Annotated in this window: 46 protein-coding genes and 1 pseudogene; 22 read left to right on the forward strand and 25 right to left on the reverse strand. The window is 63.6% G+C overall.

Translation table 11 applies throughout. The features are described 5' to 3' along the window. The 7 genes from GR138_RS29175 to GR138_RS29205 form a co-directional block, all read right to left on the reverse strand. A partial coding sequence (locus tag GR138_RS29175; RefSeq protein WP_160862781.1) for an arsenate reductase ArsC occupies positions 1–273 on the reverse strand: 273 nt, incomplete at its 3' end. A 15-nt stretch (positions 274–288) separates the two neighbouring features. Then, positions 289–729 (reverse strand): arsenic resistance N-acetyltransferase ArsN2, encoded by a 441-nt coding sequence (gene arsN2, locus GR138_RS29180; RefSeq protein WP_160862782.1) that lies wholly within the window; start codon positions 727–729, stop codon positions 289–291. After that, on the reverse strand, positions 726–1,079 hold the full coding sequence (locus tag GR138_RS29185; RefSeq protein WP_160862783.1) for an ArsR/SmtB family transcription factor: 354 nt from the start codon (positions 1,077–1,079) through the stop codon (positions 726–728). The genes arsN2 and GR138_RS29185 overlap by 4 nt, the downstream gene beginning before the upstream one ends. Before the next feature lie 440 nt (positions 1,080–1,519). Next, positions 1,520–2,290, reverse strand: a complete 771-nt coding sequence (locus GR138_RS29190; protein WP_160862784.1) for a sulfite exporter TauE/SafE family protein — start codon at positions 2,288–2,290, stop codon at positions 1,520–1,522. Positions 2,291–2,371: 81 nt separating this feature from the next. Then, positions 2,372–2,806: a DUF6691 family protein gene (locus GR138_RS29195; protein WP_160862785.1), complete on the reverse strand. Its 435-nt coding sequence runs from the start codon at positions 2,804–2,806 to the stop codon at positions 2,372–2,374. Next, positions 2,806–3,237, reverse strand: a complete 432-nt coding sequence (locus tag GR138_RS29200; protein WP_160862786.1) for a YeeE/YedE family protein — start codon at positions 3,235–3,237, stop codon at positions 2,806–2,808. The genes GR138_RS29195 and GR138_RS29200 overlap by 1 nt, the downstream gene beginning before the upstream one ends. Before the next feature lie 4 nt (positions 3,238–3,241). Next, complete coding sequence (locus GR138_RS29205; RefSeq protein ID WP_160862787.1) at positions 3,242–4,180, reverse strand: MBL fold metallo-hydrolase; 939 nt, start codon at positions 4,178–4,180, stop codon at positions 3,242–3,244. A gap of 129 nt (positions 4,181–4,309) precedes the next feature. Here GR138_RS29205 and GR138_RS29210 point away from each other — a divergent pair, with 129 nt between their 5' ends. Both GR138_RS29210 and GR138_RS29215 read left to right on the forward strand, forming a co-directional pair. Further along, positions 4,310–4,948 (forward strand): peroxiredoxin, encoded by a 639-nt coding sequence (locus GR138_RS29210; protein ID WP_160862788.1) that lies wholly within the window; start codon positions 4,310–4,312, stop codon positions 4,946–4,948. 29 nt (positions 4,949–4,977) lie between these two features. Continuing rightward, entirely contained in the window at positions 4,978–5,361 is a 384-nt protein-coding gene (locus GR138_RS29215) for an ArsR/SmtB family transcription factor (protein WP_246200828.1), read from the forward strand. A 137-nt stretch (positions 5,362–5,498) separates the two neighbouring features. Here GR138_RS29215 and GR138_RS29220 read toward each other — a convergent pair whose 3' ends face one another. Beyond that, entirely contained in the window at positions 5,499–6,323 is an 825-nt protein-coding gene (locus GR138_RS29220; protein WP_160862790.1) for a universal stress protein, read from the reverse strand. A gap of 181 nt (positions 6,324–6,504) precedes the next feature. Here GR138_RS29220 and GR138_RS29225 point away from each other — a divergent pair, with 181 nt between their 5' ends. The 3 genes from GR138_RS29225 (at position 6,505) to GR138_RS29235 (ending at position 8,438) form a co-directional block, all read left to right on the forward strand. After that, a complete protein-coding gene (locus GR138_RS29225; protein WP_160862791.1) occupies positions 6,505–7,335 on the forward strand; it encodes a universal stress protein in 831 nt (276 codons plus the stop codon). 129 nt (positions 7,336–7,464) lie between these two features. Further along, the gene (locus GR138_RS29230; protein ID WP_160862792.1) at positions 7,465–7,890 is read left to right on the forward strand and encodes a sulfocyanin-like copper-binding protein; all 426 of its coding nucleotides are present in this window, start codon (positions 7,465–7,467) and stop codon (positions 7,888–7,890) included. A 47-nt stretch (positions 7,891–7,937) separates the two neighbouring features. Then, positions 7,938–8,438, forward strand: a complete 501-nt coding sequence (locus GR138_RS29235) for a cytochrome b (protein WP_160862793.1) — start codon at positions 7,938–7,940, stop codon at positions 8,436–8,438. 44 nt (positions 8,439–8,482) lie between these two features. On the opposite strand, the gene GR138_RS29240 is transcribed toward GR138_RS29235, so the two are convergent. Further along, complete coding sequence (locus GR138_RS29240) at positions 8,483–9,736, reverse strand: MgtC/SapB family protein (RefSeq protein WP_160862794.1); 1,254 nt, start codon at positions 9,734–9,736, stop codon at positions 8,483–8,485. 156 nt (positions 9,737–9,892) lie between these two features. Here GR138_RS29240 and GR138_RS29245 point away from each other — a divergent pair, with 156 nt between their 5' ends. Continuing rightward, positions 9,893–11,734: a heavy metal translocating P-type ATPase gene (locus GR138_RS29245; protein ID WP_261005925.1), complete on the forward strand. Its 1,842-nt coding sequence runs from the start codon at positions 9,893–9,895 to the stop codon at positions 11,732–11,734. Positions 11,735–11,820: 86 nt separating this feature from the next. Here GR138_RS29245 and GR138_RS29250 read toward each other — a convergent pair whose 3' ends face one another. The 5 genes from GR138_RS29250 to GR138_RS29270 form a co-directional block, all read right to left on the reverse strand. Continuing rightward, positions 11,821–12,228, reverse strand: coding sequence for a pyridoxamine 5'-phosphate oxidase family protein (locus tag GR138_RS29250; protein ID WP_246200830.1), 408 nt, complete (start codon positions 12,226–12,228; stop codon positions 11,821–11,823). A 116-nt stretch (positions 12,229–12,344) separates the two neighbouring features. Beyond that, the gene (locus GR138_RS29255; protein ID WP_160862795.1) at positions 12,345–15,122 is read right to left on the reverse strand and encodes an HAD-IC family P-type ATPase; all 2,778 of its coding nucleotides are present in this window, start codon (positions 15,120–15,122) and stop codon (positions 12,345–12,347) included. Continuing rightward, positions 15,119–16,300 (reverse strand): acetate/propionate family kinase, encoded by a 1,182-nt coding sequence (locus GR138_RS29260; protein WP_160862796.1) that lies wholly within the window; start codon positions 16,298–16,300, stop codon positions 15,119–15,121. The genes GR138_RS29255 and GR138_RS29260 overlap by 4 nt, the downstream gene beginning before the upstream one ends. Beyond that, positions 16,297–17,697: a bifunctional enoyl-CoA hydratase/phosphate acetyltransferase gene (locus tag GR138_RS29265; protein WP_160862797.1), complete on the reverse strand. Its 1,401-nt coding sequence runs from the start codon at positions 17,695–17,697 to the stop codon at positions 16,297–16,299. Before GR138_RS29265 ends, GR138_RS29260 begins: the two co-directional genes overlap by 4 nt. A 7-nt stretch (positions 17,698–17,704) precedes the next feature. Then, positions 17,705–19,507 carry a PHA/PHB synthase family protein gene (locus GR138_RS29270; RefSeq protein ID WP_160862798.1) on the reverse strand — a complete coding sequence of 601 codons (1,803 nt, stop codon included), beginning with the start codon at positions 19,505–19,507 and terminating at the stop codon, positions 17,705–17,707. A 188-nt stretch (positions 19,508–19,695) separates the two neighbouring features. Between GR138_RS29270 and GR138_RS29275 the strand changes: the two genes are divergently transcribed. The 3 genes from GR138_RS29275 to GR138_RS29285 all read left to right on the forward strand — a co-directional run bounded on the left by GR138_RS29275 (position 19,696) and on the right by GR138_RS29285 (position 23,861). Continuing rightward, on the forward strand, positions 19,696–20,022 hold the full coding sequence (locus GR138_RS29275; protein WP_160862799.1) for a phasin family protein: 327 nt from the start codon (positions 19,696–19,698) through the stop codon (positions 20,020–20,022). Positions 20,023–20,095: 73 nt separating this feature from the next. After that, on the forward strand, positions 20,096–22,462 hold the full coding sequence (locus GR138_RS29280; protein ID WP_160862800.1) for a phosphoketolase family protein: 2,367 nt from the start codon (positions 20,096–20,098) through the stop codon (positions 22,460–22,462). Positions 22,463–22,502: 40 nt separating this feature from the next. Beyond that, positions 22,503–23,861, forward strand: coding sequence for an MBL fold metallo-hydrolase RNA specificity domain-containing protein (locus tag GR138_RS29285; protein WP_160862801.1), 1,359 nt, complete (start codon positions 22,503–22,505; stop codon positions 23,859–23,861). 15 nt (positions 23,862–23,876) lie between these two features. Here the strand turns inward: GR138_RS29285 and GR138_RS30930 are convergent, their stop codons facing one another. Together GR138_RS30930 and GR138_RS29290 are read right to left on the reverse strand one after the other, a co-directional pair. Further along, positions 23,877–24,398, reverse strand: coding sequence for a GNAT family N-acetyltransferase (locus tag GR138_RS30930; protein WP_202402914.1), 522 nt, complete (start codon positions 24,396–24,398; stop codon positions 23,877–23,879). Between the two features lie 33 nt (positions 24,399–24,431). Then, positions 24,432–25,463: pseudogene (locus GR138_RS29290) on the reverse strand (zinc-dependent alcohol dehydrogenase family protein); the annotation flags it as partial. A gap of 201 nt (positions 25,464–25,664) precedes the next feature. Here GR138_RS29290 and arcD point away from each other — a divergent pair. The 7 genes from arcD to GR138_RS29325 all read left to right on the forward strand — a co-directional run bounded on the left by arcD (position 25,665) and on the right by GR138_RS29325 (position 34,501). Continuing rightward, a complete protein-coding gene (gene arcD, locus GR138_RS29295) occupies positions 25,665–27,134 on the forward strand; it encodes an arginine-ornithine antiporter (protein ID WP_160862803.1) in 1,470 nt (489 codons plus the stop codon). Between the two features lie 17 nt (positions 27,135–27,151). Further along, a complete protein-coding gene (locus GR138_RS29300) occupies positions 27,152–28,369 on the forward strand; it encodes an arginine deiminase (RefSeq protein WP_160862804.1) in 1,218 nt (405 codons plus the stop codon). A 16-nt stretch (positions 28,370–28,385) separates the two neighbouring features. Then, the gene (gene argF, locus GR138_RS29305; protein ID WP_160862805.1) at positions 28,386–29,387 is read left to right on the forward strand and encodes an ornithine carbamoyltransferase; all 1,002 of its coding nucleotides are present in this window, start codon (positions 28,386–28,388) and stop codon (positions 29,385–29,387) included. Between the two features lies 1 nt (position 29,388). Continuing rightward, positions 29,389–30,300 (forward strand): carbamate kinase, encoded by a 912-nt coding sequence (gene arcC / locus GR138_RS29310; protein ID WP_160862806.1) that lies wholly within the window; start codon positions 29,389–29,391, stop codon positions 30,298–30,300. A gap of 97 nt (positions 30,301–30,397) precedes the next feature. Then, positions 30,398–31,219: a universal stress protein gene (locus GR138_RS29315; protein ID WP_160862807.1), complete on the forward strand. Its 822-nt coding sequence runs from the start codon at positions 30,398–30,400 to the stop codon at positions 31,217–31,219. 40 nt (positions 31,220–31,259) lie between these two features. Further along, on the forward strand, positions 31,260–33,848 hold the full coding sequence (gene mgtA / locus GR138_RS29320; RefSeq protein ID WP_160862808.1) for a magnesium-translocating P-type ATPase: 2,589 nt from the start codon (positions 31,260–31,262) through the stop codon (positions 33,846–33,848). Positions 33,849–33,907: 59 nt separating this feature from the next. Next, entirely contained in the window at positions 33,908–34,501 is a 594-nt protein-coding gene (locus GR138_RS29325; protein WP_160862809.1) for an NAD(P)H-dependent oxidoreductase, read from the forward strand. Positions 34,502–34,513: 12 nt separating this feature from the next. Here GR138_RS29325 and GR138_RS29330 read toward each other — a convergent pair whose 3' ends face one another. From GR138_RS29330 to GR138_RS29355, 6 genes are all read right to left on the reverse strand, one after another. Further along, a complete protein-coding gene (locus tag GR138_RS29330; RefSeq protein ID WP_160862810.1) occupies positions 34,514–35,497 on the reverse strand; it encodes a zinc-dependent alcohol dehydrogenase family protein in 984 nt (327 codons plus the stop codon). Between the two features lie 83 nt (positions 35,498–35,580). Then, entirely contained in the window at positions 35,581–36,231 is a 651-nt protein-coding gene (locus tag GR138_RS29335) for a BON domain-containing protein (protein WP_160862811.1), read from the reverse strand. Positions 36,232–36,591: 360 nt separating this feature from the next. Continuing rightward, positions 36,592–36,996 carry a baeRF12 domain-containing protein gene (locus tag GR138_RS29340; RefSeq protein ID WP_160862812.1) on the reverse strand — a complete coding sequence of 135 codons (405 nt, stop codon included), beginning with the start codon at positions 36,994–36,996 and terminating at the stop codon, positions 36,592–36,594. 77 nt (positions 36,997–37,073) lie between these two features. Further along, on the reverse strand, positions 37,074–37,718 hold the full coding sequence (locus GR138_RS29345; RefSeq protein ID WP_160862813.1) for a helix-turn-helix domain-containing protein: 645 nt from the start codon (positions 37,716–37,718) through the stop codon (positions 37,074–37,076). A gap of 125 nt (positions 37,719–37,843) precedes the next feature. Next, positions 37,844–38,470 (reverse strand): response regulator FixJ, encoded by a 627-nt coding sequence (gene fixJ, locus GR138_RS29350; protein ID WP_160862814.1) that lies wholly within the window; start codon positions 38,468–38,470, stop codon positions 37,844–37,846. After that, a complete protein-coding gene (locus GR138_RS29355) occupies positions 38,460–39,968 on the reverse strand; it encodes a PAS domain-containing sensor histidine kinase (RefSeq protein WP_160862815.1) in 1,509 nt (502 codons plus the stop codon). Before GR138_RS29355 ends, fixJ begins: the two co-directional genes overlap by 11 nt. 120 nt (positions 39,969–40,088) lie before the next feature. Here GR138_RS29355 and ftsH point away from each other — a divergent pair, with 120 nt between their 5' ends. Then, the gene (gene ftsH / locus GR138_RS29360) at positions 40,089–41,945 is read left to right on the forward strand and encodes an ATP-dependent zinc metalloprotease FtsH (RefSeq protein ID WP_160862816.1); all 1,857 of its coding nucleotides are present in this window, start codon (positions 40,089–40,091) and stop codon (positions 41,943–41,945) included. Here the strand turns inward: ftsH and GR138_RS29365 are convergent. Next, complete coding sequence (locus GR138_RS29365; RefSeq protein WP_160862817.1) at positions 41,896–42,324, reverse strand: DUF2267 domain-containing protein; 429 nt, start codon at positions 42,322–42,324, stop codon at positions 41,896–41,898. The genes ftsH and GR138_RS29365 overlap by 50 nt on opposite strands. 60 nt (positions 42,325–42,384) lie before the next feature. Further along, on the reverse strand, positions 42,385–42,909 hold the full coding sequence (locus GR138_RS29370; protein WP_160862818.1) for an Hsp20/alpha crystallin family protein: 525 nt from the start codon (positions 42,907–42,909) through the stop codon (positions 42,385–42,387). 352 nt (positions 42,910–43,261) lie between these two features. Between GR138_RS29370 and GR138_RS29375 the strand changes: the two genes are divergently transcribed. From GR138_RS29375 to GR138_RS29395, 5 genes are all read left to right on the forward strand, one after another. Next, positions 43,262–44,332 carry an HlyD family secretion protein gene (locus tag GR138_RS29375; protein ID WP_160862819.1) on the forward strand — a complete coding sequence of 357 codons (1,071 nt, stop codon included), beginning with the start codon at positions 43,262–43,264 and terminating at the stop codon, positions 44,330–44,332. Beyond that, a complete protein-coding gene (gene rbbA / locus GR138_RS29380) occupies positions 44,329–47,076 on the forward strand; it encodes a ribosome-associated ATPase/putative transporter RbbA (RefSeq protein ID WP_160862820.1) in 2,748 nt (915 codons plus the stop codon). The genes GR138_RS29375 and rbbA overlap by 4 nt, the downstream gene beginning before the upstream one ends. Continuing rightward, positions 47,076–48,188 carry an ABC transporter permease gene (locus GR138_RS29385; protein ID WP_160862821.1) on the forward strand — a complete coding sequence of 371 codons (1,113 nt, stop codon included), beginning with the start codon at positions 47,076–47,078 and terminating at the stop codon, positions 48,186–48,188. Before rbbA ends, GR138_RS29385 begins: the two co-directional genes overlap by 1 nt. Positions 48,189–48,357: 169 nt before the next feature. Then, positions 48,358–48,666 (forward strand): type II toxin-antitoxin system RelB/DinJ family antitoxin, encoded by a 309-nt coding sequence (locus tag GR138_RS29390; RefSeq protein ID WP_160862822.1) that lies wholly within the window; start codon positions 48,358–48,360, stop codon positions 48,664–48,666. Continuing rightward, complete coding sequence (locus tag GR138_RS29395) at positions 48,663–48,956, forward strand: type II toxin-antitoxin system mRNA interferase toxin, RelE/StbE family (RefSeq protein WP_160862823.1); 294 nt, start codon at positions 48,663–48,665, stop codon at positions 48,954–48,956. Before GR138_RS29390 ends, GR138_RS29395 begins: the two co-directional genes overlap by 4 nt. 155 nt (positions 48,957–49,111) lie before the next feature. On the opposite strand, the gene GR138_RS29400 is transcribed toward GR138_RS29395, so the two are convergent. Then, the coding region (locus tag GR138_RS29400) for an RES domain-containing protein (RefSeq protein ID WP_246200834.1) at positions 49,112–49,346 on the reverse strand (235 nt) is incomplete at its 5' end.

The raw sequence follows: 49,346 nt of genomic DNA on the forward strand, positions 1-49,346 counted from the left end.
GGCGCTGTCGCAGACGGTGAAGATGAAATCCATGTGAGGGGCATCAGGCCCGGCAAAGGCATCCCAGCTCTTCGAGGAAAAGCCCGTCGAGGGATAGCCGAGCGCTTCCAGCTCCTTCAGCGCATGCGGATTGACTTCGCCCTTCGGCTGGCTGCCGGCGGAGAAGGCTTTGAACCGTCCGCCGCCCTCCTTGTTGAGGATGGATTCGGCGAGAATAGAACGAGCGGAATTGCCCGTGCAGAGGAACAGCACGTTGTAGGTCTTATCGGTCATGGTCGTGGTCCGTGGTTAGGTCGGCGGCTTGTTAAGCTTCATGATCGTCGCCGATGATGGGCAGATGGAGGAAAGCTGGCGGGTCGCCAGCACGGCTGCGGGAACGCTGTCCCGCTGGACTTCAGAAAATCCGATGCGCGTGAAGAACGGTGCTGCACTCGTCGTGGCAAGGAAGACGTCGCCGGCATGGTCGAGACCCGCCACCACCCGCTCGACCAAAACGCTGCCCAGTCCTTGCCCCTGATGATCGGGAAGCACGACAACCGAACGGAGGAGAAAATCGTCGCCGCAGCGCTCGACACCGAGGTAACCGACAGCCCGGCCATCCGATGACTGCGCCCTGAAGAAGGTGCGACCGTGATCCTCGATGTCATCAGTTGGCAAATGCGCTTCCGTCAAGGCTGCCTTGAGGTCAGCGTCTTTGCCCTCAATCCGCTCCAACCTGATCGCGCTCATGATAGCTTCGTCTCCGGGGCGCAGCAGGGCGTCAACTCGGCGATGAGCGGAGCGCAAAGCTCCGTCGATCCGCCGCAGCAGTCCTTCAGGAGGAAAAGGGTCAATTCCCTCAGGCCGCTGAGGTCTGCCCGGTAGATGATCGACCGGCTCTGCCGCTCGCTCGTCACCAAGCCTGCCCGCGAAAGCGTTGCGAGATGCGCCGACATGGTGTTTTGCGGCACATCGATGAGGCGGGCGAGTTCGCCGGCCGGGATGCCATCGGGCTCATGCCGGACCAGAAGCCGGAATGTCTCAAGTCGTGTGGTCTGAGCCAAGGCGCCGAGCGCCGCGATTGCCGTGCTATTATCCATATATCCAGATTATCGGATATGTTGAGATTGTCAACGGAAGCGTGGATTCTGCGTTTCTTATTCGATGCTTGAATGCGATGAACGGATACGGATGACAACGTGGTCTAAGTGCTGCCGACGCTTTAGGCCGGTAACATAGTTGCAGCTAGGCAGCCGACAACACAATTCGTGAGGAAGCAAAAATCCTATTGAGTGGAATAGCATTGAGGGATCAGAGTTCCCCGGGACCTCTCGTCGGTTCTTGTCGAGCTCTTCGCTGTAACGACGCGGGGGTGGCTCTCCGTCAACGTGTCGGAAAAAAATGGGGAGTGCCTTGCGTCATGTGCCGCGGACCTCAATTCAACTGCGTGTCATCGACGGATTTAGACCCCTGCCATTGCCTTTCAAGCTCCTTTGGTCGCACGTGCGGAAAGTGACGCAGGTCAGATGGTCAACTGCTCTTAGGCTTTTAAGAGCATGTATCCTGCCACGACGAGGATGAGCAGGGCGAAGACGGTGTTGAGCGCGCCTTTTCTGGCGGCGAGTTTTCGCGCGGCGAAGGCGCCCAGCAGGCCGCCGACAACGCCGCCACCGATAAAGACAAAGGCGAGTCCCCAGTCAACCAGGCCGGAATAGGCATAGTTAAGGGATGTCGTCAGGCCGAAGGCGGTGACAGCGAGGAGAGAGGAGCCGACGGCGGAGAGGATGGGCATGCCGGTCGCGGCGATAAGGCTAGGCACGATGAGGAAGCCGCCGCCGATACCGAAGAAGCCGGAAAAGGCACCTGTCAGTCCGCCGAAGGCGATCACCTTCGGGGCGTTCTCACGGGAGCATTGCGCATTCGGGTCACCCTCTTCGCCGCGCCTTATGAACATCAACGCACCGACGACGAGCATCAGTAAGGCGAACAGGATCAGCAGGTGCTGCCCATCGATCATCTTGCCGATGGAGGAGCCGACAAACGCGCCCATGATTCCAGCGAGGCTGTACAGACCCGCGCAGCGCCATTTGACATTGCCGAAGCGGGCATGGCCGAGAAGGTTGGCAAACGCGTTCACGGCGACAGCAAAGGCGCTGGTGCCAATGGCGAGATGCGGGTTGGGAACGCCGACCATATAGACCATAAGGGGCACAGCGAGAATGGAGCCGCCCCCGCCGAACAGGCCGAGAGTAAAGCCGACAAGTCCGCCAGACAGCGCGCCGAGGCCGTATTGAATGGGTTCCAGAAGCATGGCGCACCTTTCGCCGCGCGTTCAGGCGGCCTTGGTTCGGTGTGGTCGAAAAGCGTGCAAGGCGATGACACTTTTTGCGGATTATCGGATCACCGCTGCGGGTCGGCCGACCGTCAAGCGATAGAGGACCATGCCGGCAAACATGGCTGCGACGAAGAGCGCAACCTCCCAGCGGCCCGTCGTCAGGGCCGCAATTGCGGGGCCGGGGCAAAGGCCGACCAGTCCCCAGCCAAGTCCGAACAGCACCGCGCCGCCGATCAGCGCCCGATCCACGCGGCCATGTTCTGGAACGTAGAACCGATCGTCGAAGGCTGGCGTAAGTCGCCGCTTCCGGATCAGGTAGGCGAAGGAGGAAGGGATCAGCGCACCGCCCATGACAAATGCGAGCGAGGGGTCCCACTCGCCGGTAATATCAAGGAAGGCGAGGACGCGGGCCGGCTTGATCATGTCCGACACGACGAGCCCCGCGCCGAAGAGGAGGCCGCTCAGGATCGCAGCAAGGGTTCTGGCGAACATCAGACAATGCCTTCAAAGACGTGGCGGACGGCGAAAACCGTGAGGGCGGCGACGATCATGAAGACCGATGTGGCGACCAGCGAGCGCTTTGACAGGCGTGCGAGACCGCAGACGCCGTGGCCGCTCGTACAGCCGGAGCCGAGGCGCGTACCGACGCCGACGAGAAGACCGGCGACAACGAGCAGCGGTGCCGACGCGGTGAGGGTGATCTCGGCTTGCCGGAGGAAGGCCGAGGCAAGTGCCGCACCAGCCGGAATGCCGCCGAGGAAGCCAAGGCCCAGTGTGCTGATGCCGGTTCCCGTGAGGCCGGCGGCCGATGCCGCAAGGCCCGAAACCCCGGCGATGCGGCCGGTCGTCAGCAGATAGAGGCCGGCCGAAAGGCCGATCAGCAGGCCCCCGGAAAGCGGCCAGAGGATGTTGAGGTCGGTCATGGGGTCACAGGACGTTGAGAGGGATCTTGAGATACTGCACGCCGTTGTCTTCGGTGGGCGGAAGCTGGCCGCCGCGCATATTGACCTGCACGGACGGCAGGATCAGCTTCGGCATGGCGAGCGTCGCGTCGCGCTCGGTACGCATCGTGTAGAAGTCGTCCTCGCTCACGCCCTCGCGGACATGGACATTGCCGGTCCGTTCTGCGCCGACTGTGGTCTCCCAGGCGTAGTGATCGCGGCCGGGCGCCTTGTAGTCGTGGCACAGGAACATGCGTGCTTCATCTGGAAGCTTCATCAGGCGCCGGATCGAACGGTAGAGCTGGCGTGCGTCGCCGCCGGGGAAATCGCAGCGCGCTGTACCGTAGTCCGGCATAAACAGCGTGTCGCCGGGGAAGACCGCATCGCCGATGACATAGGCCAGACAGGCGGGGGTGTGGCCAGGGACGTGCAGCACGGTTGCCTCCAGACTGCCGATCGAAAATCGGTCGCCGTCGTTGAAGAGCTGGTCGAACTGGCTGCCGTCCCGCTGGAATTCGGTGCCTGCGTTGAAGATCTTTCCGAAGACCTGTTGCACGCGGACGATTTCACGCCCGATGGCAAGTTGGCCGCCGAGTTCGGCCTGCAGCAGCGGCGCGGCGGAAAGATGATCTGCATGGGCGTGGGTCTCGAGCAGCCAGTGCACTTCGAGACTTTCGAATTTTATGTAATCGATGAGCGCCTGGGCGGAAGCGCTCGTGGTGCGGCCCGAGGCCGGATCGTAGTCGAGCACACTGTCGATGATGGCGCAGGCATTGGACTGCGGGTCGCGCACGACATGGCTGATCGTGTAGGTCTGCTCATCGAAGAACGATTTTACGACAGGGCGTTTTGCCGGATTCGTGAGGCTCGCTGCGACGATGGCGCGGGCGTGATCGAGGGGGAGATCTGAAACGGTGCTTGGCATGGCTCGGGTACTCCGTGGAGGATGATTAATAGATATATATTTACAGTAATTATGCAAGTATGTATTTTGTGGAAATCGAAACCGGCAGCCGTTATCACGGACGCCCGGCCTGCACCCAGGAATGCGATCATGACGGAAACGAACACACACTCAGCCCGCCCGCCACGTATCGACGAGGCTGCACCCGGATTCGCCGCGCGGTCTACGGCAGGCCCCATCACTCTGTCGGCCTTTCGCGGGCGCTGGCTGGTGTTCTTCTCGCACCCGGCGGATTTTACGCCGGTCTGCACCAGCGAATTCATTGCACTCGCGCGCGCGACGCCGGAATTCGAGAAGCTTGACTGCGCTCTGCTCGGGCTTTCCGTGGATAGCCTCTATTCCCACATCGCCTGGCTACGAGACATTGAGACGCGCTTCGGCGTGAAGGTCACCTTCCCGCTCGTGGAGGACAGCGCGATGGTGATCGCGCAGGCCTACGGCATGATTGACGGGACCGCTCAAAGCAGCGCGACCGTCAGGGCGACCTATGTCATCGACCCGGATGGCATCGTGCGCGCGGTCGTCTGGTATCCGATGAATGTCGGGCGCTCGGTCGATGAGCTTCTGCGCCTCGTTGCGGCCCTTCAAGCTGCAGAGCGCGAGGACGCCTCGACGCCCGAAGGGTGGCGACCGGGCGCGGCTCTTCTTGAGCAGGTACCCCTTGCCAACGAGGACGATGGCGCTCTGCGTGAGGGAGAGGCCTGGTATTATCGGGAGAGGCGGGCATGAGTGGGGGAGCGAGCGTTTCGCTGGAAACGATGATCGCCAAGGCGCCGGAAGCGGCAGATTTCATGCGCCAGTTCAGCAACGCCAATCGTCTCATGCTGCTATGTCAGATCGCACGCGAGGAAAGCTCGGTCAGTGACATTCAAGGGGCGCTCGGCATCAAGCAGCCGGCGCTGTCCCAGCAATTGGCGGAGCTTCGGCAGGCCGGCCTTGTCAAAACACGCCGGGAATCGCGTCAGATCTACTATTCCATTGCCGATGGCCGCGCCGAGGCGGTTATGGGATTGCTGTTTGAGCTGTTCTGCGGCAGTGAGGCGCCCTCAGCCGCCGGGCTCGCGGAACGGCGAGACGGCGCGTCAGCCCCGGATGTGCGCGGAGATGCGGCTCATTTCGCCCGCATTGTTATTTCCGAATAGCTTGTCGGATTGTCGAAGGCGACCACACTATCTGTCCCCGACCGGGTCGCATGGCGGCAGGTTGAGGCGTGGAGCGAGGCAGTCTTCTTCATGCGGCCGAGATCGGTACGGCAACAGGCTGGTTCGGTCCATGCCTTCTAGCTCGACATGAATCGATTCCGGCCGCTTTCATCGAGAAGAAAGCGGGTGATCCCGCCAAATACCAACTCTCTCAGGCGACTATGTCCATATGCGCCCGACACTATGAGATCCGCACCGCTCTGATCGACAAACTGCAACAGGCCAATCGTCTCATCCGCGCTTTTGGAGATATGGGATCTGGCTCTCACGTTGTGGTGGGTGAGGTACGAGACAACGTCCGCATTGCTCTTTCGCAGCAAAGTGTCAGGTTCGGAGCTGACCGAAACGACGGTCACGTCCTTGGCCAAGGACAGCAAAGGAATGGCATCAGCAACGGCACGCCGCGCCTCGCGTGTGTCCTTCCAGCAGACCACAATCTTGCCTGACGCTATCGGTTCTGCGGCGCTGCCCGCTACGAGCACAGGACGGCCAGCGCGCAATGTGACACCGGCTGGGTCAGCAGTTCTATATGAATCCCCTGAATGCGCACCTTCAGCTGCAGTCATGAAAATCAGGTCGGCAGCGCGGGCAGCTTCAACAATTGCCTCGGTGGGCGCGCTCATCTCCGCACGCCATTCGAGTTCGACCCTACCGGCCGCCGCGGCACGAAACTCTTGATGGACCTGCTCCATGCGGTCTTCAAGCTCCCTGTACATTTGCTGTATGGCGATCGTTGCCGCGGAGCTAGTCGCTTGCATGGCGAACGGAGAATGTAGGGGCTGGGCGGCACACAGACCAATCACCCGCGCACCTACTTGCGATGCCAGGTCGACCGCAGCATTTGTGATCGGCTTGACTGGCCGATCGATGTCCAGGTTCAGGAGAATGGTACGATAGCTCACGGCTCTCACCTCCGCGGACGGTTGCAATACCATGAGACTAATGTCCGGTGGGCAATGCGCGTTGACACCAGTCAAACGGGGCCAGTTCAGGATCCTCTTTTGACGCAGATCATCGCGGCATGCAGGTGCCGGGAGCAAGCTTCCCTTCAACGCATGACCACTTTCATGAAGGAGCTCAGAAATGTCGTTCAAGACCATACTCTCGCTCATCGGCACGACAAGTACCGATATAGATATCGACAAGGCCGTAGCGCTGACGGCAGAAATCGACGCGCATCTTTCCGTCATGGCGCTGAGAACCGCGATATCGCCGTTCGGGGCCGACTACCCGGCCGCGGCCGCCTGGCTGAATGAGCGCCAACGGGAAATCGACGAGGTGGTGGATGTTCGACGCATCGCCGACGAGCGCTGCAGGAAAGGTGGCGTATCGTTCGATGTCGACCATATCTACGACGATCGCTTCATTATCGAGAGCAACATTGGCGCGCGGGCAATGTATGCAGACGTGGTCGTCGCCGGTGAAGGTGTCCGCTCAGACACCGAGCTTCGCAAGGCTGCGATCGCGGCGACAGCGTTCAATGCCGGTACGCCTCTGCTCTTGGTGCCGAAAACAGGTCGTGCCACCTTGAAGCCGAAAAACGTCCTTCTGGCGTGGAATTCGCGTCCCCAAGCGGCCAGCGCCGCAAAGGCGGCTATCGAGATGCTGAAAGGCGCCGATACTGTCCGCCTCGTCGTCGTCGATCCGGATTCGTCTTACTTCGAGAATGGCGGAGAGCCGGGCGCTGACATGGCGGCCTTCCTGTCGCGTCACGGTGCAAAGGTCGTGGTTGAGCAGATCGCGAGCGGGCAAAGGCCGACTGAGGACGTGATCCGCCAACATGCGCTCGAACTCGGCTGCGACATGATCGTCATGGGGGCCTATGGCCATTCACGTCTGCGCGAGCGCGTTTTCGGGGGTGTCACGGCTTCAATCCTGGAGACATGCAACGTACCAGTCTTCATGGTGCGGTAAGAGACTGAGCGTCCCAATGCTCATATCGCAACGGGACGCTCATCCTGATCTCCCTGGCGTTTCTCGTTCAGCCATCTGTCAGCATGACGCCCTATTCCCCGATGGAGTTCCAGCCAAAAGGAAGCTGACATGAACATCAGTCGCAATATCCTCACCGCGCTCGCCGTCGTCACAATCACCTCGTCCGCGTGGGCGGCGAACACTCTCAAGGTCATAGAGGGTGGCGAAGGCGGCGGTCCAATGACGCTTACGCTCGACCACTCCACGATAAGGGCTGGAGAAACGACGTTCGTGGTGCACAACGACGCAGTGACCGAGGAGCACGAAATGGTCCTGGTCAAGCTGAAGTCGGCCGATCAGAAGATCGATGTGATTGCCTCCAAACATCGGGTGGATGAGAAGCAATTGAAAAGTCTCGGCGAAGTCTCGGACCTGAAGCCCGGCGCGGACGGGCAGCTGAAGGCGAAACTCGCCCCGGGTTCCTATCTCCTGCTCTGCAACATCAAGGGTCACTACGAGGCGGGAATGCACGCCATGCTGACGGTAACGAAGTAACCGCATCCTCCTGGATGCCATCACACGAAAGAAGGCGAACCACGTCCATGGCTACGACCGCATCACTCTCGTTTTCCCTTCCGCAGCGCGTCTTGCACTGGCTCACAGCGGGGCTCGTCTTCTTCAACCTTCTATTGCCGGACGGCATGAATGCGTGGAACCGGAGCATCAAACAAACCGGTGCGGCGAGCGCCGAACAGGTGGCAAGTGCCAACATCCATGCCTATGCCGGCATTGCGATCCTCATTCTCGTGGCGCTTCGCCTTGTGCTCCGGCAGATCCAGGGCGTGCCGGCTGCGCCAACCGAGGAACCACAGATGTTCAAGTTGGTTGCGAAGGTTTCCGAATGGACCCTTTACCTTCTTCTGATGGCAATGCCGGTTACCGGCGCCGCTGCCTACTACCTCGGATTCGAGGGCGCCGGCGACTTCCATGCCGATGTTCTCAAGGCCGTGCTGTGGGCTGTTGTCGGCCTTCATGTCCTCGGCGCGCTGGCGCATCAGTTCTATTGGAGGACGAATGTGCTTCGGCGGATGACGATTGGCTGATCATCCTTTCCTACACCCGGCGGCCACGCCGTCGAGCACGCTTGTCACATACCGGCGATGATGGTGTGAACGGCAAACGCTGCCGCGCCGGCGGTGATTGTGAGGGTGGCAAACGTTTTGCTGAAGGTCGATGGTCCGAGGACGGTTGCGATGCCTGCACGGCATAGGGCATTCGTTGCCATGGCGATAAGGATTGCCTCTCCAATCACGTCGATCGGCATGGCGTTCCGGCCCACTTGCAGAGCAGCCAGCACGGCAACATCGACATCGACCGTGCCTGCCAATGCGCTTGTGACTAAAAGACCGGAGCTACCGAAGCGCGAGGCGAGAACAGCGCTTGCAATGGCGGCTGCCGCGAAAATCGTCGCGAAGATCAGGAGCGGACCGATCTCGAAGGGATTGCTGGCCGGTACGTCCGCGAAGGGCTTGTCCCGCCGCCAATATAAAATTGCGAGCGCAGACCCGGCGAAGACGATCGCTGCCGTGGCTGCGGCCGGGCCGATGGCAACAATCGCTGCCGGATCGATCAGCAGGATCAGGCCCGTCACGCGCAGGATGGACACCGCTGCGCCGAGGGCCGCAGCGCCGGCAAGCGGAAGCGGGTCGGCGGAGCGTTTCGCGGTTCGCGCCAGAACCATGGTGACGGCGGTGGACGAGACGAGGGAGCCGGCAATCGCGCTCAGCACGAAGCCCTTGCTCGCTCCGAAGATCCTGACGGCAATGTAGCCGAGGAACGAGAGACTTGCCGTCAGAACGGTGAAGAACCACACCTTCCAAGGATTAAGCCCTCCCCATGGGTCGATGGCCTCGTCCGGCAGGATCGGCAGGACCACCGCCGTCATGACGGCAAGCATCAACGCAGAGCGCAGTTCCATCCAGGTCAGCCGCTTCAGGAAGCCATGCAGGACGTTGCGACTTGCAAGCGTGGCCGCAAGAGCGGCGCCTCCCGCTGCCGCTGCTTGCGCATCGCCGGTGACCGCGAGGCCGCCGAGCGCCAGAACGCCCAGGCCCGCCATGACGGTGGTGACACTATAATCGGAATCCGAACGCGCCTCGCGCAGCTTGAACACGCCCAGCGTCACGGCGAAGCCCAGGAATCCGATTGGAAACATCGTCGGAGAGTTAAGGGTCTGAGCGAGAGCCGCCAGCACGCCGCCAAGCAGTCCCGATATCCCGAACGTGCGCATGCCGGCGGTTCTGCTGCCCTCGGGAGCCTCCCGCTCCTGCCAGCCACGTTCGAGCCCGACCAGAAGACCGATCGATAGCGCAAGACCCAATCTGGCTATGAGCGTATCCATTTGCAGAGCCACCGAGAATGAACCAGCCGGCCAAGTCGCGGTGGTCGCTTATTGCATTGTAGAGAAATCGCCGTTGCTGGACTTGATCTTGCGCAAGGCGACTGCACCCGTGGTTGGGCTTACTCTCTTTGCATTCTGCGGACAGGAGCAGTGAACGTGCCACAAACCGACAAAGGCCTCTGGCAACGACATTCGAGCGTGATCCTGGTCGCCATCGCCGCTGGTGGGTTGGTGATCGGGTTGGTCTTGTCGTGGCAGGCCGCTCGCTACGCGCATCTTGTATGGAGCGCAGCGACGCTGGCTGTCCTTACCAGTCTGCTCCTCCAGGTTTTCAGTGCATTGCGCCGGGGCGATGTCGGGCTCGATATCGTTGCGGCGCTTTCCATGTCTGCGGCAATCGTATTCGGCGAGCCGCTTGCCGGGAACGTCGTCGGCTTGATGTATGCGGGCGGCCAGTTGCTGGAATCGTTTGCGGAAGGGCGCGCGCGTCGGGAGATGACGGCCCTGATGGGGCGTGTCTCGCATTTTGCGATGCGATACGGCCCTTCCGGGCTCGAGGAGGTCGCGATCTCTCAGATACAGCCAGGCGACCGGCTGCTGATCCGACAGGGCGAGGTGCTGCCGGTGGACGGGATCGTTTCCGGCGACGGCGCCGCACTGGACATGGCCGCCTTGACGGGAGAGCCTTTGCCGCAGCCCGCTCCACCTGGAACCGAGGTGCTCAGCGGCTCGACCTGCGTGGGCGCGGCCTTCGATCTGGTCGCCAACCGGACGGCTGCCGAAAGCACCTATGCCGGGATCGTCCGGCTGGTCGAGGCCGCGCAGGCAAGCAGGGCGCCCATGGTCCGCATGGCCGACCGTTTCGCGATGGGCTTCCTGGTCCTGACCCTTATCATTGCGGGCGCCGCCTGGTACTTTTCACAGGATCCGATCCGCGCGCTCGCTGTCCTTGTTGTCGCGACGCCCTGTCCCCTGATCCTTGCCGTCCCCGTCGCCATCATTTCCGGCATGTCGAAGGCCGCGGGTATCGGCGTTCTCGTGAAGAACGGCGGCATGCTTGAAATGCTGGCGCGCGTGCAGACGGCGGTTCTCGACAAAACCGGCACGCTCACTCATGGCCAGGCAGCGGTGGTCGATATCAGGACGACACCGTCTTTTACGGCGGAAGCCGTGCTGAAGGCTTCCGCAAGCCTCGATCAGGCTTCCGGCCATGTCGTCGCCGCTGCGCTGGTCCGTGCGGCAGCCGAAAGAGGCCTGTCTCTTTCGAGGCCAGAGGCTGTACGGGAAGTGCCCGGCACTGGCATCGAAGGCTATGTCGACGGAAGGCGGATTGTTGTCGGCGGGAGCGGTTTCGTGCAGCGCACGTCCGGCTGCGACGATCCGCATGAATTGATCGCACCCGAAATGCGCGCCTCGATGACCGTGGCTGTCGCCATTGATGGAGTGCTCGCGGGGATGATCGTTCTGAAGGATCAGGTCCGCATGGATGCGCTGTCGGTTCTCGATGATCTCCGCGCCGCCGGTGTTCGAAAGCTCGTGCTGGCGTCCGGCGATCGTACGGAGATCGCCCAGTCCGTGGGCAAGGCGCTTGGCATGGATAGCGTCTTCGGCGATCTAACGCCGGAAGCCAAGGTCGATGCTGTCAGGAAGGAGACCGGCAATGGCCCGGTCATGATGGTCGGCGATGGCGTCAACGATGCGCCTGCGCTCGCGGCGGCCGATATCGGTGTCGCCATGGGCGCGCGCGGTACGGCCTCATCGTCGGAGGCTGCCGGTGTCGTGCTCCTTGTCGACGAGCTTGCGCCGCTGGCCAAAGCAATTGCTATTGCGCGCCGAAGCCGCCGGATCGCGTTGCAGAGTGTGTCGGTGGGACTGACGCTTTCGGTCGGGGCGATGGTTGCGGCGGCATGCGGATATCTGCAGCCTGTCGAAGGTGCGATCCTCCAGGAGGTGATCGACGTGGCCGTAATCCTCAATGCTCTCAGGGCTCTTCGATGATGTGAGGCTGAAAACCCCGCTGGAGTTCTCAGTGCGACATTTCGCTTGTTTCGCTCATCGCCTCCCGCCCGCTCATCGCGAGGATTTTAAGTTCGAAGAAGACGTGGGGCGACGTGCACGACGGGTTGCGGCTGAGGCTTGAGTGCGCCTGGCTCCCACCAGTCGAAATCCTTTGCGAGGAGAGCCCAGGCTTTCAGGCGCTCCTCGTGCAGTTCTTCAGTATCGGGAAGCTCATGGAACAGGGCGTCAACGATGACGCTCTTCCATTTATGCCGCGTTTCCAAAGCGTCGACGAGCAGACATGCGCGAGGATTGGCGTGCAGGATGTCAAGCTTCTTGCCGGGCATCGAGAATGCAAAAAGCCGGCTTGCCGAACAAGCATAGCAAATCGGGACGACGTAAGGACTGTCGTTTTCGGCGCAAGCCAGTCGCGCCAGCCGCTGAGCCGCAATCGTCGCTGCGCATTCGTTATGGGTCATTTCGCGGATCATCATCGGGAGTTCCTCCTTCGATCCGTGCGCGAATTGATGCCACTTTCTTCCACTTTGATTCCCGGCACATTGACGCAAGGCAAAGGAGTTGACGCATCACTCAATCGAGCGGAAATGCTCTAGGCTTCAGCCAACCCGCTCCTCCCATCACCATTCCCGCTTCCAGACCATACCTTTCGGGCTACTGCCTTCTCGCATTCCAGCACCGCCATCGTGATTACGCCGACGGCGAGGATGAGCAGTCCGTCGGGCAAGGCGATGGGAGCTGTGCCGAAAAGCGCGTGCATGAACGGCGCGAAGGTGAAGAGGAGCTGTGCGGCCACGACGACCGCGATGGCGGCGAGCACGGCAGGAGTACCCATAACGCCGGCCAGGCTGAAGGATGTGCGGTGCAGGTAGCGCACGTTGAACAGATAGAAAATCTCCATCACCACCAGCATGTTGATCACCATGGTGCGCGCGCCGTCCTCGCCATAGCCCCTGCGAAGCGCGTATTCGAAGATGCCGAACACGCCGAGCATGAAGACGAGGGAGACGAAGGCAATGCGCCAGACGAGGAAGCGCGACAGGATCGGGGCGTCGCGCCGGCGCGGCGGGCGGCGCATAACGCCCGGCTCGGAGGGTTCGAAGGCAAGCACCAGGCCAAGCGTGACGGTGAGGATCATGTTGATCCAGAGGATCTGGATCGGCGACATCGGCAGCGTTGCGCCGATCACGACGGCGAAAATGACGCACAGCGTCTCGGCGCCGTTGGTCGGCAGCTCCCATGTGATCACCTTGCGAATATTGTCGTAGACGGTGCGTCCTTCGCGGATGGCCGCGACGATGGAGGCGAAATTGTCGTCGAGCAGCACCATCTGGGCGGCCTCCTTGGCCGCCTCCGTTCCCTTGCGGCCCATGGCGATGCCGACATCGGCCTGCTTGACGGCCGGCGCATCGTTGACCCCGTCGCCCGTCATGGCGACGATATGGCCGTTGGCCTGAAGCGCGCGTACGATGCGCAGCTTGTGCTCGGGCGTGGCGCGGGCGAAGACGCTGGCCTCCTCGACAATCCGGCGCAGCTCTTCGTCCGGCATGGCGTCGAGCGCGCTGCCGTCGAGCGCCTTCGGATCGTCGGCGATGGCGAGCTTGCGGGCGATGGCGGCCGCCGTGCCGTTGTGGTCGCCGGTGATCATCTTGACCGCGATGCCGGCGGAACGGCATTCGGCCACCGCTGCGACCGCCTCCTCGCGCGGAGGATCGATGAAACCCGCCACGCCGAGAAAGGTCAGGCCCGTCTCGACCATGCCGAAGGTTAGCCGCCCGATGTCTGGCCCGGCGGCGATCGTCGCAAAGCCCAGTACGCGCTCGCCCTCGGCGGCCGCGGCATCGATGCGCTCGCGCCAATAGGCACGGTCGATGGCGCTCGTCCCGCCGCCACACGCCTGGTCCGTGCACATTTCCAGCACCCGCTCGGGCGCGCCCTTGACGAAGATGTGGCGCGTGCCGTTCGGATCGACATGCAGCGTGGCCATGAAACGGTGGCGGGCGTCGAAGGGGATCTCGTCCAGCCGGCCCCAAGTCGTACGCTCGGTCTCCTGGTGCAGCCCGGCCTTGGCGGCAAGGGTGACGAGCGCTCCCTCCATGGGGTCGCCGAGCACGGCCCAGTGCCCGTCGCGCTCGACGAGCCGGGCGTCGTTGCAAAGCAGCGCGGCGCGCACGAGCGTGTCGCGAGCAGGGTCCGACGATGCGGCACGGCCGTCCGTCGCCGCGAACGCGCCCTCCGGTGCATATCCCGAGCCCGCAAGCGCCGTCGCGCCTCCTGTCGTGACCACGTGGCGCACGGTCATCTCGTTCTTTGTCAGCGTGCCCGTCTTGTCGGAGCAGATCACCGAGGTCGCGCCCAGCGTCTCGACGGCCGGCAGATGGCGCACCACGGCATTGCGCGCCGCCATCCGGCGCACGCCGATCGCCAGCGTGATGGTGATGACCGCCGGCAACCCTTCCGGCACGACGCCGACCGCGAGTGCTACGACCACCATCAGCGCATCGATCCAGTCGTAGCCCCGCGCCAACACGGCGAAGAAGAAGACCAGCGCGGCCATGCCGATGGCGCACCAGGTGAAGAGCCGGCCGAATTCGTTGATCTGGCGGAGCAGGGGCGTGGTCAGGGTCCGCACGTTGCCGACGAGGCTGGAGATGCGGCCGATCTCGGTGCGGCTGCCTGTCGCCACCACGACGCCGTGCCCTTGCCCGGTGGCGACGAGGGTGCCTGAATGGAGGATGGGCAGGCGCTCGCCTAGCGCCGTGTCGGCGGCAACGGCCTCATCCCGCTTTTCGACTGGCACCGATTCTCCGGTCAGGATCGCCTCGTCCGCGGTGAGCCCGCGCGCCCTTAAAAGCCGCATGTCGGCCGGCACCTTGTCGCCCGCCTCCAGCACGACGACGTCGCCCGGGACGATCTCGCGGGCGTCGACCGTATGCCGCTCGCCGTCGCGCACCACGACGGCATGCGGTGCGATCATGTCGCGGATCGCGTCGAGCGCCCGTTCGGCCTTGCCCTCCTGAAGGACACCGACGACGGCATTGACGAGCACTACCACGGCGATAACGGCCCCGTCGACGGCATGGCCAAGCACCGTCGCTGCGAGGGCGGCCGACAAAAGGAAATAGATGAGCGCATTGTTGAACTGGGCGAGGAAACGCCGGAACGGGTGGAGATGGGCCGCGGCCGGCAGTTCGTTGGGGCCGTGGACGAAGAGGCGGCGGGCGACCTCGTCATGGCGGAGGCCATCGGGACCGCTGCCCAGCGCTGTGCAGGTGTCTTCTTTCGTTCGAGCGTGCCAGCCGAAGGGGCTATCAGCTTTGCCGCTGACGGGTACGTCCTGGGGGCGTTCCTGGGCGGTTGTTGCGGTCATTTCCCTGCGCCCTCCAGCAGCGAGACGGTTTCCTCGGCGATCACCTGTTCCTCGTCGGTGGGGATGACGAAGGCGGCCGTGCGGCTTTCTGCTGTGCTGATGAGCACCGCGTTCGCAGCATTGGCGACGGGGTCGAGGTCGAGGCCGAACCAGCCCAGCCGTTCGCAGACACCGGCCCGCACCGCCGGCTGGTTCTCACCGACGCCGGCTGTGAAGACGATGGCGTCGAGACCGCCGAGCGTGGTGGCCAGTCGCGCGACCTCGCCGGTAATGCGCAGGGTGAAGAGATCGATCGCCTCCTTTGCTTCCGGTGCATCGCTTTCCAGAAGATCGCGGCTGTCGGCGCTGATGCCGGAAACCCCGAGAAGCCCGGATTCGTGGTAGAGGAGGTCTTCCATCTCGCGCAGCGCCAGTCCCTCCTGCCCGAGGAGATGCAGCACCACGCCCGGGTCGAGCGCGCCGCAGCGCGTCGCCATGGGAATGCCGTCGAGGGTCGAAAAGCCCATGCTGGTGTCGCGGCTGATACCCTTGTCGAGACCGCACAGGCTCGCGCCGCTGCCGAGATGGGCGACGACGACCCTGCCGCTGGCCGTTTCCGGCGCAAGGCGGGCGAGTTTGGTGGCGATATATTTGTAGGAGAGGCCGTGGAAGCCATACCGCTTGATGCCCCGGTCATGGAGGGCGCGTGGGATGGCGAAGCGGCGCACCAGCGCGTCGTTCGTGCGGTGGAAAGCGGTGTCGAAGGAGGCGACCTGCGGCAGGTCCGGCAGCACGTTTCCGATTGCGCGGATGAGGCGCAGGCTCTGCGGCTGGTGGAGCGGTGCGAGCACCGTCAGCGCGTCGATGGCCGCGATGCTGTCCCCGTCGAGACGAACAGGCCCGGCGAAACGGTCGCCGCCATGCACGACGCGATGCCCGACCGCCGCGACCTCGCCAAGATCGAAATGGCGGCCGAGCACGGCGACGGTCTCCGACAGGACACCTCTCAGGTCCGCGTTCGGCCGGGCATCCAGCGCGGCCTCGATCCGCTGCTCCCCCTCGCTTACCCGCAAGGTCAGCGGATCGTGGTGGAAATCGATCATGCCCCGGGCGATCCGGACGGGCGCGCCCGGGCGAAGCGCAAACAGGCCGATCTTCACGGTGGAGGAGCCGGCGTTGAAGGTCAGCAGGGTCTTCATCCGGGCAATCCCTCCATCGGATGGGGCGCGGCGACCATCTTGGCGAGCGCCGCCGAGGCGATGCGGGCCGAGAGCGGATCGGCGCGGCTTGTCAGCACGATGGGCACCCGCGCGCCGAGCACGAGGCCGGCCGCCGTCGCGCCGGCGAAGTAGATGAGCTGCTTGGCCAGCATGTTGCCGGCTTCGAGATCCGGCACGAGCAGGATGTCGGCCTCGCCCGCGACGGGGGAGACGATGCCCTTGGTGCGGGCTGCGTCCACGCTGATGGCATTGTCGAAGGCGAGCGGCCCGTCGACGCTGGCTCCGGTAATCTGCCCGCGTGCGGCCATCACGGTCAGCGCCGCGGCATCGAGCGTTGCCGGCATCTTGGGGTTCACGGTCTCCACGGCGGCGAGCACCGCGACTTTCGGCTTTTCCATGCCGAGCCGGCGCAGGAGATCGACCGCGTTCTGGCAGATGTCCCGCTTGTGCTCCAGCGTCGGCTGGATGTTGATCGCCGCGTCGGTGACGATGAGCGGCTTGTCGTAGGCCGGGATATCCATGGCATAGACATGGCTGATGCGCCGCTCTGTGCGAAGGCCGGACGCGGTCGCGACGACGGCGCCGAGAAGCTCGTCCGTATGAAGGCTGCCCTTGACCAGCACCGAAACGCTGCCGGAGACGGCAAGCTCGACGGCACGGTCCGCCGCGGCGTGGCTGTGCGCGACGGGAACGATCTCGATACCGTCGAGCGAGACCTGCGCGGCCTCGGCGGCGGCGCGGATCTTGGCCTCAGGCCCCACGAGGATCGGTTCCAGCAGGCCGGCCTCGCGCGCTTCCAGCGCGCCGGTGATGGCGGCGGCTGAACAGGGATGCACGACGGCGGCGCGGATTGCCGGAAGGTCGCGCGCCCGCTTCACGAGGGCCTCGTATCGGTCGTGCCGTCTGAGTGAAATGTCGGGGAGTCGCGTGCGGGGCCATTCGATAGGCGTGTCCGGCGCGATCACCGTTGCCATTCCCTTCAACACCACGTCGCCCGCTCTGTTGGTGCAGACGGTGTCGAGCAGGACGATGCGCTTTTGCGACTGCTTCTCCTTCACCGTGACGGTGGCGGTGATCGTGTCGCCGGGGGCGACGGGCTTGAGGAAATGCAGTTTCTGGCCGAGATAGATCGTGCCCGGCCCCGGCAGCCGCGTGCCGAGCACGGCGGAAACCAGGGCGGCCGTCCACATGCCATGGGCGACGACATGGCCGAAAAGGCCGGTCTTCGCGAAGGCGGCGTCGAGATGAGCCGGGTTCTCGTCGCCGGAGACGGCGGCGAACAGGTCTATGTCGTCGTGGCCGACGAGCCGGACGATCGAGGCGGTATCGCCGGTCTGAATCTCGTCGAAGGTCCTGTTTCGGAGAAAGTCATCCATCGGCTCTTCACCTTTGCAAAACGTAGCGACCAGGGGCGTCGGAGAGCGGTCTGTGGCCCGCGCGGCGCATGCCCATTGCCGGCGGGTCGATCCGTTCGGATGCCGAATGGGCGGAAAGCCAGTCCGTCCATGCCTCCCACCATGATCCCGGCCGCGCCTCTGCCGTCTCTGTCCATTCGTCCGCGCCAAGGCACAGTCCGTCGGCGGCGCGCAGGGCGATGCGGTAGCGCCGGCGCGGGCGGCCGGGCTCGCTGACGATGCCGGCATTATGGCCGCCGCTGGTCAGGACGAAGGTGAGGTCGGTATTGCTGAGATAGTGGATTTTGTAGACCGATCGCCAGGGCGCGACGTGGTCGCGCTCGGTGCCGACCACGAACATCGGCACGCGGATGTTCTGGATGGTGGCGGGGCGGCCATCGACGAGGAAGCGACCGGCGGCAAGCTCGTTCTCGAGATAGAGCCGCTTCAGGTATTCGGAATGCATCCGGTAGGGCATGCGGGTCGAGTCGGCGTTCCAGGCCATCAGGTCGATCATCGGTTCGCGTTCGCCCATCATATGCTCATGGACGATGCGCGACCAGACGAGGTCGTTCGAGCGCAGGAGCTGGAAGGCGCCCGCCATCTGGTCAGCCGAAAGATAGCCGCGGTTCCACATCATGCTTTCGAGCACATGGACCTGGCTGTGGTCGATGAAGAGCGCGAGTTCGCCGGGCTCCGTGAAGTCCGTCTGCGCGGCGAGCAATGTCAGGCTCGCCAGCCGGTCGTCGCCGCGATGCGCCATGTCGGCGGCCGCGATGGACAGCAGTGTGCCGCCCAGGCAATAGCCGGCGGCATGGACCTTTCGGCCGGGAACGACGGCATTGACGGCATCGAGCGCCGCCCTCACGCCGAGCCGACGATAATCGTCCATCGTCAGGTCGCGGTCGGCCGCCGTCGGGTTACGCCAGGAGATGCAGAAAACGGTGTGGCCCTTCTCCACGAGATAGCGCACGAGCGAATTGTGCGGCGAGAGATCGAGGATGTAATATTTCATGATCCAGGCCGGCACGAGCAGCACCGGTTCGGCCGCCACGCGCTCCGTCGCCGGCGCATACTGGATCAGCTCGATCAGGTGGTTGCGGTAGACCACCTTGCCCGGCGTCGCCGCGACGTCCCGGCCGACGACGAAATCCTCCGCGCCGACCGGCGGTTGTCCGCCGGCGAGCCGACCCATGTCCTCCATCCAGTTGCGAAAGCCATTGAGGATGTTCATACCGCCGGACCGCATCGTTCTGTCCAGCACTTGCGGATTGGCGAAGGGCATGTTGGAAGGCGAGAAGATGTCGAGGACCTGACGGGCGGCGAAGGAAACGACATCCTGGTGATGCGGTGCGACGCCGGGTACTTCGTTGGTGACATTGTGCCACCATTGCTGCTGGAGCAGGAAGGTTTGTGCCCAAATGCTGAACGGCGGTGTCTTCCAGCGTGGGTCGGAGAAGCGGTAGTCGCCCGCAAGGGGGGCGATGCAGGGCGGCGCATCCGGATCGACCGCCACGGCCGCGAGATGGCAGAGCAGGCGGATGATCTTGCGGCTCGCCTTGTCGAGGAGTTCCAGGCGCTTGCCGGGGGCGGAGGCGAGATGGATCGACCAATCCATCACGGCGAGCGCGAAAGCGGTGGGCGACAGGCCTGTGCTGAACTGCCCGGTAAAGGCCTCCCGCATGCGATCGATCGACCGGAACGCCTCGCTTCCGAGTTCCTCGATCCGGGGGACGGGCGGAAGCGAGGTCGCGTCTGGCAAAGCTGATGCCGCGTTCGTTGGGCTGAACATCGATATCTCCTTCGGACGCCTCGGGCACCGCCGGAAGCAACCGCATTCCTATCGCGGCCTTGTGATCGCATGGCGGATCGAAATTCACCCTATATAGGGCGGTCTTCACCTCCGTTGACGCAGATCAAGTTTTAGTTCGCGGAACCGCCTAGAATGAAGCTGTATCGAAACGGACGCGGGAGTTCGTCATGCCCGAGATCAATGCGACAGATGCGGAACGAACTGCGGCGGGCTTCACCCCCAGGGTAGCCGATCCACTTCTTTTGACGCCTTTCAACATCGGAATGGCGATGTACCGGCATTGGTTGGGCGCGACGTCACGCCTGATTGAGGATCAGTGCGCCCATCTCCAGAACCTTGCAGAGTGCGAGGATCCCTTGAACGTGCTGGTCTGCCAGACCGAGTTTGCTGAAAAATCCCTCGCGGCAAGCCTCCATGAACTGCGCCGAGGCGTCGACACGATTGCCGACACAGCCTGCGGACCGCTTACCCCCGGCGGGGCGCTGCCGCAGTAGTGTTGCGCTTCTCGGAGCAAACAGGCTTTCACGGGCGTTGAACTCTCGGAGCCGGCGGATAGGGAGAGCAGACATGGCTATCGATCCTGATGCCGGGGACCTCGCGCTGATCGACCGCTACTGGCGGGCGGCCAACTATCTTTCGGTGGGCCAGATCTACCTGATGGACAATCCGTTGCTCCGCGAACCTTTGAAGGCGGAGCATGTGAAGCCGCGCCTTCTCGGCCACTGGGGCACGACGCCGGGCCTCAACTTCATCTATGCCCATCTCAACCGCATCATCCGGGCGCGCGACGCCGATGTCCTCTATATCTGCGGCCCCGGCCACGGCGGGCCGGGCATGGTGGCCAATACCTATCTGGAAGGCACCTATTCGCAGGTCTATCCCGAGATCGGCGAGGACGAGGCGGGGCTGAAGGCGCTGTTCCGGCAGTTCTCCTTCCCGGGCGGCATTCCGAGCCACGCGGCCCCCGAAACGCCCGGCTCCATCCATGAGGGCGGCGAACTCGGCTATGCGCTGGTGCATGCCTATGGCGCGGCCTTCGACAATCCGGACCTCGTCGTTGCCTGCGTGGTGGGGGATGGCGAGGCCGAGACCGGCCCGCTCGCCGCGGCCTGGCATTCCAACAAGTTCTTGAGCCCCGTCAGCGACGGCACGGTGCTGCCGATCCTCCATCTCAACGGCTACAAGATTGCCAATCCGACCGTGCTGGCGCGCCTGCCGGACGAGGAGCTGGCCCATCTCTTCACCGGCTACGGCTACGACCCGATCTTCGTGGAGGGCCACGAGTCGCAGGCCATGCACCGCGACATGGCGGCAGCCCTCGACACGGCCTTCGACCGCATCGCGGCCATCCGCGCCGCGGCGAAGGACGAGCCCGCTCGCCGCCCGCGCTGGCCGATGATCGTGCTGCGCAGCCCGAAGGGCTGGACGGGACCGAAAGAAGTGGATGGCAAAGTGGTCGAAAACCACTGGCGCTCGCATCAGGTGCCCGTCTCTGAGTGCCGCACGAACGTCGCCCATCGCGATATCCTCGAGGCCTGGATGCGCAGCTACGATCCCGAAGACCTCTTCGATGCGGATGGCCGCCTGAAGCCGGAACTGCGGGCGCTGGCGCCAATGGGCGCGCGGCGCATGGGCGCCAGTCCGCACGCCAACGGCGGCGTCCTTCGCAAGGAGTTGCGCACGCCGGACGCCACTGCCTATGCGGTCGCGGTGGAGCGGCCCGGCGCGGCCGAGGCGCAGGCGACGAAGGTGCTTGGCGACTACCTGCGCGACGTGATCCGGCTGAACGCGGCGGAGCGCAACTTCCGCGTCTTCGGGCCGGACGAGACGGCCTCGAACCGGCTTTCCAGCGTTTTCGAGGTGGCGGACCGGGTGTGGATGGCCGAGACGCTGCCGACGGACGATCATCTGGCGCCGGAAGGCCGTGTCATGGAAGTGCTCAGCGAGCATCTGTGCCAGGGCTGGCTGGAGGGCTACCTGCTTACCGGCCGGCACGGCTTCTTTTCCTGCTACGAGGCTTTCATCCACATCGTCGACTCGATGTTCAACCAGCATGCAAAATGGCTGAAGGTCGCGCGCGAGCTGCCCTGGCGCAAGCCGGTTTCCTCGCTCAACTATCTGCTCACCTCCCACGTCTGGCGGCAGGACCACAACGGCTTTTCCCATCAGGATCCCGGTTTCATCGATCTCGTCGCCAACAAGGGATCGGACATCGTGCGCGTCTACCTGCCGCCGGATGCCAATACGCTGCTGTGGGTCGGCGACCATTGCCTGAAGACCTGGAACCGCATCAACGTCATCGTGGCCGGCAAGCAACCGGCGCCGCAATGGCTGACGATGGACGAGGCGACCTCCCATTGCGAGGCCGGACTTGGCATCTGGGACTGGGCGGGCACGGAGGAGGGGCTTGGCCCCGACATCGTGATGGCCTGCGCGGGTGATGTGCCCACTCTGGAGACGCTCGCCGCCGTCGATCTCCTGCGCCGGGCGCTGCCGCACTTGCGCATCCGCGTCGTCAACGTCGTGGACCTGATGGCATTGCAATCGCCGCAGCACCATCCGCACGGCGTTTCGGACGAGGATTTCGACCGGATCTTTACCCGTGACCGGCCGGTCGTCTTCGCCCATCACGGTTATCCCTATCTCATCCACCGGCTGGTCTACAAACGCGCCAACCATCCGAATTTCCACGTCAGAGGCTTCGTCGAGGAGGGCACAACGACCACGCCCTTCGATATGACGGTGATGAACAAGCTCGACCGCTACCACCTCGCCATCGAGGCGATCGAACGCCTGCCGGCCCTTGCCGAGAGGAAACCGGACCTTATCGCTGCGCTGAAGGCGAAGCTCGACGCGCATCATGCCTATGTGCGCGAGCACGGCGAGGACATGCCCGAGGTCCACGACTGGAAATGGCCCTATGCGCGGCAATAGGCCGATCCGTGGGCAAAGCGGCTCGTGAGGGGAGGAAACCATGCTGTCACTGAAATCGCTCGGCGGTGCCGGAACTGTTACCGGCTCGAAGCATCTGCTCACCCTCGGGGGACACCGCATCCTGATCGATTGCGGCCTTTTCCAGGGGCTGAAGAACCTACGAGACCTCAACTGGACACCTCTGCCGGTTTCGCCGCGCGATATCGACGCGGTGATCCTGACGCATGCGCATCTCGATCATTGCGGATACCTGCCGCGCCTGGTGCGCGAGGGCTACCGTGGCAAGATCTACGCGACGCCCGCCACCCGCGATGTCGCCGAGCTGATCCTCATGGACAGCGGCCATCTGCAGGAAAAGGACGCGGAATTCCTCAACCGGCACAAGTTGTCGCGCCATCAGCCGGCTCTTCCCCTCTACACCGTCCATGATGCGCAGAATGCCGTGGAGCACTTCTCGACCGTTGAATTCGACCAGACCGTGCGGCTTTCCAACGGAGCGTGGTTCCGGTTCCACCGCGCGGGCCATATTCTCGGCGCGGCATGGGTGGAGATGGCCTGGGGTGGGCAGAGGATCGTCTTTTCCGGCGATATCGGCCGCTACGGCGATCCGCTGATGCCGGATCCGTCCCGGCCGGTCGAGGCGGACTATGTCATGATCGAATCCACTTACGGCAACCGCATTCACGACAAGACCGACCCCGAAGATGCCCTGCGGGCGGTCGTGGAGCGCACGATCAAGCGGGGCGGAACGCTCGTCGTCCCGGCCTTTGCTGTCGGGCGCGCGCAGGAACTGCTCTATTATTTCTGGAGGCTGAAACAGGCGGGGGATCTCGGGGATGTCCCGGTGTTCCTCGACAGCCCCATGGCCATCGATGCGACCGGGCTTATGAGCCGGCATCCCCGGGATCACCGTCTCGATGCCGAAAGCTGCAAGAAGGTGTTCGGCATCGCACGCTATACTGACGACGTCGAGGCCTCGAAGGCGATCAGTTCAAGCCGCGTTCCGAAGATCGTCATTTCCGCCTCCGGCATGGCGACGGGCGGCCGCGTGCTGCATCATCTGAAAGCCTTCGCGCCCGATCCGCGCAATACGATCCTGCTTGCCGGCTTCCAGGCCGCCGGCACGCGGGGGCGTGCGCTTCAGGACGGTGCGAAGGAGCTGAAAATCCATGGTGTCTGGATTCCGGTCAATGCGGAGGTCGCCCATCTCGACATGCTCTCGGCCCATGCCGACGCCGATGAGCTGATGCGCTGGCTTTCCGGCTCTCCGCACCCGCCGCGCAAGGTCTTCATCGTGCATGGGGAGGCCGAAGCCTCTGAAGCCTTGCGCGTGCGGATAGGGCGCGAGCTTGGTTGGGCGAGCGTCGTGCCGCGCCTCGACCAGGAATTCTCGCTGTGAGCCCGACATGCGGGCTCAGGCGGAGCGAAGATCCTTGCGGATGAGGATAAGCGTCGGATCGTCGGGGTAGGGGACGGCGACGAAACCCTGTTCCCGCTCGAGTTCGATGACCTCGTGGTTTTCCCGGCTCTCCAGCGATTCCAGAGTGCTGACGCCACGACTTTGCGCATAGTGGGCTGCGTGGCGCAGCATCTCCCAGCCGACACCCTTGTGCCTGTCGTCGGCGCGCACGGAAATCGCCACCTCGGCTTTCGTCATCGATGGGTCGAAGGCCACCATCGCCGCCGCGACAATCGCGTCGCTGCCGCCAGCGAAGGCGAGGAAGTGTTCGGCCGTGACGTGATCGACCTGCGTCATGGCAAGCAGGCGTTCATGGCTCACCTCCCGGACGCCGCCAAGGAACCGGAAGCGCAGGTCTTCCGGCGTCACATGCCGGAAGAAGTCCGCCAGGAGAGGCTCGTCCTCCGGCTTGACCGTGCGCACATGGAGCATGAGCCCTGTATGGGTCACGAGGGCGGTGCTCAGGTCGTCGTCCATCGCCCCGGCGGGGATCGCCCGCACGGCGTCGGTCTCGATAATCACCTTGAGCGCTTTCGTGTCGGCCGCGTGGGAGAAGGTCTCGTAGGCATCGGCGATCTGGTCGAGGCCGAAACGGTGTGTGATCAGCTTCTTCGGATCGATCTTTCCCGCCCGCACGATCTTCAGGAGCATTGGGGTCGAGGCTGTATCCACCAGTCGCGTCGTGATGGCGATATTCTGCGACCACAGCTTTTCCAGATGTAGGTCGGCCTTGACCCCATGCACCCCGATATTGGCGATGACCCCGCCGGGTGCGACGATTTCCTGGCAGAGTTCGAAGGTTGAGGGAATGCCGACCGCCTCGATTGCTGTATCGACGCCCTTGCCGCCCGTCAGCGCCAGCACTTGGTGGGCGGCGTCCTTTCCGCTCGACTTGATCGCCTGCGTCGCGCCGAAACGCTTGGCCACAGCCAGCCGGTTCTCGGCTAGGTCGATCATGATGATCTCGGCTGGGGAGTAGAACTGCGTCGTCAACAGCGCCGCCAGCCCGATCGGCCCGGCGCCGACGATAGCGACAGTGCCGCCCGGCTGCACCTTGCCGTTCAGCACGCCGCACTCGAAGCCGGTGGGAAGGATATCGCTCAGCATGACCAGCGCCTCCTCGTCGGCCCCTTGCGGGATCGGATATAGGCTGGTGTCAGCGTGCGGGATGCGGACATATTCCGCCTGCGTCCCGTCGATCGTGTTGCCGAGAATCCAGCCGCCGGTCGTGCAATGCGAATACATGCTGCGCCGGCAATACTCGCACTTTCCGCAGGAGGAGATGCAGGAAATCAAGACGTGGTCGCCCTTGGCGAACTGGGTCACCCCGGCGCCGGTCTCCTCGACGATGCCCACGCCCTCGTGGCCGAGGATTCGGCCCGGCGTGCAGGTCGGCACGTCGCCCTTGAGGATATGCAGGTCGGTGCCGCAGATCGTGGTGCGCGTCACCTTGACGATGGCGTCGGTTGCCGCGGCGATCTTGGGCATCGGCCGTTCCATGAGGGATTTCCGTCCCGGTCCTTCGTAGACAAGCGCCTTCATCTCATTCTCCTTGCGGGTTCGCATGCGTTGCGGGTGCGTATAAGAATGAGCCTCTCCCTCGCGACAGGCTTTGACGCCCGTCAACGGCCGGTCCCCCTGCGAGAAATTTCAGGCCTCAGCGGCGCTTTGACGCCGATCAAAGCGACCTGCGAGTTGGAGGCGCAGTCTTTGGCTATGTTTTCGAACTCCGGGAGACCCGCCATGACTGCCGCAGATGTTCACTCCGCCTCCAGCACCGCCGCCTCGGCGACAAAGCAAACCAAGCTGCATCTGGGCGCGCTGACCGCGCTCGTCATCGGTTCCATGGTGGGATCGGGCGTTTTCAGCTTGCCGCAGAACATGGCGGCAGGAGCCGGGCCGCTCGCCATCATGATCGGTTGGGCGATAACCGCCGTCGGCATGCTGGCATTGGTTTTCGTTTACCAGTCGCTGGCGACGCGAAAGCCGGATCTCGATGCCGGTCCCTACGCCTATGCAAAGGCTGGCTTCGGGCCGTTCATCGGCTTCAACAGTGCCTGGGGCTACTGGATCAGCGCCTGGGTCGGCAATGTTTCTTATGCGGTGATCGTTTTCAGCGCGCTATCCTATTTCTTCCCCGCCTTCGGCGACGGCAACTCTTGGCAGGCGGTGCTTGGCGCCTCGGTCCTTCTTTGGGTAATCCACTTCCTTATTCTGGCTGGCGTACGCCAGGCGGCGATCGTCAACCTGGTCGTCACCGTTGCCAAGATCGCTCCCATCGTACTGTTCGCGGGCATCGTCGCGGTGGCCTTCAAGGTAGACGTCTTCAACGCCGACTTCACCGGTCTCGGCAATGCCGACCTCGGTTCGATCATGAACCAGGTGAAGAGCACCATGCTGGTGACGCTGTGGGTGTTCATCGGTATCGAAGGCGCCAGCGTGTTTTCGGCCCGCGCCGAGCGGCGCAAGGATATCGCCACGGCCACCGTGCTCGGCTTCTTCACCTGCCTTGCGCTTTATGCACTTGTCTCGCTGCTGTCGCTCGGCATCCTGAACCAGCCGGAACTCGCCGCCCTCAAGAACCCGTCGATGGCCGGCGTGCTGGAGGCGGTCGTCGGACCCTGGGGTGCCGTGCTCATCAATCTGGCGCTTGTCGTCTCGGTGATCGGCGCCTTCCTGAGCTGGACCCTGCTTGCCGCCGAAGTGCCGCATGTCGCGGGCCGGGACGGCACCATGCCGACGTTCTTCGGCCGTGAGAACGCGCGGGGCGTACCATCCACCTCGCTGCTCATCACCAATCTTCTGGTGCAGGCGTTCCTCGTCATCACGCTCTTTGCGCAAAGCACCTATCAGGCGCTGTTCTTCATCGCCTCGGCCGCCATTCTCGTCCCTTACATTTTCTCTGGCGCCTATGCGGCAAAGCTGGCGATCACCGGCGAGGGGTATCGCGAGGGCGAGTATCGCACTCTTCCGATGCTGATCGGCCTTCTGGCAACAGTCTATGGCCTCTGGCTCGTCTATGCGGCCGGCCTTTCGTATCTCTTCATGTGCGCCATCCTCTATGCGCCGGGCATTGTCTTCTTCGTCTGGGCGCGCAGGGAGAAAGGCGAGCGTGTCTTCCATCCTGTCGAAGCGGTACTCGCCGCCGCGCTGGTCGCAGTGGGGCTTTATGCCGCCTACGCCATGTGGACCGGCGCGGTCAGCGCCCTTTGAATCCGAAAGGAACTGTCATGGCCGCTCTTGGCGCTCATTCCGAAGTCGGCCGGCTGCGCGAGGTGATCGTGCACCGGCCTGATCTCAGCCTCCGCCGTCTCACCCCTGATAATTGCAAGGCACTGCTCTTCGATGACGTGATCTGGGTCAAGCGCGCCCGTCAGGAGCACGATGTCTTCGTCGATGCGCTGCGCGAGCGGGGCGTCACCGTGCATCTCTTCGGCGAATTGTTGGCGGATACCATGGCCCTTCCGGAGGCACGCGGCTGGCTTCTCGACCGGCGCGTCGACGCTTCCGTGGTCGGCTACGACATGGTGGACGAGCTGCGCGGCTGGCTGGACGAGATGCCGGCCGAAGGGCTCGCCTCGCTGCTGGTCGGCGGCATTGCGCGCGCCGAACTGCCTTTCCAACCGCTTGGGCTGACGGGTCGGACGCTACTGCCGCAGGACTTCGTGCTGCCACCGCTGCCGAACCAGCTCTTCATGCGTGACAGCTCCTGCTGGATTTATCGCTCTGTTTCCGTCAACGCCATGTACTGGCCGGCACGCAAGCCGGAGGCGGCCAATGTCGAAGCCGTTTACAGGTTCCATCCGCGCTTCCGTGATGCCGCCTTGCCCTTCGTTTCTCCCGACAAATTGGGCCCGGGCGTGAGCCTGGAGGGCGGCGACGTCATGCCGATTGGCGGCGGTGTCGTGCTGGTCGGCATGGGCGAGCGCACGACATCGCAGGCGGTCGGCGGGTTGGCGCGCAGCCTGTTTGCGGCCGGCGAGGCGACCCATGTCGTCGCCGCCCTGATGCCGCGTGACCGCTCCTTCATGCATCTCGATACCGTCTTCACCTTCTGCGACCGGGATCTGGCGACGATGTATCCGCCGGTAGTCGAGCGGTTGCGCACCTTCTCGCTTCGACCGGGAGAGGGCAAGGCAGCTATCGAAGTGGTCGAGGAGCAACGACCCTTCGTGGAGGTTGTGAAGGAAGCGATGGGGTTGAAGAGCCTGCGCATCGTTTCCACCGGAGGCGACGCCTACGAATCGGAGCGCGAGCAATGGGACGACGGCAACAATGTCGTCGCCGTCGAGCCGGGCGTGGTCATCGGCTACGACCGCAACGTCTACACCAACACACTGCTGCGCAGTGCCGGCATTGAGGTCATCACCGTGGAGGGCGCCGAGCTCAGCCGCGGGCGTGGCGGCGGCCACTGCATGACCTGCCCCATCGCGCGCGATCCGATTTGACGAAGGAGGAACTGACATGCCTGTCAATCTGCATGGCCGCAACGTGCTGACGCTGGACGATTTCTCCGGCGCGGAGATCCGCTACCTGCTGCGCCTTGCCGTCGAGCTAAAGGCCGCCAAGCAGGCCGGCACGGAGGTGCCGCGCCTTGCCCGCAAGAACATCGCCCTGATCTTCGAAAAGGACTCTACCCGCACGCGCTCCGGTTTCGAGGTCGCGGCCTACGACCAGGGGGCCCATGTCACCTATATTGGCCCTTCGGGTAGCCACATCGGGCACAAGGAGTCGATGAAGGATACGGCGCGTGTGCTCGGGCGCATGTACGATGCCATCGAGTTCCGGGGCTTCAGTCAGCATCAGGCGGACGAATTGGCCGCCTATGCTGGGGTTCCTGTCTACAACGGCCTGACGGACGAGGCCCATCCGACCCAGGTGCTCGCCGATTTCATGACCATGCGCGAATTCTCGCACAAGCACCTCTCCGACATGACGCTCGTCTTCGTCGGGGAGGGGCGCGACAATGTTGCGATGTCCCTTGCCATCGGCGCGGCGAAGGTCGGCATGGATATGCGTATTGCCTCGCCCCGTTCGCTCTGGCCGGAGGAGACGTTCTGCGACCATGTCCGCGCTCTGGCTGAGAAAAGTGGTGGCAGTTTCCGGATGGACGAGGACGTCAACGCCGCGGTGCTCGGGGCTGATTTCGTCTACTCGGATGTCTGGCTTTCCATGGGCGAAAACGAAAACGCCTGGCGCGATCGAATTGAACTTCTGACGCCCTATCGCGTGACCCGGGATCTCATGGCTGCAACGAGAAGGCCACATGCCAAGTTCATGCATTGCCTGCCCGCCTTCCACAATGCGGAGACGGAGGTCGGGCAGGATATCGCCCGCAGTTTTGGCATTGACTGCATGGAGGTCACTGACGAGGTCTTTGAATCCGCCGCATCTGTCGTTTTCGACCAGGCGGAGAACCGTATGCATACGATCAAGGCAATCCTGGTCGCCACGCTCGGGGGCTGACATGAAGATTGTTGTCGCCCTCGGTGGCAATGCCCTCTTGCGACGCGGCGAGCCGATGACCGCCGAGAACCAGCGCGCCAACATCCGGCGCGCGGCGGCGGTGCTCGCCAGGCTGATCGCCGCCGGCCATTCGCTGCTGATTGCGCACGGCAACGGGCCACAGGTGGGCCTGCTCGCCCTCCAGGCGGCCGCCACGCCCGGCTCGCCGTTCCCCCTCGACGTGCTCGACGCCGAAACCGCCGGTATGATCGGCTACGTCTTGCAACAAGAACTCGGCAATGCCGTCAAGGACAGGTTGTTCGCCGCCCTCTTGACGCAGGTGAGGGTCGATCCGCGCGACCCAGCCTTCGCGGCGCCCACCAAGCCCATCGGTCCCGTTTATGACGAGCCAACGGCCCGCCGGCTGGCAGCGGAGCGTGGCTGGCAGATTGCCGCCGACAACGACAAATGGCGCCGCGTCGTCGCCTCGCCGAAACCTCTGGAAATCCTGGAGGCTGAGGTGCTGGGTTTTCTCGTCGAGCGCGGCGTCATCGTCATCTGCGCGGGCGGTGGTGGTATCCCCGTCATGGAACGGGAGGATGGCAGCCTCAATGGCGTCGAAGCCGTCATCGACAAGGATTATGCCTCCGCACTTCTCGCGCGCCAACTCCACGCGGACTTTCTTCTCATGTTGACCGATGTCGATGCCGTTTATCGTGGGTGGGGCACGGACGCCGCCATTCCGCTCGGCATTGTGCGGGCATCGGATCTGGCGCCGGGTGATTTTCCCGCCGGCTCCATGCGGCCGAAGGTCGAGGCGGGCATCGACTTCGCCCGTACTGCCGGTAAACCGGCGGCAATCGGCCGGCTGGAGGACGCCGTGGAGATCATTGCGGGCATTCGCGGAACATGGATAGAGCCGGTCGATGCCTGAAACGTCAGGCATCATCGGGCTTGATCCGCGTCAAGGTGTCTTTCGTTCCAAGCTCTATCGTTTTGACAAGTAGACAGGTCGGACGGAGGACAGTCCAGTGAGCTATAAATCCATTCTTGTGAATCTGGATATCGATGGGCCGATCGTTCCGGTCGTGAAGGCGGCCAGCGAACTGGCGCAGCGCTCGAACGCCAGGTTGACCGGTTTCTGCGCGGCAGATGCGTATTTGCCGGTCACCGGAGCCGAGGGTGCAGAGCTTGCCGCGCAGGTATGGCGCCAGATGCGCGACGACGACGAGCGGCGTTTCAAGGAACTGCGAAAGGAGTTCGAAGCGCTCGTCGCCGGTGCGGTCGAGACCGATTGGCGCGCCACGCAGGAAAGGCCCACTTACGCCCTCGTGCAGGCGGCGAGGATCGCCGACATCGTCGTCACACAGGCGACCGACGGTGCGGCGACGAAGGATACGGCTCGCCGGGTCGATCCGGGCAGCGCAGTGCTGCAACTGGGGCGGCCTATTCTGGTCGTCGGCAGTGATACGGAGCACCGTGTTGGCCGGAAGATCGTCGTTGCCTGGAAGGACACGCGCGAGGCGCGGCGCGCGGTCGCGGATGCCATGCCGTTACTGCAGGCGGCGAGTGACGTCATCGTTGCTACTGTCGCTTCCGTCATCGACGAATGGGCGCGCGAGAGCATAGGCGATGTGGTCTCCTTCCTGTCACGTCACGGTGTGACCGCACGTAGCGAAACCGTGGAAAGTAGCCGTGAAACCGAGAGCCTCGTCGAGCTGATCGACAGGCATGATGCTGACCTGGTCGTGTCCGGCGCCTATGGGCACAGCCGCCTGAGGGAATGGGCCTTCGGCGGTGTGACTCGTTCGCTGCTCGACGAAATCCGGCTCAACCGCTTCATGTCGAGCTGACAGATCCTCGAACGGGGTGGCCAAGGCCGGAGATACGCACATGCAGCCGAAAACGTCCTCGCCACCGGCCATGGAAGCTGCGTCGGCCTATTGGTCGGTCCCCGTTGACACGCTGCTTGCCTCGCTGGACACCAGTGCGAACGGACTTTCCAGTGAGGCGGCGAAGGTGCGTCTCAACGATGTCGGGGCCAATACGATCCGGCAAGGGCACGGCGTTTCCGCGTTTGCGGCTTTCGCGCGGCAGTTCCGCAGTCCACTCGTTCTCATCCTCATCTTCGCGGCGACCGTATCGGGCATCGTTGGCGAGGGAAGCGAAGCCGCTATCATCGGCGTTATCGTGCTGGCGAGCTGCTTTCTCTCCTTCACGCAGGAATACGGCGCTTCCCAGGCGATGCAGGCGCTCACCGCCCGTATCGCCCGCAAGGCGCTCGTGCTGCGCGACGGGCGCGAAACCCTGCTTCCCGTCGAGGAGGTCGTGCCGGGAGACATCGTCCGGCTTTCGGCCGGAAACCTCGTCCCGGCCGATGGCATCCTCCTGGAGACGCGCGACCTCAATGTTAGCGAGGCGGCGCTGACCGGGGAGACTTTCCCCGTAGTGAAGACGGCGGATACCTGTGCGCCCGAAGCTCTCATTGGCCAGCGGACGAACGTGGCCTTCACCGGCACCTCCGTGCGCAGCGGCACGGCGACGATGGCGGTCGTGAAGACGGGCGGGACGACGGAATTCGCCACCATTGCCGCGACCATCGCCCATGTCGCGCCGGAGACCGATTTTGCGCGGGGGATCCGCCGCTTTGGCTATCTCATGACGGAGATCATGCTGGTCATCGTCATTCTCGTCTTCTTCGCAAATCTTCTATTGCATCGACCGGCGGTGGATTCGCTGCTGTTTTCGCTTGCGCTCGCTGTCGGGCTGACGCCGGAGCTGTTGCCGGCGATCATCAGCGTGACGCTGGCGCGAGGCGCCCGCGCCATGGCTGCGAACGGGTTCATCGTGCGCCGCCTTGACGCCATCGAGAACCTCGGCAGCATGGACCTTCTATGCACCGACAAGACCGGCACGCTGACCGAGGGCGTCATCCATCTCGATGCCTGCCTTGCTATCTCCGGTGTCGAAGCCCCGCAGGTGCGGCTCTGGGCATTGCTCAATGCGACGCTGCAGGTCGGTATGGCAAACCCGCTCGACGAGGCCATCGCCGCCGGCAAGCGACCGGAGGATGACTTTGCCGCCTACGCCAAGGTGGACGAGATTCCCTATGACTTCATCCGCAAGCGGCTAACGGTGGTGGTCCGCTGTGCGGGCGAGCCGGAGGATCTGATGATCTGCAAGGGCGCGGTGCAGGCCGTGGTCGCGGCCTGCACCCATGTCCTTGGCGATGACGGCGCGCCGGTGCCGATGGATGCGCAGCAGGCCGCGGCGATCGATGCGAGGGTGCAGGCGTGGAGCGGGCAGGGCTACCGCGTCCTGGGACTGGCCGTGCGCCGTTCAAAACCGCAGGATGCGTATGGTCGGCAGGATGAGGCCGGCCTTGCCTTTGCTGGCTTCCTGCTCTTCCTCGATCCGCCCAAGGCGGGCATGGCGCAAACACTGAAGGCAATGACTGCCCGCGGCATCAGGGTGAAGGTCATCACCGGCGACAACCGCTATGTCGCCGCCCATCTCGCGGAAACCATTGGCCTGCCGCATCGCCGCATCCTCACGGGAACGGAGGTGAGCCAACTGACGAAGGAGGCACTGGTGCGCCGCGTCACGCAGAACGACATCTTCGCCGAGATCGACCCGAACCAGAAGGAACGCATCATCGCGGCGCTGCGCAGGCACGGCCATGTCGTCGGCTATCTCGGCGACGGCATCAACGATGCGCCGGCCCTTCACGAGGCCGATGTCGGCATTTCCGTGGACGGTGCGGTGGATGTAGCGCGGGAGGCGGCCGACATGATCCTTTTGGAGCGCGACCTCGGCGTGTTGCTGCGCGGGGTCGATGACGGCCGGAAAACCTTCGCCAACACGATGAAATACATCTCCATCACCACCAGTGCGAATTTCGGCAACATGATCTCGATGGCCTTCGCTTCGCTCGCCTTGCCTTTCCTACCGTTGCTCGCGCCGCAGATCCTTCTCAACAATTTTCTCTCGGATGTGCCCTCACTCGCCATCGCCACCGATAATGTCGATACCGATCAGGTCCGCACGCCGCGGCGGTGGGACATCGCTTTCGTTCGCCGGTTCATGGTGACGTTCGGATTGGTCAGTTCGCTTTTCGACGCCCTGACCTTCGGCTTCCTGCTCCTTGTCGCCGGAGCGACGGCTCAGGTCTTCCAGACGGGATGGTTCGTCGAATCCCTGATCACGGAGCTTGCCATCGTGCTTGTCGTGCGGACGCGCACGACCTTCTGGCGCAGCCGTCCGAGCGCCCTGCTTTCCTGGCTGACGCTGGCCGTTGCGGTATTCGCCGTCGCGATCCCCTATCTGCCGGGTGCGGACTGGTTCGGTTTCGTCGGCTTGCCGCTGCCGGTTGTCTGTGGCCTGATGGTGATCACGCTCGCCTATCTGGCGGCTTCCGAAACGGTGAAGCACTGGTTCTTCGCGCGCGAGCGCCGCCGTGGGGGCGCAAAACGCTGCGTTTGACGCGCATCAAGGCACGCGCGCGGCAATGGCGTTTGATGGTGTCTCATAAGGAGATCGCCATGCCGCGCCGTATCCTCATCATCATCGGCCACCCCGACCCTGAACCGAGGCGTCTGTGCAGGGCGCTTGCCGCCAGCTATGCCGATGGCGCCCGTTCGGCAGGCCACGAGGTACGGCTCGTCGATATCGCAACGATCGATTTTCCGCTGCTGCGTACGCAGGAGGAGTTCGTAGACCGCGCCTTGCCGGTGACGCTGGAGGACGCTGCACAGGCGATCGGGGAGGCCGAGCATATAGTCTTCGTGTTTCCGCTTTGGCTCGGCACCATGCCGGCGCTGCTGAAGGCCTTTCTGGAACAGGTGATGCGTCCGGGTGTGGCTTTCGCCTATCGCGACAATGGGAAGGGCGGCTTCGGCAAGACGTTGCTCAAGGGCCGGTCCGCACGGGTGGTCGTGACCATGGGAATGCCGGCATTCTTCTACAGGCTTTGGTATCTCGGCCACGGCATCGCGGGTATGCGCCGCAATATCCTGAATTTCGTCGGCATCGGTCCGGTTCGTGAAACGCTGTTCGGTCCGGTGGAGGGCGCAAGCGAGGCCAAGCACGATAAATGGCTCGCGACGATGCGAGCGCTTGGCGCGCGTGCCGCGTAGCCGGCCGCGGCGTCAGGGAACCAGCACTGCCGCTCCGGCAAGGCGACCAGCCCGGAGGTCCGCGAGAGCCTCATTCGCAGCGGCGAGGGGATAGGCTCTGGTGTGCGTGCGCACGCCGGCCGCGTGTGCCACGGGAAAAAACGTCGTCGCATCCTGCCGCGTGAGGTTGGCGACCGAAACAAGCTCCCGCTCTCCCCACAGAACCGCGTAGGGGATGGAGGGGATGTCGCTCATGTGTATGCCGCCACATATGACACGGCCGCCCTTGCGGACGGCGCGCAGCGCTGCCGGCACGAGCTCGCCCACGGGCGCGAAGATCAGGGTGGCATCAAGCGGCATGGGTGGGGTGTCCTGTGACCCGCCGGCCCACACGGCGCCGAGGCTCAGTGCAAACCGTTGCGTATCCTCGTCGCCCTGCCGGGTGAAGGCGTAGACGTCACGGCCTTGCCAGCGGCAGACCTGCGCGATGATATGAGCGGCCGCGCCGAAGCCATAGAGCCCGATACGCTTTGCGTCGCCGGCCTTCATCAACGCGCGCCAGCCGATCAGCCCGGCGCAGAGAAGGGGAGCCTGTGCGACCGGATCGGCGTCGGGATCAAGGTCGAAGGCGAATTCGGCGTCCGCCACGGCATGGGTGGCAAAGCCGCCGTCGCGCGTGTAGCCGGTGAAGAGGGGCGCTTCGCAGAGGTTCTCCGCGTTGGACCTGCAATAGGGGCAGGCGCCGCAGGTGTGCCCGAGCCACGGTACGCCGACGCGCCGGCCAATGCGCGCGGTATCGACCCCCGGCCCGACGGCGTCGACAATGCCGACGATCTCATGCCCTGGCACGAGTGGCAGTTTCGGATGCTCCAGTTCGCCGTCGACGACATGGAGATCCGTCCGGCACACCGCGCAAGCCTCGACTTCGAGCCTTATCTCGCCTGGCCCGGGGATCGGGTTGGGGCGCTCGACCAGGACCAACTCTGCTCCCGGTCTTTCCAGGACCATCGCTTTCATCGCGACCTCCGGCACATGACGCGGAAAAACGTGAGGCGGAAGCAATGCCTCCGCCTCACCGGCCGTCGTCTGGGCGTCTCACATCATCCGACGGAGATGTGATCCTCGACGGCATGGACGCCGGCGGCGGCCCAGGCGGCCTGTTCGGCGGCACGGCGTTCGGACCACGCATGGACCCGACCGTCCAATCGCACCTTGCCGCCCTCGAGTACCGCGACCTTTATCGCCTGCGCTTCCACCTCCGCATTTCGTTTCAGCGCATCTTCGATCCGCTTCTTTACGTCCACCGCCGAGACGTGGTGCTTGATCTCGATCTGGTTCGTCACGCCGACGACGCCGGCGAGGTCACGCACGGCATTGGCGGCCGCGATCCGCTGATACTGCCAGTCGACCTTGCCGCTCAACGTAACCCAGCCCTTCTGAACCTTCACTTGCACGGCGTTGTCGGGGATCGATGTGTTCCAGGCGATCGTGTTGACGGCGCGCTTGGCGATTTCGTCATCGGCTGTGCGGTTGGTTCCGAACGGCCGCACTTCGATCTCCTGGGCTATGCCCTTGACACCCTTGACCCGCCCCACGACGTCCTCGATCTTGAGCTTCTGGCTGTAGGTCGGGACATGCCCGGTCAGTGTGATGATGCCATTTTCCACCGCTACGCCGATATCGGCGGCGTCGATGCTGGGTTCGAAGTCGAGTTCGTCCAGGATATCCTGTCTCAATGTGCTGTCATTCATGACTTTCACCTCGTTCTTCCGGCGGGCACCATTCCCGCCCTGTGTCCGATCATTTTCTGATGCGAAGAGCTGATGGGCGTTGACCCGCGTCAAAACCCGCATATTTTTAAGCCTTCTCTACTGCTCGATGTTTGTCGGCCGTGCACCATCGATCCAAGGCCGCCAATGCGTGGGCGTTACGTCGACACGTTCCCGCGTTCCTGATTTTATCCACCCGACTAGCGTGCGGCGGCACGGAAAAATCAGCGTGTGCGTCCCGTCGCGGTCCATGACCGCCAGTTCGAGGTCCAGGTTGTAAGGGGCAGTGGAAACCTCTTGCCACATTGAGCGATATACTCGAGGAGCCGGGTGCGAAGGCGCTCAAGCCGTCCGGATGGCTGTCTCGATCTCCGTTTTGGAGCGTCCGGTCATGTCCTTGACGATCTCGCCAAGCAGCCGTTCCCGCAGGCTCCGGTGAAAGTGACGGCGCATTTCGCCGAGGGTTCGCGCATCCGCGATGATGAGCAGCTTGCTGATGTCGCCTGCAACGGCGGTCCGGTTGAGCGCGGCGCAGGCCGTGGACGCGAAGTCGTCTTCCAGAAGGCGCGCCTTGTCAGGGTTCGCGATGCTATTCCTGTGGCGGGTGCCGGAGCCGCCATGTTCCTCCGGCAATCGGGGGGCGGGCAGTGTGGCAAGCTCGATGCCGGGTTCGTGCGCCATGTTTTTGAAGAGAAGCAGCGTATGCCCGTCGGCGACTGCCACCGTTGTGCCGTTCGGTAGGATCATCTTGGTCTTCCTCTTTGGCCGTTGACTTTCGAAGTCGGGACCGGCGTTTGAATGAACTGCTGTTCGGTCGCTGTGCGTCAGGCGGCGAGGTCCTCCAGCGCCTGACGTTTGACGATCTCGACGCCCCGCAGGTTCGGCAGCCGGATGACATCCTTCTGGCGGAGCCGGGAAAACACGCGCGAGACGGTTTCGATGCTGAGGCCGAGATAGTCGCCGATGTCGGCGCGCGCCATCGGCAGCTCGATCGTTCGCAGGCCGCCCTGGCGATCCGACATGTCGAGCAGGAACGCGGCGACACGTTCCGTCGCGTTCTGCCGGCCGAGCACAAGCAGGTGTTCCTGCGCCCGCACGAGGCTCTGCAGCGCCATGGGCAGAAGCGCGCCGGCAAGATCGCCGTGGAGGAGCGTGGTGCGCTGTATCCTTATCCCGGTCGCGCAGAGGGCTTCGGCAAAGAAATGATGCGTGACGTCCGTCTCGAACCCGAACATCTCGCCGGCGAGGTGAAAGGCGGAAATCTGGCGGCGCCCGTCGGCAAGCAGCCGATAGACGCGCACGGCGCCGAACTCCACGGTATAGAGACCGCCGCACTTTTCGCCCTGCGCGTAGATTTCGGCGCCGGCGGCGAAGTATGTCGGTGCGTCGCCCGCTGGTCTGTGGACAATTTTCGGATCGAACACGGTGCTGCGGTGAAACGATGTCAGAATTTTATCATGAACGGTCATGATCTTCTCCCTGAAGTCGATGGGAGATCATTGCGCAAATCGTGCGAAACGAAATTCGGTCATGTCCGTAAGGGAAATTGCGTAGCTGTGCCGTTCAGGCGCGGTGGGCTATCCCGCGGCTGGCCTCAGCGATGGGCATTGGCGACTTTGAGGGCGATGGCCATGCGGACGAGTTCCGCCAGGCTTTTCGCCTGCATCTTCGACATGATGTTCGCGCGATGCACCTCGACAGTGCGCGGGCTGATGTCGAGATCGTAGGCGATGGTCTTGTTGGGCAGGCCTGAAACCACAGCAGACAGAACCTGACGTTCTCGATCCGAAAGGCTGCCCAGGCGCGTGCGCAGCAACCCATCGTCGGCGAAGATTTCGACCGTCTCCTCGAGGCGGCTTGCAGCCCGTGTGATTGCGTCGATCAGCGTCTGGTCTTCGAACGGCTTTTCGATGAAGTCGACGGCACCCGCCTTCATGGCCGATACCGCCATGGGCACGTCGCCGTGCCCGGTGATGACGATTGCCGGGGGGAGGGCGCTGATCGCTCCAAGCTTTTCCAGCAATTCGACGCCGCTCATGTCCGGCATGCGCAGGTCCGTCACAAGGCAGGCATGTGCGAGCGTTGGCGCGACAGCGAGGAAGCTTGTGGCAGATTCGTGCACCCGCACGGTGAAGCCGGACATGGTGAGAAGAAAGGCCAGTGATTTTCGCACCGGCTCCTCGTCATCGACGATATGCACGACATAGCTATCAGGCTTCATGGTCTGTCCCTTGCCCGGCGACCGGCAACGAGAACCGGAATGTCGTTCCGCCGTTCTCGTTGCGCCGCGCAGAAATATCGCCCCGATGGGCCTCCACAATACGTTTGGATATGGAAAGCCCTATGCCCATGCCGCTTGCCTTGCTGGTGACGAAGGGCTGGAACAGGCGGGCCGCGATCTCGTCGGAGATGCCAGGCCCCGTATCTTCGACTTCGACGACCACTTGATCGGGTCCATCCGCCAGCGTGCGCACGATCAGTTCCCGGCGCTCGCCATCCCGCATGGCTTCCATGGCGTTGCGCATCAGATTGATGAGAACCTGCTGGATCTGCACGCGATCGACAAGCACCTCTTTGGTGTTAGGGGAGAAGGCGAAAACCGACCGGATGCCGAGTTCCCGGGAGCCGACAAGCGCGAGCGCGCCGGCTTCCTCGATCAGTTTCCGCAGGTCGTGCGGAGCCTTTTCCGTTTCGCCGCGCGTGACGAATTCGCGCAGATGACGGATGATTTCCCCGGCGCGCAGCGATTGCCTTGCGGTATCCTCCAGGGCTTCCCGCATCTGGGTGGCGGGCTCCTCCTTCATCTTTTCCAGCAGTCGGACGCAGCCTTGCGAATAGTTCGCTATGGCTGCGAGGGGCTGATTGAGTTCATGCGCAAGTGTGGAGGCCATTTCCCCCAACTCATTGAGGCGCGCGAGCCGCGCCAACTCATTTTGGATTTCCTGCAACCGCGCCTCGGACTCTTCACGTTCTGTCAGGTCGCGAATGAAGCCCGTGAAGAACCGGCCATTGCCCGACCGAACCTCCCCGACCGCGAGCTTCATGGGAAAGGTGGAGCCATCCTTGCGCAGGCCGACGACCACGCGGTCGATCCCGATGATCCTCTTTTCCCCGGTCGTCACATAGCGCTGGATGTATCCGTCGTGCTCGCGATGGTAGGGCTCGGGCATGAGGATGTTGACGTTGTGGCCAATCACCTCGGATTCCACATAGCCGAACTGCCGCACGGCCGCGGCGCTGAAGGAGGTGATCAAACCTCGCTCGTCGATGACGACCGTCGCGTCGGGCACGGTGTCGAGGATCGAACGAAGATGGGCTTCGCGCGTCCTGAGTGCGTTCTCCGTCCTGTCGATGGCCCGGCGCGCGTGGTGCAGCATCTCGCCCATCCAGGTGATCGCCAGTCCGACCATCGCGAAGATCGCAACCTGCAGCCAGATCGTCCCGTAGGGACCGGCGACATAGGTTGCGCTGGCAAGCGACAGAGCAAGAGCGAGAAGTCCAGGCCCCATGCCCCCGGCGATCGCGGCGATCAGGATGACGGGAATGAAGAGGATGAACGTGGCGGTATTGCCGAGCACGCTCTGAAGCAGCCAACGGATCCCGAAAATGCCCGCGACAGATACCAGCGCCAATCCATACCCGGCGCTTCCTTCGAAGCGGCGTGAAAAAATCGCCTGCAGGAATCGCCCCTGCAATCCCGGTATGTCGCGCGCCGGCATGGTTTCCTATCGGGGCGCCAGCCCAGGCGCCATCGGGAGGAGAGTTTTGACCGGTGTCAAGGATACAGCCGACCGGACATGAAAGGAAGATAGGCGATACTCGAAGAGGAGGCGTGCGATATGGATCGCAAACACACGTTCAACGTCGGTTATTTCCTTTTGGCGCTCTTTCTGCTCGGCGCATTTCAGACATGGCTTGCCTGGCGTGACGTCGCCCAACTCTCCCACAGCGCGTTGATGCAGATGGTGGACGAGGGCAAGGTGGCATCGGTCACGATCACGGAAACCACAGTGCAGGGCCGCTTCAAGGCGCCGTTCAATGGCAAAAGCCTGTTCCTCTCCACCCGCGTCGATCCGGACGCGGCGGCGGCCTTTGAGAAAGCCGGGGTCGAGGTGACGGGTGGCAGCGACAGCAACTGGCTCTCGACGATCCTGTCTTGGGTTGTGCCGATGCTGCTCTTCTTCGGTGTGTGGATGTTCCTCTTTCGCGGTTTCGCCGAGCGGCAGGGCATGGGCGGGCTCATCAATATCGGCAAGTCCAAGGCGAAGGTCTATGTCGAGCGCGAGACCGGGGTGAGCTTCGAAGATGTAGCCGGCGCCGATGAGGCGAAGCTTGAACTGATGGAAATCGTGTCCTTCCTGAAGGACAAGGAAAAATACGGCCACCTCGGTGCGCGCATTCCCAAGGGCATCCTGCTCGTCGGCCCACCCGGCACCGGCAAGACGCTGATGGCCCGCGCGATCGCGGGCGAAGCCGGCGTGCCGTTCTTCTCGATCTCCGGTTCTGAATTCGTCGAGATGTTCGTCGGCGTCGGGGCGGCGCGGGTGCGCGATCTCTTCGAGCAGGCGCGCAAGGCGGCCCCGTGCATCATCTTCATCGACGAGCTCGATGCGCTCGGCCGGGCGCGCACGCCCTTCAGCGGCTATGGCGGCGGCGACGAGAAGGAGCAGACGCTCAATCAACTGCTTTCCGAGCTCGACGGCTTCGATCCGCGCGTCGGCATAGTCCTCCTGGCGGCGACCAACCGGCCGGAAATCCTCGACCCGGCCTTGACGCGCGCCGGCCGCTTCGACCGGCAGGTCGTGCTCGACCGGCCGGATCGCAAGGGCCGCGAGGCGATCCTCAGGGTGCACATGAAGCAGGTCAGGACCGAACCGGGGCTGAATGTTGGTGACATTGCGGGCATCACCCCCGGCTTCACCGGCGCGGACCTTGCCAATCTCGTCAACGAGGCTGCGATCTTCGCCACCCGCCGCAACGCGCAAGAGGTGACCATGGCCGATTTCACCGAGGCCGTGGAGCGCATCGTCGCCGGCGCCGAGCGGCGCGGCCGGCTGCTCCGGCCCGAGGAGCGGGAGCGGGTCGCCTATCACGAGATGGGCCACGCTCTGGCTGCCGCCTCGCTGGCAAAGACCGATCCCGTCCACAAGGTCTCGATCATTCCCCGCTCGATCGGTGCGCTCGGCTATACGCTGCAAAGGCCGACCGACGACCGCTTCCTCATCACCGCCAGCGAACTGAAGGAGCGGATGGTCGTGCTGCTGGCCGGCCGTGCGGCCGAGGAAGTCGTCTACGACGAAATCTCGACAGGGGCGGCCGGCGATCTGGCCAAAGCGACCGACATAGCGCGCCAGAGCGTCACCCGGTTCGGCATGAGCGGCGCGCTCGGCCCGGCGGTGCTGGAAGAAGAGAAACAGCAATGGCTGGGCGACGGCGCGTGTTTGCAGCCGAGGGACTATGCCGAGGCAACGGCGCGGGAGGTCGATCTTGCCGTGCGCAGCATGCTGGAAGAGGCGGGCGCCGCGGCGCGGGATCTGCTACGCGCCCGCATCGACGACCTTCGGGCCGGCGCCCGCCTGCTGATGGAGCGTGAGACGATCACTCCTGAGGACTTTCCGCCGCTCCAGCGAATTTCAGAGGGCGAGGTCAGGCCGCCGGCCAAAGGTCGCGCAGCGGTTTCCTCATCGAGTTCCTGACCTGCACGATCTCGCCATGGGAAATGTGCCTATCGAGCAGGCGGAAGACGGCGCGCGCGGCCTCGTCCGGGTCGTTCAGCATATCACCGGAAAAGGCGTCCTCGACGCGGGCGATGAAATCCTCCTTCTTGCGCTCCCGTACGGGCGTATCGAGGGGTTTCCAGTTCTCGAAATAGATGCCCCGCACCAGAACGGGCAATTGCGAGGAGAGGTCTGTCATCTCCTCGGGCGAGAGCCAGTCGCGCAGGGCATGCAGCACGCACCGCAGCAGGTGATAGGCCCGCGGCTGCGTCCAGCCGAGATCCTCGGCGAGCTCATTGACCCATTGCTGCGCCTGTTGCGCGGCCTGCGTAAAATTGGTGATCGATGTGCCGCTCATGGGGCGTCTCCTTGGAGAATCCCGGCGCGCCGGCCGGCGCACCGGTGATGGTCGCAATGATTATGCAGCCTTGACCGCGATGGTCTTTTCCGCCTGCTTCGCCTCGGCGGTCTTGGGCAACTTGACGGTCAGCACGCCCTTGGCGAAGGCGGCGTCGATCTTGTCGGCGTCCACCCCGTCGGGAAGCTGGAAACTGCGCTGGAACGAGCCGTAGCGGCGCTCAGAGAGGTAGTAGTCCTTCTGCTTTTCTTCCTTTTCCTCCTGCTTTTCGCCCTTGATCGTCAGCGTGTGATTGGAGAGCTTGATCTCCACGTTCTTCTCCTCGATGCCGGGAAGCTCGGCCGTGATCTCGTAGGAATCGTTCTTCTCCACGAGATCCATCGCGGGAAGCACCTGCCATTCGTCGCGGGACATGCGCGGCAGTTCGAAACCGAAGACGCTTGACGGCAGGCGCCAGTCGAAGGGATGGAAGCTTTCGAAAAGCTGATCGATGTCACGCCGCAGGCTTTCCAGCGGACGGCGCTCTTCGCGCTTGGCAGGGGCTGTCGTCTTCGTGACGGGCATTTTGGTGGCAGCTTCGGCCATGATTGATCTCCTTTGCGTTGAATAATCGTCCTCATTGCCGTCGCCCCGGACTTCGTCGCGCGCCCAGAACGGCGGGGCGGAGGGGCGGCGGTGCTTCCCGCCGGAAAGTCGCTCGTCGACGCGCTGCCGCGCTCGACCTTGCTTCGCCTGATCGGCTCGATCCGGCGGGCATCCCAGAAAACGCCGGCCGTCGCCCTGTCGCATTGACGCGGATCAAGGTCGTCGCGGCCGGGTTCTGATTTTCATTCTGAAGACTTTCAAGACGGAGCAATGGCCGTGATCGCATCGTTGGGGACAGGCACAGAGCATCAGGGTCCCTGCGTCGGCCCGCTTGCCAGGAAAGGGAGCCGTCATGATAGCCGGTAGCCGCCTCTGGCTCGCCCTCCTCCTGCTCGCGGCCCTATCGGTCGGCGGGTTCTATGCCTGGCTGCAGGCCGGCAATGGTGCGCTGCCGAACGGGCTGGCGAGCGGCAACGGGCGCATCGAGGCCGTCGAGATCGATATCTCGGCGAAATCGCCGGGGCGGATCAAGGATATCCTCGTCGACGAAGGCGACTTCGTGAAGGCGGGCGATGTGCTGGCCCGCATGGATACGGCGGAACTTTCGGCCCGTCGCCGGCAGGCGGAGGCGCAATTACAGCGCGCCTCCATCGGCGTGGACACCGCCGGGACGCTGATCGTCCAGCGGGAGGCCGAGAAGACGGCGGCCGCCGCCGTGGTGACGCAGCGCGAAGCCGAGCACGATGTTGCGCAACGCACGCTGGCGCGCTCGGAACAGCTCGCCGCCAGCAACACGGTCTCGCAGCAGATCCTCGACAATGGCCGCGCAGCCGAGCGCAGCGCCGCCGCCGCGGTGGCCGCCGCCAGGGCACAGCTTGCAGCGAGCGAAGCGGCGATCAATGCGGCGCGGGCGATGGTCGTGGATGCGCAGGCCGCCGTGGACGCGGCGCGCGCCGCGATCGAGGCCATCGACACGGAAATCGACGACGGGACGCTGCGGGCGCCGCGCGACGGGCGCGTGCAGTATCGCGTCGCCCAGCCGGGCGAGGTGCTCGGCAGCGGCGGCCGGGTGCTCAACCTTGTCGATCTCGGCGATGTCTCCATGACGTTCTTCCTGTCCACCGCCGATGCCGGCCGTGTCGCCATCGGCACGGAGGTCCGCCTCGTGCTCGATGCCGCGCCCCAATATGTCATTCCCGCCCGGGCGACCTTCGTCGCCGACGTGGCGCAGTTCACCCCGAAGACGGTCGAGACCGAGGAGGAGCGCCAGAAGCTGATGTTCCGAATCAAGGCGAAAATCGCACCAGAATTGCTGCGCAAATATATCCAGCAGGTGAAGACGGGCCTTCCCGGCGTCGCCTATATTCGGCTCGATCCGAAGGCGGAATGGCCCGCCGCCCTTAACGGAACCCTCCTGCAATGACCCCGCAGGCAACCGCGCCGCACCGGGTGGCCCGGCTGGGAAATGTCGGGCTTTCCTATGGCAGGACGCGAGCGCTTGATGCCGTCACGCTCGACATGCCGGCCGGCTGCATGATGGGTCTCATCGGCCCCGACGGTGTCGGCAAGTCCAGCCTGCTGTCGCTGATCGCCGGAGCGCGGGCAATGCAGGAGGGGCACGTCGAGGTACTCGGCGGCGACATGGCGCGGTCCGCGCACCGGCACGCCGTCTATCCGCGCATCGCCTACATGCCGCAGGGCCTCGGGCGCAACCTCTATCCGACCCTCTCCGTCTTAGACAATATCGATTTCTTTGGCCGGCTTTTCGGCCACGAGCGGCAGGAGCGGGAGCGGCGAATCGCCGAGCTTCTCGAAAGCACAGGCCTTGCGCCCTTTGCCGATCGGCCCGTAGCCGCGCTTTCGGGTGGCATGAAGCAGAAGCTGGGCCTTTGCTGCGCGCTGATCCATGATCCGGACCTCCTGATCCTCGACGAACCTACGACTGGCGTCGACCCGCTAGCCCGCCGACAGTTCTGGCAGTTGATCGAACGGATCCGCGCTCGCCGCGAGGGCATGAGTGTGATCGTCGCCACGGCCTACATGGAGGAGGCCGCACGCTTCGATTGGCTGGTGGCGATGGACGGCGGGCGGATTCTTGCCTCCGGCACGCCGAACAAGCTTCTGCGCCATACGGATACGTCCAACCTCGACGCCGCCTTCATCGCCCTGCTGCCCGCTGAAAAGCGAGCGGAACACCATCAAGTTGTCATTCCGCCGCGCCCCGCCGACATGGACGGGGAGGTCGCCATCGAGGCGGAACATCTGAGCCGGCGTTTCGGCGATTTCAAGGCCGTGGACGACGTGAGCTTCCGCATCGCGCGCGGCGAGATCTTCGGCTTCGTCGGCTCGAACGGCTGCGGTAAGACGACCACGATGAAGATGCTGACCGGCCTCCTGGAGGCGAGCGGCGGGCAGGCAAGCCTGTTCGGCCGCAAGATCGATCCGCGCGACATCGCGGTGCGGCGGCGCGTCGGCTACATGTCGCAGGGTTTCTCCCTCTATTCGGAACTTACGGTCCGCCAGAATCTGGAGCTGCACGCGCGCCTCTTCGGCATGTCCGCTGCCGATATCGCGGCCCGGGTCGAGGAGGAGGCCCGGCAGTTCGCGCTCGTCGGCCACATGGACGCGCTGCCCGGCGCTCTGCCGCTCGGCATCCGCCAGCGGCTGTCGCTCGCCGTCGCGACGATCCATGCGCCCGATATCCTGATCCTCGACGAGCCGACCTCCGGCGTTGATCCGGTCGCCCGCGACGGCTTCTGGCGCATCCTCGTCGACCTGTCGCGGCGCCGGGGCGTCACCATCTTCGTATCGACCCATTTCATGAACGAGGCCGAGCGCTGCGACCGCATTTCGCTGATGCATGCCGGCAAGGTCCTCGTCACCGACACGCCAGTGGCCATCGTCGCCGGCCGCAACGCCGATACCCTGGAAGCCGCCTTCGTCGACTATCTGGAAGAGGCTGCGCCGGTCGAAGGGGCCACCGAGTCCGTGCCAGAAGCACCACCGTCGCAGGAGGAAAGCCCGCATCCCCACGGCCGCGTGTTCGACCTCCGGCGGATGTTCGCCTATACGCGGCGCGAAACGCTGGAATTGCTGCGCGACCCGATCCGCGCGACGCTGGCCACCATCGGCAGCCTGATCCTGATGGTGGTGATCGGCTACGGCATCAATATGGATGTCGAGAACCTTTCCTTCGCCGTGCTCGACCAGGACGACACCGCCATCAGCCGGGATTACGGCCTCCAGCTTTCGGGCTCGCGCTTCTTCACCGAAAGGCCGCCGCTCGCCGGCCATGCCGACATGGACCGGCGCATGGAAAGCGGCGAGATCAGCCTTGCGCTGGAAATCCCGCCGGGCTTCGGACGTGACCTGGCGCGCGGCCGCCCCGTCGCTGTCGGCGCCTGGATCGACGGTGCGATGCCGATGCGGGCGGAAACCGCCCGCGGGTATGTCGAAGGCATGCACATGGCCTGGCTCGCGCAGAAGGCGCGCGAGACCTACGGCAAGGATGCCGCGAGAGGCGATTTCCAGCTTGAGGTCCGCTATCGCTACAATCCCGATGTGCGCAGCCTAGACGCCATGGTGCCCGCGGTCATTCCCATGCTGCTGTTGATGATCCCGTCCATGCTGGCGGTGCTGAGCGTGGTACGCGAGAAGGAACTGGGCTCGATCGTCAATTTCTACGTCACGCCGGTGACGCGGCTGGAGTTCCTGATCGGCAAGCAGATCCCCTACGTGGCCGTGGCGATGATGAATTTCGTCCTGATGATGGCCTTTGCCATCATCGTCTTCGACGTGCCCTTCACCGGCAGCTTCGCCACGCTGTCGGCGGCGGCCTTCCTCTATGTCATCGTGGCGACGGCGATGGGGCTCGTTCTTTCCACCTTCCTGAACAGCCAGATAGCGGCGATCTTCGCCACCGCGCTCGTCACCATGCTGCCCGCCTCGCAATATTCCGGCCTCATCGATCCGGTGACGTCGCTTCAGGGGTTCGGCGCCTTCATCGGCCGAATCTATCCGACGACCCATTTCATCACCATCGCGCGCGGCACCTTCTCCAAGGCGCTCGGCCTTGCGGACCTCGCTAGCGCCTTCACGCCGCTGCTCATCGCCATTCCGGTTCTGGTCGGCCTCGGCGTCCTCTTCCTCAGAAAGCAGGCACGTTGATGCGGGCGGCGAACATCCTCCATCTCGGCATGAAGGAACTGCGCGGCCTCGGCCGTGATCCGGTGCTTCTCCTCCTGATCGTCCATGCCTTCACGCTGGCGATCTACACCGCCTCGAAGGCAATGCCGGAAACGCTCAACCGGGCGCCGATCGCCATCGTCGACGAGGATCGGTCGGCCGTGTCGGCGCGCATCGCCAGCGCCTTCTACCCGCCCTATTTCCTCGCGCCGTCGCTCATCTCGCAACAGGAGATGGACAGCCGCATGGATGCCGGCCTCGACACGTTCGCGCTCGACATCCCGCCGGGCTTCCAGCGTGACCTTCTCGCGGGCCGGGCGCCGACCCTCCAGCTCAACATCGACGCGACGCGTATGTCGCAGGCTTTCACCGGCGGCGGCTATGTTCAGGCGATCGTATCGGGTGAGGTGGACGAATTCCTCGCCGGCCATCGCCAGCAAACCGTGTTGCCCGTCTCTCTCGACCTGCGCGCTCGCTTCAACCCGGAGCTGGACAAGGGATGGTTCGGCGCGATCAGCGATGTCATCACGTCGATCACCATGCTGTCGATCGTGCTGACCGGCGCCGCGCTCATCCGCGAGCGCGAGCATGGCACGATCGAGCACCTTTTGGTGATGCCGGTGACGGCCTTCGAGATCATGGTGAGCAAGCTCTGGTCGATGGGCATCGTCGTGCTAGCCGCCGCCGCGTTCAGTCTCATCTTCGTCGTGGAAGGTCTGCTCGCCGTGCCCCTCAACGGCTCGCTTACCCTGTTCCTCGCCGGCGCGGCGCTCGATATCTTCGCAATGACGTGCCTTGGCATCTTCCTTGCCACCGTGGCCGGATCGATGCCGCAGTTTGGGCTCCTGCTGATGATGGTGCTGATGCCGCTGCAACTGCTGTCGGGCGGCGTCACCCCGCGCGAAAGCATGCCCGATGCCATCCAGCTCATCATGTTGGCGGCGCCCAACACGCATTTCGTGATGCTGGCGCAGGCGGTGCTCTTTCGGGGCGCCGGACTGGATGTGGTTTGGCCTCAGCTTGTCGCTATGCTCGTTATCGGTGCGTCCTTCTTTGCCTTTTCTTTGGGCCGTTTTCGAGTTTTCCTGCGATGAACATTCAACTCCAGAATTTTTCTGGATCCTCCCAGTTTTGATTTCCTATGGAGGTTAGGCTTCCATCAATGGCTATTAAGAGAGCCGTGAGCAGGGAATGACGATGTGAAACTTTATCTGGAAAACGTCATTCAATTGCATTACATTCTCGTTGAATATGGAGATTGCCATGGCCGCAAACGCTCTCGTACAAACACGTATTGATTCTGAAATCCGGGACCGTGCTTCCGCAGTGCTTGAAAGCATGGGCCTCACGGTATCTGATGCGGTTCGTATCATGCTCACCCGGACTGCCAACGAGGGGGCGCTGCCTCTTGAACTTCTTTCTGGCAGTGAAGCACATGACGCCTGGTTTCGGACCAAAGTGCTTGAAGCGTTAAACGATACTCGACCGGATTTATCGGACGACGAGGCGGAGGCGCACTTTGCCAAACGTCGAGCGGCGGCCCGCCTTAATGCTGGTGTGCGAGAATCGTGAAACTTACTTGGTCTGCCTTTGCAATGTCGGATCGTGACGCCATCTTCACATACGTCGAGGCAGATAATCCCGCAGCAGCCGTCCTGATTGATGAACGGATCGTAACCGCCGCCCGCCGCCTGCTCGATTTTCCTGCCAGCGGGCGCGTGGGTAGAATTGGCGGGACACGCGAACTCGTCATCAATGGAACGCCATACGTCGCTGTCTACGCTATTACCGAGACGACAGTTCGAATTGTTCGCGTACTCCACGGCGCGCAGGAATGGCCGGAACATCTACCGCTTAGTTGATGACTGCGTTCTCGCAGGGGGGCGCCGGTTCGATTCCTTTCAAGAGCTTAAGAAACAAGATTTCTTGAATGACGCTATGGGTGGAAAACCAAAAGGGCGGGCGGTCTCCAGCTGGCCAGTTTCATGTCGATGTGTAGTTGTCGGTCGACACCGACCTATCGCGACAGGCGACCTTCGTCGTGGATTAGCGTCAGCCGGCAAGGCGCCGCATCGCTCCACGTCCAAAGGACTAAATTGGCATCGTCTCGGGCCGCGCCGGGTGCAAAGCTCCTCACGATCAATCCATGATAGCCGGCAGCGGCAAGCCGACCGGCGAAGGCTTGCGTCAGGTTCTTCTGCAATTCTCGATGCTTCCTGCCCACCAGTCTGATACCACGTCCCCAGAGTGAA

The sequence above is a fragment of the Shinella kummerowiae genome (assembly GCF_009827055.1).
Taxonomy (GTDB): Bacteria; Pseudomonadota; Alphaproteobacteria; order Rhizobiales; family Rhizobiaceae; genus Shinella; species Shinella kummerowiae.

Excerpts from the sequence above, each read along its gene's own strand:
- GR138_RS29195 (WP_160862785.1), bottom strand. The coding sequence starts at position 2,806 with ATGTTCGCCAGAACCCTTGCTGCGATCCTGAGCGGCCTCCTCTTCGGC.
- GR138_RS29285 (WP_160862801.1), top strand. The coding sequence starts at position 22,503 with ATGCTGTCACTGAAATCGCTCGGCGGTGCCGGAACTGTTACCGGCTCG.
- GR138_RS29185 (WP_160862783.1), bottom strand. The coding sequence starts at position 1,079 with ATGGATAATAGCACGGCAATCGCGGCGCTCGGCGCCTTGGCTCAGACC.
- ftsH (WP_160862816.1), top strand. The coding sequence starts at position 40,089 with ATGGATCGCAAACACACGTTCAACGTCGGTTATTTCCTTTTGGCGCTC.
- GR138_RS29270 (WP_160862798.1), bottom strand. The coding sequence starts at position 19,507 with ATGTTCAGCCCAACGAACGCGGCATCAGCTTTGCCAGACGCGACCTCG.
- GR138_RS29210 (WP_160862788.1), top strand. The coding sequence starts at position 4,310 with ATGACGGAAACGAACACACACTCAGCCCGCCCGCCACGTATCGACGAG.
- arcC (WP_160862806.1), top strand. The coding sequence starts at position 29,389 with ATGAAGATTGTTGTCGCCCTCGGTGGCAATGCCCTCTTGCGACGCGGC.
- GR138_RS29275 (WP_160862799.1), top strand. The coding sequence starts at position 19,696 with ATGCCCGAGATCAATGCGACAGATGCGGAACGAACTGCGGCGGGCTTC.
- GR138_RS29365 (WP_160862817.1), bottom strand. The coding sequence starts at position 42,324 with ATGAGCGGCACATCGATCACCAATTTTACGCAGGCCGCGCAACAGGCG.
- GR138_RS29265 (WP_160862797.1), bottom strand. The coding sequence starts at position 17,697 with ATGGATGACTTTCTCCGAAACAGGACCTTCGACGAGATTCAGACCGGC.
- GR138_RS29340 (WP_160862812.1), bottom strand. The coding sequence starts at position 36,996 with ATGATCCTACCGAACGGCACAACGGTGGCAGTCGCCGACGGGCATACG.
- GR138_RS29205 (WP_160862787.1), bottom strand. The coding sequence starts at position 4,180 with ATGCCAAGCACCGTTTCAGATCTCCCCCTCGATCACGCCCGCGCCATC.
- GR138_RS29390 (WP_160862822.1), top strand. The coding sequence starts at position 48,358 with ATGGCCGCAAACGCTCTCGTACAAACACGTATTGATTCTGAAATCCGG.
- GR138_RS30930 (WP_202402914.1), bottom strand. The coding sequence starts at position 24,398 with ATGGACGACGACCTGAGCACCGCCCTCGTGACCCATACAGGGCTCATG.
- GR138_RS29375 (WP_160862819.1), top strand. The coding sequence starts at position 43,262 with ATGATAGCCGGTAGCCGCCTCTGGCTCGCCCTCCTCCTGCTCGCGGCC.
- GR138_RS29260 (WP_160862796.1), bottom strand. The coding sequence starts at position 16,300 with ATGAAGACCCTGCTGACCTTCAACGCCGGCTCCTCCACCGTGAAGATC.
- GR138_RS29225 (WP_160862791.1), top strand. The coding sequence starts at position 6,505 with ATGTCGTTCAAGACCATACTCTCGCTCATCGGCACGACAAGTACCGAT.
- mgtA (WP_160862808.1), top strand. The coding sequence starts at position 31,260 with ATGCAGCCGAAAACGTCCTCGCCACCGGCCATGGAAGCTGCGTCGGCC.
- GR138_RS29300 (WP_160862804.1), top strand. The coding sequence starts at position 27,152 with ATGGCCGCTCTTGGCGCTCATTCCGAAGTCGGCCGGCTGCGCGAGGTG.
- GR138_RS29255 (WP_160862795.1), bottom strand. The coding sequence starts at position 15,122 with ATGACCGCAACAACCGCCCAGGAACGCCCCCAGGACGTACCCGTCAGC.
- GR138_RS29370 (WP_160862818.1), bottom strand. The coding sequence starts at position 42,909 with ATGGCCGAAGCTGCCACCAAAATGCCCGTCACGAAGACGACAGCCCCT.
- GR138_RS29385 (WP_160862821.1), top strand. The coding sequence starts at position 47,076 with ATGCGGGCGGCGAACATCCTCCATCTCGGCATGAAGGAACTGCGCGGC.
- GR138_RS29200 (WP_160862786.1), bottom strand. The coding sequence starts at position 3,237 with ATGACCGACCTCAACATCCTCTGGCCGCTTTCCGGGGGCCTGCTGATC.
- GR138_RS29280 (WP_160862800.1), top strand. The coding sequence starts at position 20,096 with ATGGCTATCGATCCTGATGCCGGGGACCTCGCGCTGATCGACCGCTAC.
- GR138_RS29335 (WP_160862811.1), bottom strand. The coding sequence starts at position 36,231 with ATGAATGACAGCACATTGAGACAGGATATCCTGGACGAACTCGACTTC.
- GR138_RS29325 (WP_160862809.1), top strand. The coding sequence starts at position 33,908 with ATGCCGCGCCGTATCCTCATCATCATCGGCCACCCCGACCCTGAACCG.
- rbbA (WP_160862820.1), top strand. The coding sequence starts at position 44,329 with ATGACCCCGCAGGCAACCGCGCCGCACCGGGTGGCCCGGCTGGGAAAT.
- GR138_RS29240 (WP_160862794.1), bottom strand. The coding sequence starts at position 9,736 with ATGGATACGCTCATAGCCAGATTGGGTCTTGCGCTATCGATCGGTCTT.
- GR138_RS29345 (WP_160862813.1), bottom strand. The coding sequence starts at position 37,718 with ATGACCGTTCATGATAAAATTCTGACATCGTTTCACCGCAGCACCGTG.
- GR138_RS29355 (WP_160862815.1), bottom strand. The coding sequence starts at position 39,968 with ATGCCGGCGCGCGACATACCGGGATTGCAGGGGCGATTCCTGCAGGCG.
- fixJ (WP_160862814.1), bottom strand. The coding sequence starts at position 38,470 with ATGAAGCCTGATAGCTATGTCGTGCATATCGTCGATGACGAGGAGCCG.
- arcD (WP_160862803.1), top strand. The coding sequence starts at position 25,665 with ATGACTGCCGCAGATGTTCACTCCGCCTCCAGCACCGCCGCCTCGGCG.
- GR138_RS29330 (WP_160862810.1), bottom strand. The coding sequence starts at position 35,497 with ATGAAAGCGATGGTCCTGGAAAGACCGGGAGCAGAGTTGGTCCTGGTC.
- GR138_RS29235 (WP_160862793.1), top strand. The coding sequence starts at position 7,938 with ATGGCTACGACCGCATCACTCTCGTTTTCCCTTCCGCAGCGCGTCTTG.
- GR138_RS29190 (WP_160862784.1), bottom strand. The coding sequence starts at position 2,290 with ATGCTTCTGGAACCCATTCAATACGGCCTCGGCGCGCTGTCTGGCGGA.
- arsN2 (WP_160862782.1), bottom strand. The coding sequence starts at position 729 with ATGAGCGCGATCAGGTTGGAGCGGATTGAGGGCAAAGACGCTGACCTC.
- GR138_RS29215 (WP_246200828.1), top strand. The coding sequence starts at position 4,978 with ATGATCGCCAAGGCGCCGGAAGCGGCAGATTTCATGCGCCAGTTCAGC.
- GR138_RS29250 (WP_246200830.1), bottom strand. The coding sequence starts at position 12,228 with ATGATGATCCGCGAAATGACCCATAACGAATGCGCAGCGACGATTGCG.
- argF (WP_160862805.1), top strand. The coding sequence starts at position 28,386 with ATGCCTGTCAATCTGCATGGCCGCAACGTGCTGACGCTGGACGATTTC.
- GR138_RS29230 (WP_160862792.1), top strand. The coding sequence starts at position 7,465 with ATGAACATCAGTCGCAATATCCTCACCGCGCTCGCCGTCGTCACAATC.